Genomic DNA, 57,671 nt, shown 5'->3' with positions numbered 1-57,671 from the left:
CTTGAGGCCGCTGACAAACAGCGAAAACAGCACCGCGACCTCGGTGAGGTGCTCCATCCAGCGTGCAGAGTGCTGGATATCCAGGTTCAACAGGTCCACCCCCAGCGGGCCGATGCCGACGCCCAGCAGCAGGCACACGGCCGAGGCGGTCACCGGCATCCAGCGCAGGTAAGAGGAGGTGAGGGCGAGGGTGAGCAATACGGCGCCGAGGACGGCCATCCATAGAATAAAAGTCATCGAGCAGTTACCGGGCCGTGGTCTATCCAGGTTTGAGAGTGAGGGCCCGGCGCAGGTTCAATGTGATTCCATCAACTGCGAACCGATGGTTTTCAAGCGGATCATGTCCATCAATTGGCGCAGTCCCGGCTGCGATTGTCGGCGGCTCGGGTAGTACATGCACAGCGGCTCGCCAACGCAGGCCCAGTCGGGCATGACGTCCACCAGGCGGCCGTCCGCCAGTTCCTGTTGCACGCGGTTGGCCAGGCAGTAGGCAATGCCGACGCCTTGCAGGGCGGCATGCACGATGGTTTCGGTATCCGCCGCGCTGAAGTGGCCTGGCACGTCGATGCGCTGCTGGCGTGGGCCATTGCCCAACTCCCATTTGTAGGGCGTCTTGTCGCCCAGGTACATGCGGATGCACGCATGCTGCAGCAGGTCCTTGGGTTGCTGTGGCGTGCCACGTCGGGCGAGGTAGGCGGGGGAGGCGACGGTGATCCAGCGCAACGCGCCCGTCAGCGGCACGGCGACCATGTCCTGGGGCACGGTGGCGCCGTAGCGGATGCCGGCGTCGTAGCCCTCGGCGACGATGTCGATCATCTGGTCCTGCACGATCAGGTCCAGGCGCAGCTGCGGGTAGGCGGCGCAGAAATCCCCGAGTATCGGCGCCAGCAGCAATACTGCGGCATCGCGTGGCACGTTGAGGCGCAGCCGGCCGATGGGGGCTTCGCGGTACAGCTCCAGGGTGTCGAGGCCGTCCTGGATCGTGGCGAACCCCACGCTGAGTTTTTCCGCCAGCAGGGTGCCGGCGTCGGTGGGTTCCACGGCGCGGCTGGTGCGGTACAGCAGCTTTACGCCCAGGCGGGTTTCCAGGTTGCGCATGGTGTGGCTCAGCGCGGAGGTGGTCACCCCGAGTTCATGCGCGGCATGGCGAAAGCTGCGGCGGCGGATGATTGCCATGAACACGTTGAGATCAGCCAATTCGGAACGGTTGAAGGCAGCCATTTCAAGTCTCTTTAGTGGGGCTTTGGTTGAATGCGGCGTTGAGCCCTATTCAACCTGGGATGACCTAGAGTAATTGCTTTTCTAAGCATGTTGACGGTCAGGGGTTTTATTTCATGTACGTTGAGACCATCCGCATCTCCGGTATTGATACACCGGTCTCGCGAATAGCCCTCGGCACCTGGTCGATGGGCGGGCACCTGTGGGGCGGTGCCGACAACGAACAGGCGACCCGCACCCTTCGGCATGCGTTGGCACTCGGAATCAACCTGATCGACACCGCGCCGGTGTATGGCTTTGGTTTATCCGAACAGATGATCGGCAAGGCACTGCGCGGCGTGCGCCACAGCGCCGTGATCGCGACCCAGGCCGGGCTGCATTGGGACGACGGCCCGCCACGGTGCAACGCCACGGCCCGGCGCATCCGCAAAGCGCTCGAAGACTCGCTGGTGCGCCTGGACACCGACTACATCGATCTGTACCAGATCCATTGGCCCGACTCGCCGGTGGCCCAGGAAGAAACCGCCGATGAGCTGGAGCGTCTGCGCCGCGAGGGCAAGATCCTTGCCGTCGGGGTGAGCAACTATGCCTCCACGCACAGGGATACTTTCAGCCAGCACACTGCGGCGGCCACCGCGCAACCGCCGTACAACCGGTTCGAACGCACCATCGACAGCGCTATCCTGCCGTACGCCAGGCAGCATGGCCTGGTGGTGCTGGCCTACGGGCCGCTGTGCCGAGGTTTGCTCAGCGGCAACCTGCATGCGCAGCCCCCTTTCGCCGGGGACGCTGTGCGCACGCTCGACCCGACATTCAAGGCGCCGCGTTTCGAGCAATACCTGGAAACGGTGGCCGCGCTGGGTATCTATGCGCGCGAGCGCCACGGCAAATCGGTGCTGGCCCTGGCCTTGCGTTGGGTGCTCGACCAAGGCCCGACCATCGCGTTGTGGGGAGCCCGGCGTCCCGAGCAATTGCGCGGTTTTGAAGAAGCGTTTGGCTGGCAACTGACCCCTGAAGACCTGACGAATATCGACCGTATCCTCGCCAGCACGATAAAAGACCCGCTCGGCGCGCCGTTGTAGCCCTGCGCCAGCGATGTCGGCGGCCAGACTCCGAGCCTTGCTCGGTGCAGGATTGGCATTCGCGACCTGTTCGCACGATAAACGACATCGCCCTGATCTATCCATTGAACGACTGTTCAGTTTCAACTATGTTGACCGCATCCACCCGTTTGCACACAGACGGGTTCGCGCTGTTTCTTCTTGAACGAGAGGCTCTGGCATGCGGTTTTCCCCTTTTGTTGAGCGAATTGCGGGCCAGGGTGTAGCGGCCTGGGACATTCACCACGCCGCCTTCCAAGCCGCCAGCCAGGGCGAAGACATCATCATCCTCAGCGTGGGCGATCCGGATTTCGCTACGCCAGCCTTCATCACCGACGCCGCCGTCGACGCCCTGCGCGAGGGCGACACTCACTACACCGAAATCCCTGGCCGCCCGGCACTGCGCGAGGCGATTGCCGCGCGCTACAGCCAGACCCTGGCGCGGCCCTTGAACGCGGAAAACGTGATTACCGTGGCCGGTGCGCAGAATGCCTTGTTCGTCGCTTCGCTGTGCCTGTTGCAGGCCGGCGATGAAGTGCTGGTGCTCGACCCGATGTATGTCACCTACGAAGCCACCCTCAAGGCCAGCGGCGCGACGCTGGTGCGCGTGCCGTGCTCGCCGGCCTCCGGCTTTCGCCTCGACGCGCAACTGCTTGCCGCCGCAATCACGCCGCGCACCCGCGCGATCTTCTTCTCTAACCCGAACAACCCCACCGGCGTGGTCCTCAATGCCGAGGAACTGCAGGCCATCGCCGCGTTGGCCATCGCCCATGACCTGTGGGTGGTGGTGGATGAAGTCTACGAAAGCCTCGTGTTCGATGGCGAATACCACAGCCTGGCCGCGCTGCCGGGCATGGCCGAGCGCTGCGTGGTGATCGGCAGTCTGTCCAAGTCCCACGCCATGACCGGCTGGCGCATCGGCTGGCTGGTGGCCGCGCCGGCGTTGATCGTGCACGCCGAAACCCTGGTGCTGAGCATGCTCTACGGGCTGCCGGGGTTTGTGATGGAGGCCGCCACGGCGGCGGTGCTCGCCCACGATGAGGTCACTGCGGGCATGCGCGAGATTTACCGGCGCCGTCGCGACCTGGTGGTGAGTGGCCTGAGCGCTTGCCCCGGCATCCAGGTGCGGGCGCCACAGGCGGGCATGTTTGTGCTGGTGGATGTGCGCGGCACCGGCCTGGGCTCGTTGGACTTTGCCTGGCGGCTGTTGCGTGAAGCGGGTGTGTCGGTGCTGGACGCGGCGGCATTCGGCGAGCCGGCCCAGGGGTTCGTGCGGTTGTCCTTTACCTTGAGTGAAGAGCGCCTCGCCGACGCCTGCCGGCGCATCGCCGCGTTTGTCACGCGGCTCGCGGGTGAGCCGCGTACCGCGCCGGCGCCCATTGTCGAAGTGGCGCCGCCGGTACAGGCGAAGAAGATGATCGAAGTGATCGACCTGCATAAGCGCTTCGGCAATATCGAAGTGCTCAAGGGCATCTCCCTCACGGCCCACGAAGGCGACGTGATCTCGCTGATCGGCGCGAGCGGTTCGGGCAAAAGCACCTTGCTGCGCTGCATCAATATGCTCGAGGTGCCGGACCAGGGCAGCATTCACGTGGATGGCGAAAGCATCAAGTTGAACTATGGCCGCCCCGGCGCGCCGCTGGTGGCGGACGCCAGGCAACTGGTGCGCATCCGCTCGACCCTGGGCATGGTGTTCCAGAACTTCAACCTGTGGCCCCACCGCACGGTGCTCGAAAACCTTATCGAGGCGCCCACCCAGGTGCTGCGCGAAAGCCGCGCCGAAGCCATCGAGCGCGCCGAAGCCTTGCTCGACCGCGTCGGCCTGGCCGCCAAGCGCAACGAGTACCCGGCGTTCCTTTCCGGTGGCCAGCAACAGCGGGTGGCAATCGCCCGCGCGCTGGCCATGCGTCCCAAAGTCATGCTGTTCGACGAACCCACCTCGGCCCTCGATCCGGAACTGGTGGGTGAAGTGCTGCGGGTGATCCGCTCCCTGGCCGAAGAAGGCCGCACCATGATCCTGGTCACCCACGAGATGGCCTTCGCCCGGGATGTGTCTTCCAAAGTGGCTTTTCTGCACCAAGGCATGATCGAGGAAACCGGCTCGCCGGACTCGGTGTTCATCGATCCACGCAGTGAACGTTGCCGACAGTTCGTCAACGCGCATCAAACTCGCTAACTCCATAAAAAGACGGGGCAAATCATGACATTCAAACCCATGGCAAGCTGGTTGGGCGGAGCAGTATTGATGTTGGCCGCAGGTTTTACGCTGGCGGCCGAGAAACCTATCGTGTTTGCCGTTGCGGCCGAACCTTATCCGCCGTTCACGGTGAAAGGCGGCAACGGCCAGTGGTCCGGCTTTGAAGTGGACCTGATCCACAAGCTGTGCGAGGGCATGAAAGCCGAATGTCAGATCAAGGAAGTGGCGTGGGATGGGATTATCCCGTCGCTGCTGGCGAAGAAGATCGACGTGATTTTCTCGTCGATGTCGGTCACTGACGAGCGCGAAAAACAGATCGCCTTCAGCCGCGCCTACTACGACTCGTTGCTGGGCGTGGCGGGGCCCAAGGGCAGTGAAGTGGAGATTTCCCCAGCGGGCCTCAAGGGCAAGTTGATCGGCGTGCAGATCTCCACGGTCAGCGCCAATTACCTGAAGAAGTACTACGAAAATATCGCTGACCTCAAGTACTACGACACCCAGGAATCGGCCAACGCCGACCTGATCGCCGGGCGCATCGACTACATGATGGCCGACGACACTGCCATCGCCATGATGGTCAAGACCCCGGAAGCCAGCGGCCTGGCGCATATCGCCAGTGTGCCGTACGACCCGATCATCGGCCGGGGCGTCGGCGCGGGGCTGCGCAAGGAAGACACCGAACTCAAGGCGCGCCTGGACAAGGCCATCGGCGAACTGCTGGTGAGCAAGGACTATGACGACCTGTCCCAGCATTACTTCGGCCTGTCGGTCAGCCCATGCAAACGCACCGACACGCCGGCGTATGTCAGCAAGGTGTGTGAGAGCCCGTATGCGCAATAGGTTTGGAGAAGTGGGAGGTGAGGGCGCTGTTGTGGTTTTGGTGTTGAGGTGGCTGTTGTGGTGAGGGGGCTGTTGTGGCTTTTGTGGTGAGGGGGCTTGCCCCCCGTTGGAGTGCGCAGCGCTCCCGCTTTTCTTGGGGCCGCTACGCAGCCCAACGGGGGACAAGCCCCCTCACCACAGGAAAACCAAGGCCACTGGATAAGCTCTCAATCCACAGGAAAAACCAAGGCCACTGGATAAGCTCTCAATCCACAGAAAAACCAAGGCCACTGGCTAAGCTCTCAACCCATAAGAAAACCAAGGCCAATGGATAAGCCCTCTCACCACAAGAAAAACCTAGCCACAGGACAAGCCCCCATGCCACAAGCACACATCACCCCAGGGCAATCACACAACCCTCGTTAATCGTGGAGTAAGCCGATGTTCGATCTCCTGAGCTTCAGCGATCAAGGCTGGGGCAATGCACTGCTCAAGGGCTTGTGGATGACCCTGCAGATCTCCGCCGGCGCGTTTGCGGTAGGGCTGTTGATCGGCCTGGTGGTGGCCTGCGCCAAGCTCAGTGCACTCCGGCCGATTGCCTTGCTGATGCGCGGCTACACCACACTGTTTCGTGCGGTGCCGGAACTGCTGCTGATCCTGTTGCTGTACTACGCCGGGTCCATGGGACTGAACGCGCTGATGCTGTGGCTGGGGTTTGCGCAGGTGAACATCAGCGGTCCGCTGGTAGCGATCCTGGTGCTGGGGCTGGTGCAGGGCGCCTACGCGTCGGAGATCTTTCGTGCGGCGATCCTGGCGATTCCCCATGGCCAGATCGAAGCGGCGCGGGCCTTTGGCTTGAGCGGGTTTGGCCTGTTTCGCCGGGTGACCTTGCCGATCATGGCGCCGTACGCCTTGGCCGGCATGTCCAACCTGTGGATCAACCTGATCAAGGACAGCGCCTTGATCAGCGTGGTCGGCACCAACGAATTGCTCTACACCGCCAAGCAGGCAGCCGGTTCGACCCGGCAATACCTGTTGTTCTACCTCGCGGCCGCCGCCTTGTATTACCTGGTGACGCTGGCTTCCAACTACCTGTCCGGGCGCCTGGAGCGACGTATTCGTCGCTGGATGCCGGTTGTCGAGTGAGCCGCCCATGCCTGAATGGATAAGTTACTACGCCGCACTGATCGCCAAGGGCTTGCAGACGACCTTGTCGCTGCTGGTCATTTCAGCGCTGCTGGGCTTTGCCCTGGCGGTGGGGGTGGCGTTGGCCCGCCTGTCGCGGCGCAAATGGCTGGCACGTGCCGCATTGGCCTACACCAGTGTGCTGCGCGGCACGCCGCTGCTGATCCAGATCTACATTTTCTACTACGGACTGGGCAGCTTGTTCGCGCAGTTCCCGATGATCCGGGGCAGCTTTCTCTGGCCGTTCTTGCGCGACGGCTATTGGTACATCGTGTTCGCCCTGGTGCTGTCGGTGGGGGCCTATGTGGGTGAGGTGATTCGCGGCGGCCTGCTGGCGGTGCCCAAGGGCGAGATGGAAGCCACCTCGGCCTTCGGCATGACCCCGCGCCAGGCCCTGCTGCGGGTGCGCCTGCCACGCGCGATGCGCCTATTGCTGCCGACCCTGGCAGGGGAAACGGTGATGCTGCTCAAGTCCACCGCGCTGGCCTCGACCATCGCCGTGGTCGACCTGCTCGGCGCGGCCAACGTAGTGCGTGCGCAAACCTTGCAGATCTATCAACCGTTGCTGTTGGTGGCCGGGGTTTACCTGTGCCTGACCTTCCTCATCGAAGGCGTCTATGCCATCGCCGAACGCCGTGGCACGCCGCTGCGCAGGTCAGTCGGATGAGCCCGGATCGCTCGCTGCAGGGGATTGCCCTGTGCTCACTGGCCTATGCGTTCCTGGCGCTGCAGGACGCGGTGATCAAATGGCTGGTGGCCGATTACTCGGTGTTCACCATTCTGTTCTGGCGCAGCCTGGTGGTGGTCGCGGCGTGCGTGGTCGCCGGGCGCATGGGCTTGTTGCGCCGGGCGTGGACTTCGGTGAGCCGCCGGCTGCTGATCATCCGCGGGCTGTTGTCGTTGCTCGCCTGGCTGCTGTATTACACCGCCGCCAAGGACCTGACCCTGGCGGAAATGACCACGTTGTATTTCTCCGCGCCGATCATGGTCACGTTGCTCGCGGCGTTGATCCTCAAGGAGCGCGCCAGCCGTGGCCAGTGGATCTCGCTGCTGATCGGCTTTGTCGGCGTGGTGATTGCGTGTCGCCCGAGCAACATGCTCGACCCGTTGCCGATCGCGCTGACCCTGGCGGCCGCGCTGTGCTGGGCGTTTACCTATATCCAGCTGCGCCAGGTCGACCCGACCACCTCGGTGCTGGAGCAGATGCTGATCACCAATGTGGTGTTTGTGGTGTGCATGGCCGTGACCTTGCCCTGGACCCACACGCCCGCGCCGTTGCCGTCGTGGCTGGGCATGTTGGCGGCGGGGCTGGTCGGCGGTATCGGCCAGTTCCTGCTGTTTGCCAGCTTCCGCCGCGCGACCGCGACGCTGCTCGCACCGTTCGAATACACCGGGCTGATCTGGGCGTTCCTGTTGTCGAGCCTGATCTGGGGCACCTCGATGGATATCTCGCTGATCATCGGCGCAGTGTTGATCGCCGTCAGCGGCACCCTGGCCATGCTCAGTGCACGGCACCCGGTGTCACAGGACGTGGTCGGCGCCGAATGCTCCGTGACGCAACCCCTGTACCCAGCAGCGGCAGATGTGCAGCCCGTTGGCGGGGCTGAAGGTGCCGGGGTTGAGGCACCCCTCGAGCCAGAGTCCGTCGAGCATCGCCGATAGACCGATGGCGGCGAGGTGGCTGTCGTGGATCACCAGCTGCTCGCTGTGGGCCAGGTCGTCGAGCAGTTGCTGGATCAGTCCGAGGTAGGCGCGGTAGCTGTTTTCGTGGGACTGGTTTACGTGGGGCGAGTGACGGATCAGGCTCCAGAACACCACCCACACGCCGAGCAGGTCGGGGTCCATGACCCGTGGCGAAAACGACGCGCTGAGGAACGCATCCAGGCGCGCGGCGGCGCCTTCGACCCGTTCGACCTGTGCCCACAGCGCGCTGGTCAACTCATTGGCCAGCTTGTGGTAGGTCTCGGCTATCAGTGCGTCGATGCTGCCGAAGTGGTGGTTGAGCAAGCCCACCGACACGCCGGCCTCGGCGGCAATCCGGCGCACCGAAATCCCGGCGTGGCCGTCGCGAGCAAGGCAGGTGAGGGTGGCGGCAATCAGCAGGTCGCGGCGTTCGTCAGGGTCGGCACGGCGCAATTTTGCAGGGGGTGTGGTCACGGCAATGCCCTTGAGGAAAGACCAGAAGGCTCAGGTTAGTTGAACATGTGTTCAATCTCTAGCGGTTAATTGATCAGAGGAGGGCAAGGCATGGCAAAAGACCTTTCGTGGCAGGTGCCCGGTGATGCCGGTAACCCTTTGCACATCGGCGCCTGGCGCTTTGAAGGCGACGGCAGTGGCCCCCGCGTGCATCTGCAGGCCGGCGTGCACGCCGATGAAATCGCCGGGATGCTGGTGCTGCACCAGTTGCTGCCGCGCTTGCAGGCGTGTCAGGACCAAGGCCTTCTCAGGGGCTGCGTGACCGTGGTGCCGCAGGCCAACCCGTTCGGCATCGGCCAGTTTCGCCAGGGCAAATTACTCGGGCGTTTTCATGAGGCCACCGGGCAGAACTTCAACCGCGCCTTCGACCACTCGCTGGCCATGCAGCGCCCGGCCAGCAACCTCGCGCAGTGGCAGAAAAGCCTGGTGCAACTGGCTGCCGACGCCGACCTGGTGCTGGACCTGCATACCGACGATGAAGCCTTGCCGTACCTCTATATCCACCGCAGCTTCTGGCCCGAACAGGGCCTGGCGCTGGCGGCGGCGTTGCAAGTGGACGTGGTGATCGTCTGGGATGACGGCGGCGACGGCTCTTTCGAAGAAACCATCATCAACCACGCCGCGCCGCAGTTGGCCGCCACCCTCGAGTTGCGCGGGCAGGCCGATGTCAGCGATGCCTTGGCGCGCCAGGACGCCGACGCCTTATGGAACTGGCTGTGCATCAGCGGCGTGATCGATGCGGTCGCGACCATTGGCGAATGGCAGGGCGAAGTGGTGGACATGGGCTGCATGGAGACGATCCTCGCGCCACGTACCGGTGTGCTGGTGTTCGAAAAATACCTCGGCGATTGGGTCGAAGAGGGCGAGCGCTTCGCCCGGATCATCGGGCGTCCCGGCGACCCTGGCTCCGAAGTGCCCCTGCACGCGGCGCAGCGCGGACGCATGGTCACCGGCCACCGTGAGCGCCTGGTCGCCCAGGGCTCGGTGGTGGCCAAGTTCACCGGCACGCGTTTGTCCGACAGCTACAGCGGCGGCGTGCTGGACCCGTAGGCGATCAGAGGTCGAAGTGCGAGCCGCGCCGTTTCAGGCGGCGCATGGCACTGTCCAGGTGCGCCCGCGCACTCGCCGGATCGCCCTCGCGCATCTGCGCATACGCCATCTGCGCCACCTGGGGGTCAATCGGCATGAGCGGTTGACCACTGGCCATGGCCTTGAGCTGTACTTCGGCGGCACGCTCCAGGTAGTAGATGTCATCCCAGGCTTCGGCGATCGTCGGCGCGACCACCATCACCCCGTGGTTTTTCAGGAACAGGACATCGGCATCGCCCAGCGCCGCCGCGATGCGTTGCCCCTCGCGGTGGTCCAGGGCCAGGCCGTTGTAGTGCGCGTCAACCGCCGTGCGTCCGTAGAACTTCAGCGCGGTCTGCCCCAGCCACAACAGCGGCGGGCCTTGCAACAGGCACAATGCGGTGGCATTGGGCATGTGCGTGTGGAACGCGGCCTTGATGCGCGGCTGCTGCTGGTGCAATTGCGCATGGATGTAGAAGGCTGTCGCTTCCGGCGTGCCCTCGCCATCGATCACATTGCCGGCGAAATCGCACACCAGCAGCTGGGACGCGGTGATCTCTTCGAAGGCATAGCCGAACGGGTTGACGAAGAACAGCTCGTCATGCCCCGGAACCGTCGCTGAAAAGTGATTGCAGATACCTTCTTCCATACCGTGCAGCGCCGCCAGTTGCAGGCACGCGGCCAACTCCACCCGCGCGTCGATGGCAGCCACGCTGTCGAGGTAGAAGCGCCCGGCGCGCGGGCCCAGGGAGGAGGCCGTAAAGGTATGTGCCATGGCTCACCACCCCAGGGACTTGAACAGCCCGGGCACGCCATCGAGGGTCGGCAGGATGGCGTCCGGCGTGTAGTCGGCCAGCAACTGGCGACCGGTGCCACGGTCGATCCAGACACAACGAAAGCCGATGTCCCGTGCGGCGGCGTGATCCAGGTGCGGGCTGGCACAGATATGCACCACTTGGTCGAGGCCGACGCCGAGCTGCTCATGCGCGTAGTCGAACAAGCGTCGATTGGGCTTGTAGGCGCCGGCCTGTTGGGCGGTGATGACGCGGTCGATGTGGCCACCCAGTTGCGCGACGTTGCCGGCAATCACATCGTCGTCCGTGTTGGAGACGATACACAGCTTGTAGCCCAGCGCCTTGAGCTGCTGGAGCGTGCCCGGCACTTCCGGGAACGGTGGCATGGCACTGATGCTGTCGGTGAGCACCGCGCTGTCGCTGGCATTGGCGGGCAGGCCCAGTTCCTTGAAGGCCAGCTGCAGGCTCAAGCCCGCCAGGGTGCGGAAGCTGCGATGCGGCGGGGTTTGTTCCAGGGTGTGTTCGTGGCGGTCATACACGCTGAGCAGCGTATCGGGGTCGAGCGAATGCGCGCCTTTTTCCGCAAGGATGCGCTCAATGGCGGCGCGCAGGCCTTCGTCCCACTGGATCAGTGTGCCGTAGCAGTCAAAGGTCAGCCAGACCGGGCGCGGGGAATGTTCAAGTGGCATGGGGCACCTGTCGAAAAGAGTGAGTGACCGGGTCAGCTTAGGAAACCTAGCGGTCAGTTGGAAATTAAATTAACCTCTCCAGCTCAGTTGAATTGTCGATATGAGGGGCGCCAGCATGTTGGATCTCGAATTGCTGCATACCTTGGTCTGCGTGGTGGACGAGGGCAGCTTCACGCGCGCCGCCGAGCGTGTGCATCGCACCCAATCCACGGTCAGCCAACAGATTCGCAAGCTCGAAGACAGCGTCGGCCAGGTCTTGCTGGTGCGTGATCGCTCCGGCCAGCAGGTCAGTGCCACCGAGCACGGCGAATTGCTCACCCAGTACGCGCGACGCCTGTTGAACCTGTCCCGTGAAGCCCGCGATGCGTTGAACACCGAGGCCCGCCTGGTACCGGTGCGCCTGGGCGTGCCGGAGGATTTCGACGCCACGCGCATGGCCTCGATGCTCTCCGGTTTTGTGCGCGCGCGCCCGGAAGCGCGGCTGGAAACAGTCAGCGGCATGAGCACCGATCTGCGCCGCCAGTTGGAGAACGGAGAAATCGACATCGCCCTGGTCAAGCGCGAAGCCGGCAGCGGCGAGTGTCACGCCAGTTGGCCGGAGCCCTTGGTGTGGGTCTGCGGACACGGCCAGGACCTGCAGGTCGAAACGCTGCCCCTGGCATTGTTCCCCCAGGGCTGTATCTATCGTCAGCGGGCCATTCGTACGCTGGACAAGGCCCGGCGCAGTTGGCGCGTGGCGTTCGGTAGCCACAGCCTGACCGGGATTCAAGCCGCCGTAACCTCGGGATTGGGCCTGAGCATCCTGCCTAGGAGCGCGGTGCTGCCGACCCACCGCATCTGCACCGAACTACCGCCAGTGCCGCCTTCGGAACTGGCGCTGGTCAGTGGTGTAGAACGCCTGAGCGCCACCCATCAAGGCTTGATCGACTGCCTGCGCGACCAACTGTCAGCAGCCGGCTAGCCCACGTTTTCCCTCAGCGAAACCCCTCCCTTAGCCGCTCTCGATCAACCAGCCTCCCATTGCGCCGATCAGGCCAGGCTTTCCCGGACTGGCACGACGACCACCTCGCGTGAAACTTTCACCCTCAATAGCACGCAGTAGGGCGTTTCTGGCAGATCGCCATGATTAAACGTTTCACCAGCCGATAAATGGCCGACGCAAGCGCTTGCGTAAGCAAATGTATCTGACATAGAGTCGGCAGCACTCGACTACAAAAATAATAAACGCAGGAGCTCATTCATGAGCCTTGAACCCTTGCTTGAGATGCAGGGCATCAGCAAGACCTTCAACGGTCTGCGCGTGCTCAAGAATGTCGGCCTGAAAGTCTACCCCGGCGAAATCCACGCCTTGATGGGGGAGAACGGCGCCGGCAAATCGACGTTGATGAAAATCCTTTCCGGCGCTTACCTGGCCGACCCCGGCGGCGAAATCCGCATCGCCGGCCAGCCCGTAGCCTCCTTCACGCCCGCCTCCGCCAAAGCCCTCGGCATCGCCGTGATCTATCAGGAACTGAGCCTGTGCCCGAACCTGAGCGTGGCCGAGAACATCTACCTGGGCCGCGAATTGCGGCGTGGCTGGACCATCGACCGCAAGGGCATGCAGGCCGGTTGCAGCGAAGTGTTGCAACGCCTGGGCGCGGAGTTCACCCCGGCCACCGCGGTCAGCAGCCTGTCGATTGCCGAGCGCCAGTTGGTGGAAATCGCCCGCGCGCTGCACGCCCACGCCAGGATCCTGGTGATGGACGAACCCACCACGCCACTGTCATCCCGCGAGACCGACCGGTTGTTCGCGCTGATCAAGCAACTGCGCAGCCAGGGCCTGGCGATCATCTATATCAGCCACCGCATGGCTGAAATCTACGAGCTGTCGGACCGCGTCTCGGTACTGCGGGATGGCCAGTACATCGGCGAACTGACCCGCGACGCGCTGTCGGCCGAGGTTCTGGTGAAGATGATGGTCGGCCGCGACCTCTCCGGTTTCTACAAGAAGGAGCACGCGGCGTACAACCCCGGCAACGTGGTGATGCGCGTACGCGACATGGCCGATGGCAAGCGTGTGCGCCATTGCAGTTTCGACCTGCACGCCGGCGAAGTGCTGGGCATCGCCGGGCTGGTCGGGGCAGGGCGCACCGAGCTGGCGCGGCTGATCTTCGCCGCCGACCCGCGCACCTCCGGCACCCTCGAAGTGGTCGGCAAGACCATCACCCAGTTGCGCAACCCGGCGGACGCGATTCGCGCCGGCGTGGTCTACCTCACCGAAGACCGCAAGGCCCAGGGGCTGTTCCTGGACATGAGCGTGGCCGACAACATCAACGTCTGCGCCTGCGTGCCGGACGCGCATGCCGGGGGCGTGCTGGACCGTGGCCACGCCGCGCAACGCGCGAAGGCTGCGATCCAGTCACTGTCGATTCGCGTGGCATCGGGCAAGGTCAATGTCGGCGCGCTGTCCGGCGGCAACCAGCAGAAGGTCTTGCTGGCGCGGCTGCTGGAGGTCAAGCCGCACGTGCTGATTCTCGATGAGCCCACCCGGGGCGTGGACATCGGCTCCAAGTCCGAGATCTACCGCATCATCAACCAACTCGCGCAGGCGGGCGTGGGCATCGTGGTGATTTCCAGCGAGCTGCCGGAAATCATCGGTACCTGCGACCGCGTGCTGATCATGCGTGAAGGCCAGTTGGTGGCCGAAGTCGGCGGGGCCTCCGGCCACGTCATTTCCCAGGAACGTATTATTGACCTCGCCACCGGTGGCGATCAGGTGGTTGCCCATGGCTGATTCGATGATTGCAACACCCGGCAAGGCCGAGCGCGCCCGCGAACTGATGCGCACGGTGGGCATGCTGCCGGTGCTGATCCTGCTGCTGGTGGGCTTTGCCCTGGCCAGCGAGAACTTCCTGACCGTGCAGAACCTGTCGATCATCACCCAGCAGGCGTCGGTCAACGTGGTGTTGGCGGCGGGCATGACGTTTGTGATTCTGACCGCAGGTATCGACCTCTCGGTAGGCGCGATCCTCGCGGCCTCGGCCGTGGTGGCGCTGCAGGCGTCGATGTCGCCGCAGTTCGGCATGTTCGGGATCGCCGCCGGCATCGGTTTTGGCCTGTTGCTGGGCCTGGTCAACGGTGGCTTGATTGCCTTCATGCGCCTGCCGCCGTTTATCGTCACCCTCGGCGCGCTCACCGCAATGCGTGGCCTGGCGCGGCTGTTGGCCGATGACAAGACCGTGTTCAACCCCGATCTGCCGTTCGCGTTTATCGGCAATGACTCGATCCTCGGCGTGCCCTGGCTGGTGGTCATTGCGGTGGCGGTGGTGGCGCTGTCGTGGTTCATCCTGCGCCGCACGGTGATGGGCGTGCAGATCTATTCGGTCGGCGGCAACCCCGAAGCCGCACGGCTTTCCGGGATCAAGGTGTGGAAGGTGCTGCTGTTCGTCTACGCCATGTCCGGCGCGCTGGCCGGGCTAGGCGCGGTGATGAGTGCTTCGCGCCTGTTCGCCGCCAACGGCCTGCAACTCGGACAATCCTATGAGCTGGATGCGATTGCCGCGGTGATCCTCGGTGGCACCAGCTTTACCGGTGGCGTCGGCACTATCGGCGGCACCTTGATCGGCGCGCTGATCATTGCGGTCCTCACCAACGGCCTGGTGCTGCTGGGGGTGTCGGATATCTGGCAATACATCATCAAGGGCATCGTGATCATCGGCGCGGTCGCGCTGGATCGCTATCGCCAGTCCAGTGCACGGACCTGAGTTCACCCCCATAACAATCACAAGAGAGACCCGCATGAACCTTAAACGCATCTTTCCCGTCATGGCCTTGGCTGCGCTGATGTCCCAAGCCGTCGAAGCCCGCGAACTCAAGGCCCTGGGCATCAGCATGGGCTCGCTGGGCAACCCGTATTTCGTGACCCTGGCCGATGGCGCCAGCGCGCGGGCCAAGGAGCTGAACCCGAATGTGAAGGTCACTTCGGTGTCGGCCGACTATGACTTGAGCAAGCAGTTCTCGCAGATCGACAACTTCATCTCGTCCAAGGTCGACCTGATCCTGATCAATGCCGTCGACCCGTCGGCCATGGCTTCGGCGATCAAGAAAGCGCGGGATGCCGGCATCGTCGTGGTGGCGGTGGATGTGGACGCCAAGGGCGTCAACGCCACGGTGCAGACCGACAACGTCGAAGCCGGCAAGCTGGCCTGCCAATACCTGGTGGACAAGCTCGCCGGCAAGGGCAACGTCATTATCCAGAACGGCCCGCAAGTGACCGCCGTGACCGACCGCGTCAAAGGCTGCAAGGCCGCGCTGGCCAAGGCCCCGGACATCAAGGTGCTGTCCGACGACCAGGACGGCAAAGGTTCACGCGAAGGCGGGCTGAACGCGATGCAGGGTTACCTGACGCGCTTCCCGAAAATCGACGGCCTGTTCGCGATCAACGACCCGCAAGCCATCGGCAGCGACCTGGCGGCCAAGCAGCTCAAGCGCAGCGGTATCGTCATTACCTCGGTGGACGGCGCGCCGGATATCGAGAACGCGCTGAAGACCGACTCGCAGATCCAGGCCTCCGCCAGCCAGGACCCCTGGGCCATGGCGCAGACGGCGGTGAGTGTCGGCAATGACCTGCTCAACGACAAAGCCCCGGCCGAAGCGGTTACCCTGCTCACGCCAAAACTGATCACCCGCGACAACGTCGGCACGTACAGCGGCTGGTCGAGCAAACATTGATTCATTGAGAGGAACAGCGTCGTGGTCACCATGGATGACGTGGCAAGCAGGGCCGGGGTGTCGTCGTCGACCGTGTCCCACGTATTGAACGGCACGCGCAAGGTCAGCCCGGCGACGGTGCAGGCGGTGCAGCGCGCGATCCAGGAGCTGGGGTATATCCCCAACACCCTGGCGCGCTCGCTGGCCCGTTCGAGTACCAGCACGATTGGCGTGGCGATTTCGGCGCTGTCCAACCATTACTTCAGCGAGACCGTGCACGCGATTGAAACCGAGTGCGCCCGGCACGGCTACATGATGCTGTTCGTCGACACCCATGATGACCCGGAGCAGGAGCTGCGGGTGGTCACGGCGCTGCATCACCGGCGCGTCGACGGGATTTTGCTGGCCCCGTCGACCGGCTCGTTGGCGCTCCACTACCTGCAGGCCAATGAGGTGCCGACCGTGCTGGTGGACCGCATGATGAGCCCACAGTTTGACCAGGTCGGGGTCGAGAACACGTTGTCCACCCAGGCGCTGATCACGCATTTGATCGAACATGGGCACCGGCGCATCGGCTTTATCGCCGGGCGGGCGGGCCTGGGGACCACCGATGAACGCGTCGCCGGCTACCGTGCGGCGTTGCAGGCGGCGGGTGTGGATTTCGATCCGCAGCTGCTGGTCAACGGCGGCTCCAACAGTGAACCGGCCCGCGTGGCCACCGCTCAACTACTGGCCTTGCCGGTGCCACCTACCGCAATCATGGCCGGCAATAACCTGATGACCCTCGGCGCCATGCACGCGCTGCGTGACGCGCAGGTCGAGGTGCCGGGGCAGATGGCCCTGGTGGGCTTCGATGATTTTGACTGGGCGGATTTTTTTGTGCCGCGCCTGACACTGATCGCCCAGCCGGTCCAGGAGCTGGGGGCGCGCGCGGTGCACCGGCTGCTGCAACGCATGGCCTCGCCCCAGGCACCGCCGGAAACAGTGCGCCTGGCGCCGAGCCTGCAACTGCGTAATTCATGTGGCTGTCTCTGACTGGAATACCCGCGTATGAACACCCCTGTTTCCCTCGGCATCGACCTCGGCACCTCGGAACTCAAAGCCATCCTGATGGATGCAAGCGGCGCCGTGCTGGCCCATGCCGGGGTGCGTTTGAGCGTGTCGCGGCGCCACAGTGGCTGGTCCGAACAAGCCCCTGAAGACTGGTGGCAGGCGTGCCTGCAAGTGCTGGAGCAATTGCGCCGCCACCCAGCGTATGCCCGCGTGGCGTGTATCGGCCTGTCGGGGCAGATGCATGGCGCCGTGTTGCTGGGGGATGACGACCGCGTGTTGTACCCGGCGATCCTGTGGGATGACTCGCGCGCCGTGGCCGAGGCCGAACACCTCGGTGTGGCGTTTGCCGACGCCACCGGCAGCTTGCCCATGGCCGGGCTCACCGCACCCAAATTGCTGTGGCTGCAACGGCACGAACCCGAGGTGTTCCAGGCGATTGATTGTGTGCTGTCGCCCAAGGACTACCTGCGCCTGCGCCTGACTGGCGAGCGCGTCAGCGAGATGTCGGACGCCGCCGGCACCCTGTGGCTGGAGGTGGCCAAGCGTGAGTGGTTCGAGCCGATGCTGCGCGCCACGGGCCTGACGCCCGCGCAGATGCCGCGGTTGATCGAAGGCGGCGCGCCGAGTGGTCGTCTGGTCGCCGCCGGCTTGGGCCTGGCGCCCGACGTGGTGATTGCCGGCGGTGGCGGTGACAATCCGGTGGCGGCCGTCGGTATCGGCGCGATCAATGCGGGGGATGGCTTCATCACCCTCGGCACCAGCGCGGCCATTGTCGCGATCACCGACCACGCCGCCGGCAACCCGGCGAGTGCGGTGCACAGCTTCTGTCACGCGTTGCCGAACCGCTGGTACACCATGGGCGCCATGCTCGCCGGTGCCAGTTGTTTGCGCTGGGTCACGCGGCTGGTGGGCCTGGCCGATGAACAGACACTGTTGGACCAGGTGCAGGCGCAGTTGCCGATCGGCCAACCGGTGGCGCTGGATACGCCGTTGTTTCTGCCGTACCTCGCCGGCGAGCGTACCCCGCATAACGATCCGTTGTTGCGCGGTGGTTTCATGAACCTTGGCCATGACTGCACCCCGGCGATGCTTGGGTATGCGGTGATGGAAGGCGTCGGTTTCGGCCTGCTCGACGCGTTGCGCGCGGTGCAGTCGACCGGCGCCGACGTGACGGCCTGCGCCCTGGTGGGCGGCGGCGCCCGCAGCGTGTATTGGGCGCAGTTGCTGGCAAATATCCTCCAGCGAGAAATCTACACCCTGCACGGCAGCGAGCTGAGCGCCTGCATTGGTGCGGCGAAGCTGGGGTTCATGGCCATCGGGCAGGGCGCCCAGCTGGCGGTGGGCCTGCCGGTCAAGGCCCGGTATCAACCCGACCCGACGCAGCAACCGGTGCTGCAGGCTCGCTATGCCAAGTTTAAGGGCTTGCTTGCGGCGGCGAGGGGGTTGCATGACTGAGGGGGGGGTGGCGGGATTGATGGGGGGAGCAGGTTTTATGTGGTTAGCAGGCTTTGTCGCTTGCAGGTTTCTTGTAGTGAGCAGGCTTGCCCTGCGTTGGGGCGCGAAGCGGCCCCTGGTCCAAGCGCCCCGAGGTGTCTGGATAACCCTATGGGGCTGCTGCGCAGCCCAACGCAGGGCAAGCCTGCTCACCACAAAAGGCCTGGTTGCCACATAGCGTTTGCTCACCCCAACAAACCTGCTGGCCACATAAAGTGTTGTAACCACAACAAACCTATTCAGCCAGCCAACTTGCGCAGCACACTGTCCAGTGAGGTGCTGCCCTTGAGCACCTGATCGTGCTCGAAGCAGATCCAGCCTTCGTTGAACCCATCGACCATGCGCATGCGCGGTGTTGGGTTTTGTGCGCCTTGGGCACGCAGCAACGCTTCCCAGGTGTCACGCTCGACCACTTCGGCGCGTACGTCACGGCCGAGGATTTGCGTCAGGCTGCGGGCGATGTCGTTGGGGCTGACCCATTGGCCTTCCAGTTCGACCACGCGGCGGCCAGCCCAGTCCTGCTGCAGTAACTGCGCCGCCAGGGCGCCGATGTCGGCGGTGGCGATCATCGGCACGGCCTTGTCCAGGGGTTGCAGGAAGCTATGGATGACGCCGGTTTCCCGGGCGGCGATCACATCGTAAAGCGCGTTCTCCATGAACCAGGCCGGGCGCAGGAAGGTCACCGGCAGATCGAGGGCGCTCAACGCCTGTTCCATCAGGGTGCGCTGGGTCAGCAGGTTGAGTTCGCGGGCCTGGGCGCCGATGGTGGACAGGCATAGCACTTTCTTCGGCGCCGCTGCCTGGAGTGCCTGGCTGACGGCGGCAATCACCGCGCGCGCAGCGGGGAAGTCCGGCAGCGGGTCGAAATCCGACGGCGGTAGGATGAACACCCCCGTCGCGCCCCGGAAGGCCTCGGTCAGGGCCTGGGCATCTTCCATTCGCGCCAACGCTATCTCGCAGCCCAGGTCCGCCCAATAGGCCGCCTTGCCCGCGTCACGCATGACTGCGCGGACCGGTTGGCCCGCTTCGATGAGGTGATGCGCCAGGGCGCCGCCGACTTTGCCTGTGATTCCGGTAATGACGTACATGAGCTTTATACCTGTGGTTCCAATGAGTGGAGCCCAGCATAAAGATCGGCCAATGTTGACAGAATAGCGATCAGGTCACTGCGTTGATGACGCCTGGTCACTAATCCGCAAGCGGCGGCAGCCGTCGCTTGACCGGGGTTTTCTTGACGATCGCGGTGTTGGTTTCGGCATACGCGTTCAGCCGGTCGAGGAGGGTGTCGAGGTGGTCCATGGTGCGCACGTGCAAGCGTGCGATAAAGCAGTCATCGCCGGTGACCTTGTCGCACTCGGTGAACTCGGGGATCGCCTGGATCTGGCGTTCCACCTCCTGCAATTTGCCCGGCAACGGGCGGATGCGCACGATGGCTTGCAGCAGGTAGCCGAAGTGTCTGGGGTCGATGTCGACGGTGTAGTGGGTGAGCACGCCGCGGTCCTCGAGGCGGCGCAGGCGTTCGCCGACACTCGGCGAGGACAACCCGGTGATGCCGGCCAAAGCCTTGAGGGACAGCCGCGAGTCGTCCATCAAGGCGGCGATCAGTTGCTGGTCGATGGTGTCGATCATGGGGTGCGCCTAATTAGTAAAGGTGAATACGAGGTTTTGCCTTTTTTAGTCGCTGGAGCGGCTGCCAAGCAGATTGCCATAATTGAGCCTCATTTGAGGAGCCTCCATCGTGGACACATCTATCCGTCGCGGTTCGTGGGAAATGGTCGCCGCCATGCTGATCTCCGGCACCATCGGCTGGTTTGTACTGGTGTCGGGCGTGTCGGTGATCGAAGTGGTGTTCTGGCGCTGCGTGATCGGCGGGCTGGCCCTGTTGTTGGTGTGCGCGCTGCTGGGCTACCTGCGGCGCGACCTGCTCAGCTGGACGAAACTCGGCCTGGCGATGCTCAGCGGCGTGGCCATCGTCGGTAACTGGTTGCTGTTGTTCGAGTCCTATTCCCACGCGTCGATCGCCATCAGCACGGCGGTGTACAACGTGCAGCCGTTCATGTTGGTGCTGTTGGCAGCGCTGTTTCTGGGTGAAAAGATCACCGTGCAGAAGTTGGCCTGGTTGAGCGTGGCGTTCCTGGGGATGCTGGCGATTGTCACGGCTCATGGCGAGCAAACGTCGGGTGGTGGCGACTATCTCGCCGGGATCGCCCTGGCCTTGGGCGCGGCCTTTTTGTATGCGATTGCCGCACTGATTATCAAGCGCTTGAAAGAAGTACCGCCGCATTTGATGGCGTTGATTCAGGTCACCACCGGCGCGGTACTCCTGGCCCCGCTGGTGCCCTGGAACAACCTGCCGGCATCGACCAACGCCTGGTCGGCCTTGATCACGCTCGGGATGGTACATACCGGGTTGATGTATGTGCTGCTGTACGGCGCGATCCAGAAATTACCCACGGCCATCACCGGTGCGTTGTCGTTCATCTACCCGATTGCGGCGATCCTGGTGGACTGGATCGCCTTCGGGCATCGCCTCGGCTGGCTGCAATGGCTGGGTGTGGCGGCGATTCTGCTGGCAGCGGCAGGGTTGCAGCGGGGCTGGTGGTGGCGCTTTCCGCATGGAGGGAAGGGCACAGGACGCATCGCTTAAAACGTCCTTCGAGTAGCGGTGGTATTTCCGTGGAACAAATTCTTACGCAATACCACACAGGATGACAGGCTGAGATCGTGATTCATTCAGATGTCAGCAAAAATTCTGCTACCTAGGGCGATCGGAAGATGCAAGGCAATATTTTCAGTGCACCACCCCTCCGCTACTCAACCCCGATGACTCAACAGCAGCCGTCTTTACCTCCCTCTAGTGTGCGTTCTGCCGGGGCGGCGCAGGAATCAGCAATGTCGACTCAAGCGTCGAGCAGTGCCGCAACTGTTGCGGGTTCACTCGATACGTCGGCAGGGCAACCGAAAAGTTCAGTGATCTGGGTAAACTACCAGCACGGAGTAAATCTTGCTGAAGCCATAGAGCCTGGCTCGTCTAAACGGATGACCCGGGAGGAACTGATCGCGTATCCAGGCAAACTGAGCGGCCAGGTCGTCAGCCCGGAGCAAGCACTTCTTATCGCAGCCACAAGAGTCGGGCCCGCGTTGGAATGGGCTGCGGCCAACGGTATTCTTGCGGAAAAGACCAACTATACACAGAATGAAATACACACCGCTTTATCAAGCCTTGATCAGCACCAAGCGACTCTTGCAGGAGCAGTGACAAGTTTGTCCAACCCCCTCCCTATGCGTAAAGATTATTTTACCAGTTGGCAAATGGTTTCACCTATCAAAGGACACAATGATCCAAACAACAAAAAATACAAAGTTGCTTTTTATGACGACAAACAGTTTGGTGATGATTTCAAGAATGATCTGGCCAACAAAAAAAACGCATACGGTACCGTGATAAAACAACTGATATCCGTACTGCCCGCTAACGACCGCATCGCGATAGAACACGGCCAAGTTGAGCTGTATGCCCTGAAACCGCCTGGAGCGGGAGATGATCCGTCACGCGAGGTTGTTTTGATCAAAGCGTTGCATAACGGCGAGACAACGTTCTATGAAGTCAATCCCGGGCTCGGTATCGCACGTCAACGTTCCGACTTAAAGGGAGTTTTTACGGGTAATAGCGTGATCGGCAAACATAAAATGTCGGACGGTACTGAATCGAACGAGTTCACGGTTTGGGAAAAGCCGAAAATACAAGGGCGGCATTATGGTCCGAAAGTTGATAACGCACATCCAGAACAACCCAACAATCAGCCATTTTCCTCAAGTCTTTATACGCTAAATTTATTAGAAAAATTTCCGGCCTCACCCGTCAGCGCCACAGACAACCCTGTGCCCAACACGCTGTCTTCCAAGCGATTTAGTGATATCGCGAACACGGTGTCCACCCAGTTATTTTATTCGAAAGACATTGACCTGTTGAATCTGGCGCAAAACGATGATGCGCGGGTGTCGCCGGAAGAGAGAGAAGACCGGAAAAACTATCAGGAATTTTCAGCCTCGAGAGACAGTCGCCGAGACATCCTGAAGGGCTTCGTCCCTTTTTGGCAGGGGGTCGAGTCAATCATTGCAGGACGCCCGTTAGAAGGAATAGCTAGGGTATGGGTAGATATTCTTGCGTTTATGCTGCCTGTTGCGAAGGTGGCGGGGAACCTGGTCAAAAGTGGTATTCGGCTGATCAAGCCCGTCCTCCCAGAGTTCGCGAAACTGTCTGCAAAGTTCGGCGGCTACACCCTCAAGCCTGGTATAGCCGGGGTGAAATGGGAAGGTGGCGTTCAAGGATTGAAGTGGGCACAGAATGTTCCCCAGAACCTGGCCAAGGGTGCCGAGCAGTTCAAGCTTAATTCCACTGCATTGTCCAAGGTTGGCCCCGCCTTACGGGAAATAGAGTTTAAAGGGGGCCGCTATTTTGTTGCTGACAAGCCCGATGCTGGAGATGGCGTGCATTACTTGCTACGCGTACCCGATCCGAAAGATCCGTCGAAGCTGGTAAGTAGCAGCATTGTCGCCAAGCCAGACGAAAGCGGAATATGGCTAAGGCGGGGCGTTACGGGTGGCGGGCAAGTCATGGGCCGTAATGGCAGTGCACTGGATATGGCTTCGCTTAATACGCTGGAGCAGATGGAAACGACCCGCCAATTTGTGGGGATCATGAACGTTAAAACCGGCGAAATATATGTAGGGCCATCGACCCTATTGGGGCATCCAGGGTCAGAAGTGGAAAAAGCCTTACCGAAGGGTATGAAGTACATGCTCGCCGGGCACGAACGTGTCGAGCCGATAGGCGATCTTGTGAAAGTAAACGTCAACGGCGTTGAAACAGAACTCACCGGGCATGCTGCCATGGTTCATTTGGCCGGGGGGAAGGCGAAAGACTTTGTCGGTTTTTCCGGGGTCAAGAGAGCCGATGGGGTACTTAGATTGAAATGGAATTCCAGAACGCTTAACCCGGAACATGCTGCCTTTAAAACCAAGCATCACTTAGGCAACCCGGGGGAGGGCAGAGATTATGTGCTCAATGTCAAATATCAAAACCGCGTAGTCGAACAGTTTGAGAAATCGGGTTTCGAAATTATCCGTTAGTCGGGAGCCGGCAAGTTATTGCCGGCTCTTGCAGGGCCGATAGCGCACCCACCTTGCAAGAGCCGTTGATTTAGTGCGGCCCCCGCACGATCGTTTTGAGCAGATCATCCGGACTGATATGACCCACCACACTGCCCGGTTGCGGCAGGCCGAGGATATGCCCCTTGATCTTGCCCACCACGTGCATCTCGCAGGGTTTGCAGTCGAACTTCAGGGTCAGCACTTCATCGCCATGGATCAGTTGCATCGGCGCAACCTTGGTTTTCACGCCCGTCACGCCTTTGGCCTGTTTAGGGCACAGGTTGAACGAGAAACGCAGGCAGTGCTTGGTGATCATCACCGGCACTTCGCCGGTTTCTTCATGGGCTTCGAAGGCGGCATCGATCAGCTTCACGCCGTGGCGATGATAGAAGTCGCGGGCCTTCTGGTTGTAGACGTTGGCCAAGAACGACAGGTGCGCTTCCGGGTACACCGGCGGCGGCGTGGTTTCGGCCTTGCGCCCGCCGCGCGGGTGTGCCGCGACGCGAGCAGCGGTCAGGGCCTCGATCACTTCGCGGCGCAATGCCTTGAGCTGCGAGTTGGGGATGAAGAACGCCTGCGGTGCATCCAGCGCGATGTTGGTCGCGTGGTATTCGGTGGTCCCGAGTTGGCCGAGCAGATCGCGCAGGGTGTCCAGCGCCTGTTCCGGCTTGTTCGCCACACCGAACGGGCCGGGCAGGGTGACGCTGGCGCTGATGCCTTCTTCGCTGGTCGCGGTGACGTGCAACTGCTCTTCACGCAGGCGCGCCACCCATGACAGGCCGATCCGGCGTTCAGCCGAGGTCTTGAGCAAGGCCTGCTGCCAGTTGTGGTCCAGGTTGCGGTTCAGCGGGTGGTTGGGGCGCAACTGATGCAGGCCGGCCGGCATTTCGTTCGGCTCGACGCGGTAGCGATAGCGTTTCTCGCCGTCTTCCTCGAATTCGCCCTTGGGCTCGGCGATGTTCGCGCGAAAACCCACCACTTCACGCTTGACCAGCACATTGAGGCCGTCGCCGTTGGACAGCGGCTCATGGGTCACCACCTGCAGGTCGCGCTTGCCGGCTTTTTCCACCACACCCACCGGCAGGCCGGTGAAGGTTGGGGTGTCGAAGGCGCCGATGTCGATCTTGCGGTCGCTGACAAAGTAATCGGTGCTGCCCCGGTGGAAGGTTTTTTCCGGATCGGGCAGGAAGAAGTGTGCGGTACGGCCGCTGGAGGCGCGGGCGAGGTCCGGACGGTCTTCAAGAATCTCGTCGAGGCGCTGGCGGTAGTAGGCGGTGATGTTCTTCACATAGCCCATGTCCTTGTAGCGGCCTTCGATCTTGAACGAGCGCACGCCGGCCTCGACCAGGGCGCGCAGGTTGGCGCTCTGGTTGTTGTCTTTCATCGACAGCAGGTGCTTTTCAAAGGCCACGACGCGGCCCTGGTCGTCCTTCAAGGTGTACGGCAGGCGGCAGGCCTGGGAGCAATCGCCACGGTTGGCGCTGCGACCATTCTGCGCGTGGGAGATATTGCACTGCCCGGAGAATGCCACGCACAGGGCGCCGTGGATGAAGAACTCGATGGCGGCATCGGTTTCGTCGGCGATGGCGCGGATTTCCTGCAGGTTCAGCTCACGGGCCAATACCAGCTGCGAGAAACCGGCCTGGTCGAGAAACTTGGCGCGGCCCAGGGTACGGATGTCGGTCTGGGTACTGGCGTGCAGCTCGATAGGCGGGATATCCAGCTCCATCACGCCCAGGTCCTGCACGATCAACGCGTCGACACCGGCGTCGTAGAGCTGATGGATCAGCTTGCGCGCAGGTTCCAGTTCGTTGTCATGCAAGATGGTGTTGATGGTGGTGAACACGCGCGCGTGGTAACGGCGGGCGAATTCCACCAGTTGAGCGATATCGCTCACCTCGTTGCAGGCGTTATGGCGGGCGCCGAAGCTCGGGCCACCAATGTAGATGGCGTCGGCGCCATGCAGGATAGCCTCGCGCGCGATGGCGACATCGCGGGCAGGGCTGAGCAATTCCAGGTGATGCTTGGGCAAGGACATAGTTTTTTTAGTCAGGCTTGTCACGGTTGAGGCGCGCATTGTAGCCGTGAAATGCCTGACCGGCATCACTTCAGGCTTGAGCGGCCATCGCGGTGACTTCCACACGCATGCCGTCGACCGCCAGGGCGGCGACGCCAACAGCCGCGCGCACGGGCCAGGGCTTGGCGAAGAAGCGTTTGTAGACTTCATTGAAGGCGGCGCGGTCGGCCATGTCGGTCAGATAAATGGTCAGGTGCATCACCCGGTCCATCGAGCTGCCGGCCTTTTCCAGGGCGACTTTCAAGGCTTGCAGGGTGCATTCGCTTTGCGCGGTGATATCGCCCAGTTCCAGGCTGCCGTCGGCGCGGGTCGGGATCTGGGTGGAGACCAGGATGCCGTTGAAGCCGATGACGTCGGAGGAAATCGAATCGGCATCCGGATCGGGAGTGTAGGACAGGTCGTGGTTGGCCATGGGCGCCTCTGGTTGGCAGTCAAGGAAAGGCGCCCATGGTCCCCGAAAATCACAACAGGGGCAAACCGGCGGGTCAGTGCCAGCGGCGGAACAGCACGCTGGCATTCACGCCGCCAAAGCCGAAGCCGTTGGACAGCGCGTATTCAATGGCCATCGGCCGTGCCTCACCGCGCAGCAGGTCCAGGCCCTCGGCGAGGGCGTCAGGGTGGTCCAGGTTGAGGGTCACCGGGGCGATCTGATCGCGCAGGGCGAGGACGGTGAAGATAGCTTCGATGCCGCCCGCAGCGCCCAGCAAGTGGCCGGTGGCGGATTTGGTCGAGCTGATCGCCGGCCTGCCCGTGGCGCCGAACACCGTCTTGATCGCGGCCAACTCGCCTTTGTCGCCCACGGGCGTCGAGGTGGCGTGGGCGTTCAGGTACTGCACCGCAGACGCCTCGATTCCAGCCTGGCGCAAGGCCTGGGTCATGGCCCGGCGTGCGCCGTCACCGTCTTCCGGGCCGGCCGTCATGTGATAGGCATCGGCACTGGTGCCGTAGCCCACCAGCTCGGCAATCGGCTGGGCGCCGCGTGCCAGGGCGTGTTCGAGTTCCTCGATGACCAGGATGCCGGCGCCTTCGCCCATCACGAAGCCGTCGCGCGCCTGGTCGAAGGGCCGCGAGGCACGCTCCGGGGTGTCGTTGAAGTCGCTGGACAGTGCCCGCGCCGCTGCAAACCCAGCGAGGCTGACCCGGTGGATCGCCGCTTCGGCGCCCCCGCACACGGCGACATCGACTTCACCGGCACGGATCATCCGCGCGGCGTCGCCAATCGCCTGCACGCCGGCCGCACAGGCGGTCACCGGTGCGCCCAGCGGGCCTTTCAAGCCGTAGTTGATCGACACATGCCCGGCGGCCATGTTGCTCAGGAACGACGGAATAGTGAACGGTGACAGCCGCCGTGGGCCTTTGCTGTCAGTGGTGCGCACCGCATCGGCAATCGCCGGGAAACCGCCTACGCCCGAAGCAATGATGGTCGCGGTGCGTTCCTGTTCTTCCGGGATTTTCGGTGCCCAGCCGGCTTGCTTCAACGCCTCGTCGGCCGCCGCCAGGGCGAACAGGATAAAGCGGTCCATCTTGCGTTGTTCCTTGGCCGCCAACAGCCGATCAGGATCAAAACCCGCCTCGGCATCCTGCTGCGCACTCTGGACTTGGCCGCCGATGCTGACCGCCAGGTCGCCAATCAATTCTTCAGGCAGGCGACGGATGCCCGACTGGCCTTTCAACAGGCGCTGCCAGGTCGCTTCCACGCTGGCGCCCAGCGGCGTCAGGGCGCCCATGCCCGTCACAACGATACGTTTACTCATGATCAATCGACTCCGGTTGTGTTGAGGGTACAGACCCTATGGACGTCACTATCATGATGAAAGTAACATGGCGTCACACAACTTTATAGCGACTCACAGGAACCCCTATGCAACGCAAGTCCCTGACCCGCGACGAATGCCCCATCGCCCGCAGCCTCGACCGGGTAGGGGAGTGGTGGAGCATCCTGATCATGCGCGACGCGCTGCAAGGCCTGCGCCGTTTCGATGAGTTTTCGCGCAGCCTCGGCATCGCACCGAACATGCTCACGCGCCGCCTCACCGCCCTGGTCGACGCCGGGATGCTCGAGCGCAAGGCCTACAGCGAACGGCCGCCACGCTACGAATACGTACCGACGGCCAAGGGCGAGGATTTTCGTATGGTGCTGATGTCGCTGGTGGCGTGGGGCAACCGGCATTACGCCGAGGAAGGCGCCAGTGTGCAGGTGGTGGAGCGCGGGACGGGGCGGTTGGTGCAGCCGATGATGGCTGATGCCGATGGGCAGGTGGTGCCCTTGGATGCCTGCACGTTGCAGGCCGGTCCAGCCGCCAGCGCGGGGATGCGCGAGCGGCTGGAGTTGTTCGGGCAGTGATTACAGCAGGGTGAACGGGTAGTCGACGATCAGTCGCAACTCGTTCAAATCGCCGTCGCGCTGGTCGGCGTTCGACGCCACGATCGCATCGCGCACGCGCAGCGACAGGTTTTTCGCCGGGCCGCTCTGGATCACGTATTTGGCCTCAAGGTCAGTCTCGTGGTGAGCGCCATCGGCGCCATAGTCGCCGGCATACGCGCTGTTGACCGGCGTATGGGTGCCGTTGATGTCCGAACCGTTGATGTAACGGCCCATGAAACTCAGGCCCGGCACACCATAGCTGGCCATGTTCAAGTCATAGCGAATCCCCCAGGACTGCTCGCCCGGGCCGTTGAAGTCGCCCCATTGCACCGAGTTGGCCAGGTACACCGAGTCGCCGCCTTCACCCGCGCCGTTGTTGCCGGTGCCGATGTAGTCGAAGGGCGTGTCGCCGTGCACTTTCTGGAACGACAGCGTCAGTGTGTGGGCCTGCAGGAACGAATACGCCGCCGCGACCGAATACGTGGTGTTGTTGATCGCGCCGGCCTTGGCGCTGCCGGTGTCGAGGGTGCGGTAGAGGTTGCCGTCCAGGGCCAGCGACTGGTCATGGCCCAGCGGGATGACGTAGTTGAGGTTGGTGTAGTACTGACGCCAGATATCTTCCAGTTCGCTGGCGTACAGCGTCGCGCTCAGGGACGGGGTGAAGGCGTATTTGCCGCCGACAAAACTCGCGCTGTTGGCCGGCACGTTGGCGTAGGTGGCGTAGATATCGTGGTCATGGTCGCTGGTCATGCCGCTGTTGGTGCTGGTGAAGTGCCCGGCTTCCAGGTCCAGCCCGGCGATCTCGCTGCTGGTCAGGTCAAAGCCGGTGGCGGTCTGGGGCAGCAGGCGCGTACCGCCGGTGGCGAACACGGGTGCAGTGGGCTGCATGTCACCGAACTTGAGTTGGGTCTTGGAGATTTTGATCTTCACCGCGGCACCGACGGAGCCGTAGGCATCTTCGGGATCGCCATGCCGGTCGGTCGGCAGGTTGCCGGTGCCGGCGTCCGCATGGGTAGCGTCGAGTTTCAGCCCGCCGTAGGCGTAGGCATCCACGCCGAAACCGATGGTGCCCTGGGTAAAGCCCGAGGCGTAGTTGAGCATCGCGCCCTGGGTCCAGTCGCGGTTGTCGGCCCTGCCGCCTTCGCGGTTGCGGTCAAAGTAATAGTTGCGCAACAGCCCGGTGACACTGCTGCCCTCGATAAACCCTTTGGAATCGGCCTGGTCGGAGACGGCGTCGGCTTGCGCGAATTGGCTGATACTGGCGCACACCGCCAGCGCTAACAGGCTGCACTGTTTGATCATGTTGTGACTTCCCCGGAATAATTAACGCGCACAGAAACATCGCACTGACTGGATGGCGCATAAGAGCGTATTGGCAGATGTTTTTCAGGTGAGGCGTTACGATTCTTATTGTGTTCGGCGAGTTTGCCGAGGTTGATTCTAAGCACAGTTCACGCGGCCTGCAGCCAGGCGCTGGATTAAACTCGATTAATTAAACTTCACACTATTTAATCAAGCAGGGGTGTAGCGTTGGCCCTGTCTTAGCCGCTCTGCTTCGACAAAAACCTTTGGTTGCCGCCGCAGATTCTGCGGCGGATTTTTTATGCGTGGTCGAATAAGTTATATAACGCGGCACTTAACCAATGGCTATTTAAACACCGCGTGGCTCAATTGGGATTCAGCGCGTATACAGCGCACTCATCGACCTGAACCCCTTGAACTCGATAGGGTTGCCAAACGGATCGAGGAAAAACATCGTCCACTGCTCGCCGGGCTCACCGGCAAAGCGTACTTGCGGTTGCAATACAAAGTCAGTGCCGGCTTGGGTCAGGCGCTCGGCGGTGGCTTGCCAGTCTTCCAGGGCCATGGCCAGGCCGAAGTGCGGCATCGGCACCAGGTGCTTGCCGACATGCCCGGTGTTTTCGGTCTTGAACGGTGTACCCAAGTGCAATGACAGCTGGTGCCCGAAGAAATCGTAATCGACCCACGTCTCGGTGCTGCGGCCTTCCTCGCAACCGAGCACGCCGCCGTAAAAGGCCCTGGCGCGGTCCAGGTCGGTGACATTGAAGGCAAAGTGAAAAACGGTCTGCATAGCTAAACCTCACGACTGGCACGGTGGTACTTCAAGGAATAAGCCAGCACGTTTGATTATTGGACAGCAAAAGTCCAGCCGGACGATGCTTGAGGACTATTTCCTGGGAGTGCTTCATGACTGCACAACGCCAACTCAAGCTGGGCGCGTTCATGCGTCCGGCCAGTATCCACACCGGCGCCTGGCGCTATCCCGGCGCTTTTCGTGACGCCAATTTCAATTTCGCGCACCTCAAGCGCTTTGCGCAAACCCTTGAGCGCGGTCGGTTCGACGCCTTCTTCATGGCCGACCACCTGGCCTTGCTGAACATGCCCACTGAGGCACTCAAGCGCAGCCATACCGCGACCTCGTTCGAGCCGTTCACGCTGTTGTCGGCCTTGAGCCAGGCGACCGAGCACATCGGGCTGGTGGCCACCGCGTCCACCACCTATGACGAACCCTTCCACATTGCCCGGCGTTTTGCCTCCCTGGACCACCTGAGCAATGGCCGCGCCGGCTGGAATATCGTCACCACCGCCAACCCCGATGCCGCGCTGAATTTCGGTCTGGACGAGGCCTACTCGCACGATCAGCGTTACGCCCGTGCCCGCGAGTTCTACGACGTGGTCACCGGGCTGTGGGACAGTTGGGCCGACGATGCGTTTATTCGCGATGCCGACAGCGGCGTGTTCTTCGACCCCGACAAGCTGCACACCCTCGATCACAAGGGGCGCTACCTGAACGTGCGCGGCCCGCTGCACATTGCCCGCCCGGTACAGGGCTGGCCGGTGATCGTGCAAGCCGGCTCCTCCGAGCCCGGGCGGCAACTGGCGGCAGAAACCGCCGAAGTGATCTTCGTCGCGCCGGGCAACCTGGAGGAGGGCAAGGCCTTCTATGCCGATATCAAGCGGCGCATGCGCCTGATCCAGCGCAACCCCGACCACCTGAAGATCCTGCCTGGCGCCTTTGTGGTGGTGGGCGACACGCTTGAAGACGCACGCCGCATTCGTGCGCACCTCGACAGCCTGGTGCATGAGCAGAGCGCAATTGCCTCGCTGTCGGTTGCGCTGGGTACGGACGCGTCCAAATTCGACCCGGACGGCTACCTGCCGGCAATTCCCGAGACCAACGGCAGCCAGAGCTCGCGCGAACGTGTGCTGGCCCTGGCCGATCGCGAGCAACTGACCGTGCGCCAATTGGCCCAGCGCCTTGGCGGGTATGCCGGCCTGTCGTTCGTGGGCACCGCCCAGAGTATTGCTGACGAGATGCAGCAATGGCTGGAGGAGGAGGGCAGTGACGGCTTCAACGTGATGTTCCCGTGGCTGCCGGGCGGGCTCGATGATTTTGTCGACCACGTCGTGCCTGAGTTGCAGGCGCGGGGGATTTTTCGGCGCGAGTATGAAGGGGCAACCTTGCGCGAGAACCTGGGATTGCCACGGCAGGGCAACCGGTTCTTCAGCTGAAGCGGGGTGTGGAGGAGGGGGTGACCCCCTCGTTCCGCCCGGGTATTACTCTTTGACGTCCATGAACTCTTGCGCCCAGGCCACGTAGTTTTCCGGCAACGTGTAGGTGTGTGTCAGTTCGGTGGCACTGAGGTTGGAGGTGCTGTGGGTCAACTGGCGCTGTGCGCGCAGGCTGTCGTAGGTGGCCTTGATTGCAGCAAAGTAGGCGCCGTGACCCGCCACGACCACGCGTACACCGAGGCTTACCAGGCGTTGGCTGTCATTGAGCTTGGGATTGCCGTAAGTCACCAACATCAACGGCACGGTGAGGTTTTCGGCGATTTTCTCCAAGTGTTCGAAGTCGCTGACACCGACCATGCAGATCCCGTCCGCACCGGCCTTTTGATAGGCCAGGGTCCGCTCGATCACGGCTTCGGTGGGCAAGACGCCGGCGTTGGTGCGGGCGATGATCGCCAACTCCGGATCGACGCGTGCTTCCAGGGCTGCCCTGACTTTGCCGATGCCTTCCTCGATGGAGATCAGGTCGGTGGATTTGCGCCCGAATTGCGCGGGCAGCAACGTGTCTTCGATGGTGAGCGCGGCGACACCGGCACGTTCGAGTTCTTCGACGGTACGCATAACGTTCAGGGCATTGCCGTAGCCGTGGTCGGCGTCAGCAATAAACGGCAACTGGGCGACGCGGCCGATGCGGGTGGCCTGCTCGACGAATTCACTCAGCGTGATCAAGGCAAAATCGGGGGCGGCAAGTACCTGCAACGAGGCGACGGAGCCCCCCAGGATACCTACCTCAAAACCCAGGTCGGCGGCGATACGCGCCGACATCGGGTCGAATACAGACGCGGTTTCAACGCACGTAGGCGTTGCAAGCAATTCACGGAAATTACGACGCAGGGCTGAGTGTGACTTTCTTGGCATGATCTTTCCTGGTTGGGGCCATTGTCGACAAACGATCAATGCCTATTGGTAGGGATGTGAGATTACCATGTAGGAAAACGTAGGATTATGACGTTTGAGAATGGGCTATGCCTCTAGCACATAGGTTAGCCTGTGTTTTTTCCTGCCAGCAACTGCGCCGTTGCCGTCGACTTCAGGTTTTTGCGCTGCCAGAATGCTGCCTTCTCCTTCAGGCTGACTTTGCCTACATGCCTAGCCCGGACATTATCAACGCCGAAGCCGTCGCCCTGCATGCCGGGGTTTCACGGTCTGCCGTCTCCCGTACCTTCACGCCGGGCGCCAGCGTGTCGCCACGCATGCGCGAACGGGTGATGAAGTCTGCCGAGGCGCTGGGTTACCAGGTCAACCTGATTGCCAGGACCATGAACAAGGGCAGCAGCAATTTTGTCGGCATCATCACCGCCGGGTTTGAAAACCCTTTCCTCGCGAGCCTGCTGGGGCCCTTGACTCACCATCTGAGCCTGCACGGCTTGATGCCGCTGCTGATGAACGCCAATGACCCGGAACAACTCGAACGCTCGATGCAGGAGTTGCTGAGCTATCAAGTGGCCGGGGTGATCCTCACCTCGGCGGCAGCGTCGAGCGAGCAGGTGGAGCGCTACCTGAATCGGCAAGTGCCGTTGACCATGATCAATTGCGATGCGCACCTGCAGGGTGCCAACCTGGTGGTCAGCGACCATGTCGAAGGGGGCCGGTTGGCGGCCCGTGAATTGCTGCGCAGCGGCGCGACGCGCCTGGCATTCGTCGGCCAGAGCGAGGGCAATTACAGCTCACGACAACGCTTGCAGGGATTTCGCCAGGTCGTCGCCGAGGCCGGCCTGGCGCCCTTGGCCGAACATTACGAGGCCGTCGGGGGTTACGCCGCAGGCGTGGACGCCGCGCTGGCCCTGTTTGCACAGCCCACGCGCCCCGACGGGATTTTTTGCGCCACCGATCTGCTGGCCCTGGGGGTGATGGACGCCCTGCGATTCAAGCTGGGCCTGCAGGTTGCCCAGGATGTGGCGGTGGTCGGTTTTGACGATATTCCCCAGGCGGGCCACGATGCCTACGCCCTGACCACCGTCCGCCAGGACCCCGAGGCCTTGGCCCGGCAGGCAGTGGCCGCCACGCTCAACGCGGCCGTGGAGCAGCCTTTCTTGGTGCCGGTGCAGTTGATTCAACGGCGCAGCACATTGGAATAAATAGTTTAAAAATGTGTTGAAACGAATATTTTTTTCGTGCCTTATACAGCGGTTCAGTGTGAATGGCGGCAGGTCCGCCATTTTTTGCACCTGTCTTGCACACGTGTGCAAAGCGCTGAAATTCACACATCCAACAAGGGGTAGCCCATGCAAAATAGCCAACAGCGCTGCACACCGCTGAGTCCTGAAGACCTGCAACAGCGTTATGCCTGTGCGCAGGAGCTGGCCATGCAAGCCGCGCGGCGCGCACTCGGGCCTTACCGGCAGCGCGACAGCCTGGTCGTCAGCCACAAGGGCGACCAGCCCCAGGACTTGGTCAGCATCGTCGACCAGGACACCGAGGCCTACATCAAGCAGCGCTTGGCCGAGCGGTTTCCGCAGGATGGGTTCCTGGGGGAAGAGACAGGCGGCGCGACCCTGGATGCGCAGTGCATCTGGGTGGTCGATCCCATCGATGGCACCAGCTGTTTCGTCAACGGCCTGCACAGTTGGTGCGTGTCCATCGGCCTGATGGTCGACGGCGAACCGTGGTTGGGGGCCGTGGCGGACGCGGTGCACGACGAGTTGTTCCATGCCTGCAACGGCCAAGGTGCCTGGCTCAATCAGCAGCGGCTGAGCGTGCACACGGCGCCCGACATTGCTCACGGCGTGATGGGCGTAGGCACCTCCCATCGGCGCGGCAAGCAACATTTCATTCCCTTTATCGCGCAGTTGCTGGAAGAGGGCGGTACCTTCATTCGCAATGGCTCGGGCGCGCTGATGGTGGCCTACGTCGCCGCAGGCCGGCTGATCGGTTACTACGAAACCCACATCAACAGCTGGGACTGCCTCGCCGGGCTGGTACTGGTGAAGGAGGCGGGCGGCGTGAGCAATGACTTTCTGCGCAACCACGGCCTGACCGAGGGCAATCCGTTGCTGGTGGCCAACCCGCAGGTCTACGCCCAAGTCGCCTCGATGCTTGGGAATGCCCTGGACGCCTGATCGCAGCAGCACCTTTTAAAGCACGTACAGCACAATAAAAACAGGAACTGTCGGCTATGAAATCTCTATTGAGCTTGCTCAAGGCTGCACCAGCGCGCGCGCTGGAGCCCGAAATCGACCCCAAACTCTTCAGGCGCATCCGCCTGCAAACCTTGCTGTCGATGTCACTCAGTTATGCATTGTTTTATGTCTGCAGGTTGTCGTTCAACGTGGTCAAGCCCGCCCTGGTGTCCCAGGACATCCTCAGCCCCAGCGAATTGGGGATGATCGGCTCGGCGCTGTTCTTCACCTATGCCATCGGTAAATTGGTCAACGGCTTTCTCGCCGACCATGCCAATGTGCGCCGCTTCATGATGCTTGGCCTGGCCCTGAGTGCGCTGGTGAACGCCTGCATGGGCTTGACCACCAACGCGGTGATCCTGACCCTGGCCTGGGGCATCAATGGCTGGGCGCAGTCGATGGGTGTCGGGCCATGCGTGGTGTCCCTGGCGCGCTGGTATGGCGACCGCGAGCGGGGTACCTATTACGGCTTCTGGTCGATTGCGCACAACCTCGGCGAAGCGCTGACGTATGTCGCCGTCGCCGCTGTCGTGGTCACGTGGGGCTGGCAGTATGGCTACTGGCTGGCGACCGCCATGGGCTTGCTCGGCATCGTGCTGGTGTTTGCGTTCATGGCCGACTCGCCGGAAAGCGAAGGCTTTGCACCGGTCAATTCCAAGCCCGCACTGGAAATCAAAGGCACCGTCACCAGCGTTGCCGCGATTCAATGGTTATTGCTCAAGAGCCCGGCGCTCTGGCTGCTGGCACTCGCTTCGTGCCTGATGTATGTCGGTCGCTATGCGGTCAACTCCTGGGGTGTGTTCTTCCTGGAAAACGCCAAGCACTACGACACCCTGACCGCGTCCACGCTGATTTCCGTGGCGAGCATCTGCGGGATTGCCGGTACGGGCTTGAGCGGGCTGATCTCCGATCGCTTTTTCGCCGGCCGCCGCCATGGCCTGGCGGTCGTCTTCGGCGTCATGAACGCAGGGGGCCTGGCCTTGTTTCTGTATGGCCCGGCCGGGCATTACTGGATGGACGTGCTGTCGATGGTGATATTCGGCAGTTCGCTGGGGGCATTGCTGTGCTTCCTCGGCGGCCTGATGGCCGTTGATATCGCCGGCAAGGCGGCGGCTGGCGCGGCATTGGGCATGATCGGGATTGTCAGCTACATCGGCGCGGCAGCCGGCGAGATGCTCACCGGCGTCATCATCCAGCGTGGCACCACGCTGTCGGCCACCGGCCTCAAACTCTACGACTTCAACACCCTCTCGCAACTGTGGGTCGGCGCGGCCATCGGCTCGGTGCTGCTGACCTGCCTGTTGTCCTGGGTGGCACGGCGTCCACGACGCCCCTCGTCACTGGCGGCGCTGCCTGCCAACACCTGACCTTTTCTGTGTAAACCGCCCCGGCGACGGTGGTCGGGGACGGGATCGCTGCGCTCAAAAAACAATGGGAAGCATAATAATGAGCCTCAATTTTCAGCGTGTGAAAAGCAACGTCGTGGTCATTGCACTGGGCTTCTCGGGCCTGGTGCAGGCCGATGGGTTTATCGAGGATGCGAAGGCCAACCTGGTGCTGCGCAATTTCTACATGAGCCGTGACTTTGTCGATAACGGCGCCTCCAAAGCCCTGCCGGGGTCTACCGGGCATGGCCAGGCCGCGGAGTGGACACAAAGTTTTATCCTCGATGCGAAGTCAGGTTTTACCTCGGGCACCGTCGGCTTTGGCCTGGACGCGCTGGGCATGTTGGCGATCAAGCTGGACGGCGGCCGGGGCACTTACGGCACGCAGTTGTTGCCGACCCACGACGGCAACCGGCCGGCTGATGACTTTGGCCGCTTGGCTGTCGCCGGCAAGGCGCGGTTTTCCAAGACCGAGCTGAAGATCGGCGAGTGGATGCCGGTCCTGCCGATACTGCGTGCCGACGATGGCCGTTCGCTGCCGCAGACCCTCGAAGGCGCGCAAATCACCTCGCGGGAAATCCCCAACGTGAACCTGTACGGCGGTCAATTTCGCGGCAACAGCCAGCGTAACGACGCCAGCATGCAGAAGCTGTCGCAGAACAGCGTCGGCACGGTGTTGCACGGCAGGAACAGCATCGAATCGGATGCGTTCGATTTCATCGGCGGCGACTATACGTTCAACCACGAACACACAGTGGTTGCGGCCTGGTACGGCCAACTCGAAGACGTCTACCAGCAGCAATACTTCCAGCTGCTGCACACCCAGCCGATCACCGAGAGCATCAGCCTCGGTGCCAATGTCGGCTATTTCATCGGCACGCAAGATGGCGCCGCGTTGGCCGGCAGCGAGAACAACCGCACGCTGTCGGGCCTGTTTTCCCTGAAGACCGGCGGCCACACGTTCTATGTCGGCCTGCAACGTCTTACCGGTGAAACCGGCCTGCAGCGGGTCGCCGGCACCAGTGGGGCGACCCTGGCGAACGACAGCTATGGCTCCAGTTACGACCTGGCCAACGAGCGTTCCTGGCAGGTGCGGCATGACTACAACTTTGCGGCCGTCGGAGTGCCGGGGCTGACGCTGATGAACAGGTTCATCAAGGGCAGCAATGTGCACGCCGGCGCCGTGAGTGATGGCCGCGAACGCGGGCGCGAAACCGAAGTCGGCTATACGCTGCAGAGCGGGCCGTTGCGCTCATTGAACCTGCGCTGGCGCAATGCGACGCAGCGTCGAAGCTTTGGTAACACCAACAGCTTCAACGAGAACCGCCTGATCGTTCAGTACCCGATCTCGATCTTGTAAGCGCGTCAGTGCACAGCGGGCTGTGCACTGGCTCAACTCTCATACACCGGTTGTTCGACCTCTCGATGGTGCGTGGCACCGATAAACAGGTACATCGCCGGCACCATGAACAGCGTCAACAGCGTGCCGATCGACAGCCCGGCAAAGATCACCAGCCCCATGTCATGCCGACCCGCAGCCCCGGCGCCGGAGGCCCAGACCAGCGGCACCACGCCCAGGACCATGGCCGCCGTGGTCATCAGGATCGGCCGCAGGCGCACGGCCGCCGCTTCTTCAATGGCCTCACGTTTGCTGTGGCCTGCGCGCTGCAGTTCGTTGGCGAACTGCACAATCAGAATCCCGTGCTTGGTGATCAGCCCCAATAGCGTCACCAGGCCCACCTGGGTGTACACATTGATCGAGGCGTAACCCATGGTGATAAACGCCAATGCCCCAAACAGCGCCGGTGGCACCGAGAACAGGATCACCACCGGGTCGCGAAAGCTTTCGAACTGGAAGGCCAGCGCCAGGTAGACGATCAGGATCGAGAACATCAGCAGCCCGACGAAGCCACCGGATTCCTGCATGAACTGCCGCGACTCGCCGGAAAAGTCGGAGGTATAGCCGGACGGTGCCACGTTGTTGAGGATCGTATTGAGTTTGGCCAGCAGCTCGCCCTGGGCCACGCCACTCACGCCGGAAAGCGTGGCCGAATTGAGTTGCTGGAAGTGGTTGATCGACTCCGGCTGCGTCGACGTCTCGATGTGCGCCACGGTGCGCGCGGGGATCATGGCGCCTGCGGGCGTGCGAATGTAGTAGTCGAGAATCTGCTCCGGGTTGAGGCGGTTGACCTGCAGCACCTGGGGAATGACTTTGTACGAGCGCCCGGCAGTGGAGAAGTAGTTGACGTAGTTGCCGCCCAGGGCCGCCGACAGCGCCGCGCCGACATCGGCCTGGGTCATGCCCAATGCAGCGATTTTTTCCCGGTCGACCACCAGTCGCGCCTGGGGCTTGTCGAGTTTCAGGTCCATGTCGGAGAACCAGAACAGCTGCTGCTTCTGCGCCTCGGCCATCACCGCTTGCGCGACCTCATTGAGGTTTTCCACCGAATCAGTGGTGGTGATCACAAACTGTACCGGCAACCCTTGGGCCCCCGGCAGCGACGGCAACGGAAAGGCGGCGATGGTTGCGCCGGGCACCTGGTTCCACTTTTGCTGCAGGTCCAGAATCAGCTGGGCCTGGGAGCGGGTCCGATCATCCCAGGTCTTGAGCAGCACGCCGCCCAGGCCTTGATTGAGCGCCGGCAGGCCGGTGAGCTGGAACATTTGCGCGTACTCGGACTCCTTGCTGGCGATCTGGAACGCCTGGTCGGCAATCCGCTCCATCTGCTGTGGCGAGGCGGTCGGCGGGCCTTTGATCTGCATGAACACCAGGCCCTGGTCTTCGGTCGGCGACAGCTCGCTCTTGGCGGTCATGCCACTGGCGGCGACCAGCAGGAACAGCACAAAGCCAAACGTCACCAGCACCGGCCAGATATCCAGCCCGCCGGACAGCACGCGGTGATAACGCCCGCGCAGCCAGTCAAAATACTGATCAAGGCGGCGCGCGAAGCGACCTTCCTCTTGGCCGGTCTTGAACAGCTTGGAGGTCATCATCGGCGACAGCGTCAACGCCACCACGACCGACACGGTGACCGCGCCCGCCAGCGAAAAACAGAACTCCTTGAACAGCGCGCCCGTCAGGCCGCTGCGCAAGCCGATGGGCACGTACGCAGCAATCAGCACCACCGTCATCGCAATGATCGGCCCGCCCAGTTCGCGCGCCGCCACCAACGCGGCCTCCAGCACACCTTTGCCTTCTTCCTTGATATGTCGGTCGACGTTTTCCACCACAATGATTGCGTCGTCGACCACCAGCCCGATCGCCAACACCAGCGCGAGCAGGGTCAGCAGGTTGATCGAGTAACCGAGCAGGTACATGACGAAGAAGGTACCGACCAGCGACAGCGGGATCGCCACCAGGGGCACAATCACCGCCCGGAAAGAGCCGAGGAACAGGTAGATGACCACCGAGACAATGATCATCGCCTCGACCAGGGTCTTCACCACCTCGTAGATCGAGGTGTTGATGAACGCGGTGGAGTCATACACGATGTCGCCGCGCACGCCGGTGGGCAGTTGCGATTGCAGCTCGGGGAACGCCTGGCGCACGCTGTCGGCGACCGTGAGGATGTTCGCGGTAGGGGCCACCTTGATGCCGATGAACACCGAGCGCTTGCCGGAAAATGCCACGCTGCTGTCATAGCTCTCGGCGCCGAGGGTGACTGTCGCCACGTCCGCCAGGTACACCAGTGCATCGCCTTTCTGCTTGATCACCAGCTGTTTGAACTCATCCACCGTGTGCAGATCAGTGCCGGCGGTGAGGTCCACGGTCACGGTCTGCCCGCGCGTGGAGCCGACGGCCGACAGGTAGTTGTTGTTGGCCAGGGCCGTCGACACGTCCTGCGCGGTGACGTTATGCGCCGCCAGTTTGTCCGGGTCGAGCCAGGCGCGCAGGGCGAACTGGCGTCCGCCGAGGATTTCGGCGGTCTGCACGCCCTGGATCGAATCCAGCTTGGGCTTGACCACGCGCACCAGGTAGTCAGTGATGTTGTTGGTGGGCAGGGTGTCACTGTAGAAGCCCAGGTACATCGCATCGGTGGTCTGCCCGACGGCGATGGTCAGCACCGGTTCCTGGGCCTGGGCCGGCAGTTGGTTCTTGACCGAGTTGACCTGGGTGTTGATCTCGGTCAGCGCCTTGCTCGCGTCGTAGTTCAGCCGCAGCGTGGCGGTGATGGTCGAGATCCCGGTGATGCTTGAAGAGGCCAGGTAGTCGATGCCCTGGGCCTGGGCAATCGCCGACTCCAGCGGCTGGGTAATAAAGCCTGCGACCGTGGACGCGTCCGCCCCGTAGTAGGAGGTGGTAATGGTCACCACGGTATTTTCGGTGCGCGGCCATTGGTTGACCGGCAATTCGAAGATCGAGCGCAGCCCCAGGATCAGGATGAACAGTGACACGACCACGGCCCACACCGGTCGCTGGATAAAGGTATCGGTAAGCTTCATGGGACACCTTTAATGTTCTTGGGGAGTCGGGGCCGGGTCATTGAGCGGTGCCGCGCTGTTATCGACCTTCACCGGCGAGCCATTCTTGAGTTTCATCTGGCCGCTGGTGATCAACAGGTCGCCTTCCTTCACGCCGGACAGGATCGCTACCTGGTCGCCACGGGTCGGCCCGGTCTGGATAAAGGTCTGCTGCGCCGTCAGCACGTCCTCGCCCTTGTCGTTCTTGGCCGACGTCGCGATGAATACGGTGGTGCCATAAGGGTTGTAGGTGACTGCGGTCTGCGGCACGGTGAGGTAGCGCTGCGGCGTCCCGGAGGTCACGACGGCGCGGGCGAACATGCCGGGCACCAGGCTTTGCCTGGGGTTCTCGACGGTCGCTTCGACGGTGACGTTGCGCGTGGTCGAGTCGAACTGGGTATCGATGGTGCTGACGCGCCCGGTGAAGGTCTGGTTGGGCAGGCCGTCGGCGGTCACTGCGACGGGTTGGCCGATGGCGATGGCTTCGAGCTGGGTTTGCGGCACGGTGAAGTCGATGTAGATCGGGTCGAACGTCTGCAGCGTGGCGATTTTGTCGCCGGGGTTGAGGTATTGCCCCGGGTTGACGCTGGTAATGCCGATCCGCCCGGCAAACGGCGCGCGAATGGTTTTCTTCGCCACCAGTGCGCGCTGTTGCTCGGCTGCCGCTTGCTTGGCCTTCAGGTCGGCGGTGTCGGTGTCGACCTGGGCCTGGGACACGGCGTTGACCGCCAGTTGGGCTTTGTCGCGCTTGAGCACGATCACCGCCAGGTCGGCCGTGGCCTCAAGCGAATGCAGTTGCGCGATGTCGGAATCGGCATTCAGTTGCACCAACAGGGCCTGGGCCGGCACCTCTTGGCCAGGTTTGAATCCGAGGGTGCGCACGATACCGCCGACCTCGGTGGTCACATCCACACCGCGAACCGCTTTCATTGACCCCACGGCCGAGACGCTGGGTTGCCACTCGCTGAACGGCACGTGCATGGCCGTCACTACGGCGGCGGGCAACGGCGCCTTGGACTGGGCGATCAGTGCCGAAATCTGCACGAATTTCACCCCGGCAATGATCGCCACGATCACCAGCACCACCGCGACCATGATCAGCATCGGCCGCCATAACCGGCGCTTGCGTGGGCTGCCCGGTGCGCTGGGCGCGGGAGGCAGGGGAGAGGCAGTCTGGACGTCAGCCATGGAGAATCTCACTGTTTCAATGATTCAGTTCAGTCGAACCGCGCCGAGTCGCTGGGCGCAGGCTTTTTCGTGGCCGGCATGATTTCCTGCCACGACGGCAGGCCGAAGCGATCCGGACGGCCCTTTGTCGCGGGGTCCACATCCGTGCGGTTCCACCAGCCGCCACCCAGTGCCTGGAACAGCGCCGTGGTGTCGCTGTAGCGCGCAGCCTGTGCCCTGACGCGTGCCAACGCAGTGTTCTGATAGGTTTGCTGGGCGTTGAGCAGGTTGATGTACGCCACGGCGCCGAGACGGAACTGGGCTTGCACCAAATCCAGGCTGGCTTGCGCGGAGCGTTCCGCCACGACCTGCTGGTTGAGTGCGTCAGCGTCGGCTTCCAGCGCCCGGAGCGCGTTGGCCACGTCCTGGAACGCGGTCAGCACGGTGCCGCGATAGCGCGCCGCCGATTCGTCATAGGCCGCCACGGCCGCGCGTTTGCGGTGTTCGAGCGCGCCGGCATCAAACAGAGGCTGAGTGATCGCGCCGGCCAGGCTCCACACGCCGGAGCCGGACGAAAACAGCTTGGTGCCGCCCGCCACCGTGGAGCCCAATGACCCGGTGATGCTGAACTGCGGCAGTTGGTTGGCCACGGCCACACCAATGTCAGCGCTGGCCTGGTGCAATTGCGCCTGTGCAGAGCGCACATCCGGCCGCTGCGCGACCATGTCGGAAGGCAGGCTGACCGGCAGTGCCTGCGGCAGTTGCAGGGAGGCCAGGTTGAAACGCTCACCCTGATCCTGATTGGGGAAGCGGCCGAGGTAGGCCATCAGCTGGTTGCGCGTCTGCGCCAATTGCTTCTGCAACGGCGGCAAGGTCGCGCGCGACTGTGCCAGCGCGGTCTGTTGCGTGAGCACGTCGGCATCACTGATGGCGCCCAGGCGCCGCTGGGCTTGCAGCAAGTCGAGCTGGCCGCCCTGCAGGCGGATGATTTCCTCGGTGACGGCGATCTGGTCTCGCACCGACGCCAGGCTGATCGCGGTATTGACCACATTCGCGGTCAAGGTCAGGTAAGTCGCCTCCAGCTGGAAGCGCTGGTACTCGGCCTGCGCCGAGGTGGCTTCGATTTGCCGGCGCGTACCGCCAAACACATCGGGCGCATAGGACACGCTCAACGAGGCCGAACTGACGGTGAGAATCGGCGACTCCGGCAGCCCCGAAGTGACGCCGGAGACTTTCTCGCGGGCTTTTTGCACATTGCCACTGACCGAGGGAAACAGTGACGCCTGGTCGGCATACACCAACTCGTTGGCCTGGCGCAGCGCGGCTTGCGCGGCGCTCACGTCCGGGTTGGCGCGCAAGGCCTCTTCAACCAGGGCATTGAGGGCTGGCGAACGGAAGAGCGCCCACCATTGACCGGGAATATCCATCCCGGCGATCAACCGCTGCGCCGCGCCCCCGGTGTCGATATCGGCCTGGGCAGTGGTGCTGAGCTTTTCGCGAGAGTAGTCGGCATTCGCCGGCGCATCGGGGCGCACGAAATCCGGCCCGACCGTACAGCCGGCGAGGGCGAGGCATAGCAGGCTCAAGGGCGCCAGAAGGTGTGCCACGTGTTGCGGTCTGAATACACGCTGCCGCAGGTGCTCTTTCATAGTTACTCTATTAATCAGTTGGTTAACTGCTTTTTTTGTCGAGCACTGCGTGCAGGTGCAACGGACCGGCCGGGTAACAAGGGCGCGGCGTCGCCGGATTCAGATGAGTGTAGGTGGTGCCGGGGACTGCGCAATGTCAGTGCATGGGGTCGCACAGGCACGGCAGGCGCATTAAATGCGCTTTCGGCATTGTTAATGAATTAGGTTATGCATTGTGGGTATTTTACACGGCGGGGCGAGTCGCTCACTGTATGCGCCCTTAGTCACTTGGGCTGGAATACGTGGACATGAGCAAAAGACAGCTGAAACTGGGCGCCCTGACGATGGGCTGCGGTGGGCCCGGGCGCCACAACCTGTGGCTTGACCCACACCTGCCGGCCGATGCCAGTGTCAACGTCGACTGGTATATCGACATTGCGCGCCAGGCAGAGGCGGCGCTGTTCGACTTGATGTTTATCGTCGACAGCCAGTTCATCACACCGGGGTCGCCCTCCCATTACCTCAATCGCCTGGAGCCGTTGACCCTGTTATCGGCGCTCGCCGTGAGCACGCGGCATCTAGGCCTGGTCGGCACGCTGACGACTTCCTATAACTCGCCGTATAACGTCGCGCGGCGCCTGGCATCGCTGGACCTGATCAGCAAAGGCCGCGCCGGCTGGAACGTGGTCACCAGCGGCGACGCCGGCACTGCCGGCAATTACAGCCGCGACGAGCATTATGATTACGACACCCGCTACGGCCGCGCCGCTGAACACGTGCAGGTGGTGCAGGGGTTGTGGAACTCCTATGAAGACGATGCCTTCGTGCGTGACCGCTCCACGGGTCAGTTCCTCGACCCGAGCAAACTGCACAGCCTGAACCACAAGGGCGAGCATTTTTCCGTGGTCGGCCCGCTGAACATCCAGCGGTCACCCCAGGGCCAGCCGGTGATCTTCCAGGCCGGTGATTCGGAACAAGGCCGCGCCCTCGGTGCCGCTACCGCCGACGTGATCTTCACCCACGCCGCCAGCATCGAGCAGGGCCAGGCGTTTTACCAGGATGTAAAGGGCAGGGCGGCGCGGCTGGGCCGTGACCCGCAGCACCTGCTGGTGATGCCCGGCGCAGAAGTGTATGTCGGCGACACCGACGCGCATGCGCGTGAAATCGAGCAGCATTACCATCACGTCGACCATAGTTTTGAACTCGCCCTGAAGGAGTTCGGGCGCAACTTCGGTTGGCATGATTTCAGCCAGTACGACCTGGATGCGCCGTTTCCGCAAGAAAGCCTGGAGGCTGCGCGCAGCAGCTTCTTTACCGCAGCCAAACGCATTGCCGACCAGGCGCGCGATAAGGGTTTTACCTTGCGCCAGGCCGTTGAATTTGGTCGAAAACTGCGTCCGGGTGCCTTCGTGGGCACCGCCGACACCGTCGCGCGGAAAATGGCCGAGTGGTTCGAGGCGCGCGCCGTGGATGGTTTCAACCTCTATATCGGGCACCCAGAGCAATTCAATCGGTTCACCCAGGAGGTCATTCCGTTGTTGCAGGAACGAGGGGTGTACCGCACGGCGTACGAAGGCACGACACTGCGTGAAAACCTGGGGCTGGACATTCCTCGGTTTGCACGCGGCGGCTAGCGATCCAAGCGCTGTTCAGGCGGGCGGGTGGCTGCCCGGTGCTGACGGCTTGTGTCGTCGGCAACGCTGCGAGCAGTAGCGCACCTCGTCCCAACAGCGCGCCCATTTCTTGCGCCAGGCGAAATCCAATCCGCAGACCACGCATTTTTTGACCGGGAGTTCGCTCTTCTTCACAACGACTCCCCGGCATCGAGCCTGGCGAGCAGTGTCTGGCCGCGGTCCCAGAGCGCTTGTTGTTTGGGCTCAGTCATTCGGTCGAGGTTTTTGTAGACCATGCCCATGCGCGGATTGCTGCGCAGAAGGTCGCCGTGACGCATGAGGAAGTGCCAGTAAAGCGCATTGAACGGGCAGGCGTCGTCAGTGGTGCTTTCACTGACCTTGTACGCGCAGTTGCCGCAATAATCGGACATGCGTTTTATATATTGGCCACTCGCGCAATAAGGCTTGGAGCCCAGGTAGCCGCCGTCCGCGTGCATGACCATGCCCAGTGTATTGGGCAACTCGACCCAGTCGAACGCGTCCATGTAAATCGCCAGGTACCAGTCGCAAATCTGATTCGGCGTGATGCCGGCCAGCAGCGCAAAGTTGCCGGTCACCATCAGCCGCTGGATATGGTGGGCATAGGCGTGCTTCAGGCTTTGGCCGATCGCCTGGCGCATGCAGTTCATTTGGGTCTCGCCCGTCCAGTAGAACTCCGGAAGCGGCCTGCTGTTGCCAAACAGATTGCCGCTGGCGTAGTCCGGCATTTTCAGCCAGTAGACACCGCGGACATATTCGCGCCAACCGATGAGTTGGCGGATAAAACCTTCGGCGGCGTTGAGGGGAATCCTCTGCGCCCAATACGCCGACTCGACGTCCTGGCACACCTGGCGCAGGTCCAGCAGGCCGATATTCAGCGCGGCGCTGATCCGGGCATGAAACAGGAAGGGTTCATCGCTGGCCATGGCATCCTGGTAGTCACCGAACGCCGCCAGCCCCCAGTCGAGGAAATACTCCCACAGCGCCTGGGCGTCGGCGTGGGTCACCGGGTAGTCAAAGGTGCCTAGGTCGCCATAATGTTCGGTGAAGTTCTTCGCCACCAGCGCCAGCACCTCCTGGGTGATGGCATCTGCGGTAAAGCGCATCGGCAAGGGCGCTCTCACCTGCTTGGGCAGCGCCTTGCGGTTGTCGGCATCAAAGTTCCAGGCGCCGCCCACCGGACTGCCGTCGCCATTGACCAGCAGGCCGCTCTTGCGCCGCATCTCACGGTAGAAAAACTCCATGCGCAGCTGCTTTTTGCCGGCGGCCCAGGACGAGAATCCGGACCGGGTGCAGAGGAAGCGGCTATCGGTATGCCACTGGATGGCCAAGCCGCATGCCTTGAGGGACTGCTCCAGGCGCCAGTCACCGCACTCGGTCAGATGCAGCGAGTCGGGTTGCAGCAGCGACTGCCAGCGCTGCAACTCGCCCGGCACCGAGCCGCTGTTGTGCGGATCATCGAGGGTGACGTAGTTCACGCGGATGCCCCGCTGTTGCAGCGCCTGGGCGAAATGGCGCATCGCGCTGAAGATCAGTGCGATTTTCTGCGGGTGATGGGCCACGTGGCTGGCTTCCTCCATCACCTCGACCAGCAACACCGTGTCGTGTTCGGCATCCAACGCCTTCAAGGAGGCCAGGTCAAAAGACAACTGGTCGCCCAGGACCAGGCACAGTCGGTGAGTCTTATCCATTGCAGAACATCGCCGACCACTGCGATTTGTTGTACATAGCCTATGTCCTTGTATAAGTTTTTAACACGATAGGCTTAAAGGGATGGACTGACAATCCGCCATAAACAGAAAACCCGACACAGCGGTCGGGTTCTCTATTGAAGCGTTTTTATTCCCCGCTCGCTTTAGTTGCCCAGGGCCGCACGCGTGTGTTCGCCGTCGACCAAGCGCGCAATGCCAAGTGGGTTGGCATCTTGAAGCGCTTCGGGCAAGAGGGCGTCGGGGTAGTTCTGGAAGCAGACCGGGCGCAGGAAGCGATCAATCGCCAAGGTTCCCACCGACGTGCCGCGCGCGTCGGATGTCGCCGGGTAAGGCCCGCCATGCACCATGGTGTCGGTGACTTCAACACCGGTTGGATAGCCGTTCAACAGGATCCGTCCGACTTTCTCCTGCAGCAGGCCGGTCAACCAGCTGTATTCGAGCAACTCATCGGCTTCGCCAAGCACGGTGGCCGTCAGTTGCCCGCGCAGTCCATTGAGTGCGGCGACCAGTTGTGCCTGGTCGGCGACTTCAATAACGATGGTGGCAGGGCCGAACACTTCCTCCTGGAGCAATTCGTCACCGGTGAGCAGCAGGCTGACATCGGCTTTGAACAATTGTGGCTGGGCCTGTTTCCCTTGCTGAGGATTGCCCGCCAGGTGCTCCACGCCCGGATGCGCGTGCAGGTGTTGCAGACCGCTGGCATAGCTGGCCAAGGCGCCTGCGTTGAGCATCGTCTGGGCCGGCTGGTCATGCATCTGCGCGGTGAAGCGTTGCAGGAAGGCGCTGAAATCCGCTGATCTCTGGCCAATGATCAGCCCGGGATTGGTACAGAATTGCCCGCAACCCAAGGTCACCGAACCAGCCAGCTCCTTGGCGATGGTCTCGCCGCGCACTTGCAGGGCCTGGGGCAGAATGATCACCGGGTTGATGCTCGACATCTCGGCAAACACCGGAATCGGCTGCGGACGTTGCGCGGCCATCTTGCACAGCGCATTGCCGCCTTTAAGCGAGCCGGTGAACCCCACGGCTTGGATGGCGGGATGTTTCACCAGCCACTCGCCGACGCCCCCGCCATAGATCATGTTGAACACGCCGGCGGGCATGCCGGTGCGCTGCGCGGCCCGCATGATCGCGTCCGCGACCCATTCAGCGGTCGCCATGTGGCCGCTGTGAGCCTTGAACACCACCGGGCAGCCCGCTGCCAGGGCAGAAGCGGTGTCGCCACCGGCAGTGGAAAACGCCAGCGGGAAGTTGCTCGCGCCGAACACGGCGACGGGCCCCACCGCGATCCGGAACTGGCGCAAGTCAGGGCGGGGCAGGGGCGCCCGGTCCGGCAGGGCGCGGTCAATGCGCGCGCCGTAGAAGTCGCCTCGCCGCAGTACCTGGGCGAACAGGCGCATTTGCCCGCTGGTGCGGCCACGCTCACCCTGGATACGCCCGGCAGGCAAGGCGGTCTCACGGCAGACAGTGCTGACGAAATCGTCGCCGAGGGCATCCAGCTCGTCAGCGATGGCCTCCAGGAACTCGGCGCGGCGCGCGGCTGGCAGGTTGCGGTAAATCGGGTAAGCGGCGCCGGCCGCCTTGGCTGCCGCGTCGACCTCGTCTTGTGTGGCCTGGATGAAGTGGCCCGGGAGGGCTTCGCCGGTTGTCGCATCGAAACTGTGCAGCTGCACGTTGCCCGCGCCAAGTCGCTGACCACCGATGTAGTTCTGACCGAGAATCTGAGTCATGTCAGGGTTCCTGATTGGAGGATGAAGAGAAATGCCAGGCTCGACACCGGCAAACTAAAGCGGCTCCGCATCGTGCGGGACGACGGGAGCCGGTGTGTCGAAGTGAATGCAGGGCCTTAAGTGATCGCACCGATCTGCCAGGGCACGAATTCGTTCTGGCCGTAGCCATGCTGTTCACTTTTGCTTTTGTCGCCTGAGGCGATGCGCAGCATCATGCGAAAGATGTATTCGCCGCGCTCCTCAATGGTCATGCTGCCGTCGGCAATCCCGCCGCAGTTGACGTCCATGTCTTCTTCCTGGGTTTCCCACAGACGGCTGTTGGTGGCGAGCTTGATCGACGGCGAGGGTGCACACCCATAAGCCGACCCGCGCCCCGTGGTAAAGGCAATCAGATTGGCGCCGCCGGCGACCTGGCCGGTCGCGGAGATCGGGTCATAGCCGGGGGTGTCCATGAACACCAGGCCGTGGGCCCTGACGGTTTCAGCGTATTCGTAGACGTCGACCAGATCGGTCGAGCCGGCCTTGGCCACGGCGCCGAGGGATTTTTCCAGGATGGTGGTCAGGCCACCGGCCTTGTTGCCCGCCGACGGGTTGTTGTTGAGCTCGGCATCCATGCGCTTGCAGTAGACTTCCCACCAATGAATGCGCGCGATGAGTTTTTCACCCACTTGCTGGCTGACGGCGCGACGGGTCAGCAAGTGCTCGGCGCCGTAAACCTCCGGGGTTTCCGACAGGATCGCGGTGCCGCCGGCAGCCACCAGGCGGTCCACGGCATTGCCCAGTGCCGGGTTGGCGGTGATGCCCGAGTAACCGTCCGAACCACCGCATTGCAGGCCGATAATCAGGTGTTTGGCGCTGACCGGCTCACGCTTGACCTGGTTGGCTTCGGCCAGCAGCGACTTCACTTGAGCAATGCCACTGGCAATGGTCTTGGAGGTGCCACCGGTGCCCTGGATGGTAAATGTGCGCAACGAATCGCTGCTTTCAAGGCCCTGGGCGGCGAGCAATTCGGGAATCTGGTTGGTCTCGCAGCCCAGCCCAATCAGCAGCACCGAAGCAAAGTTGGGGTGGACGGCATAGCCGCCCAGCGTCCTGCGCAGCATGGCCAGCGCCTCGCCGCCGGGGTCGACCGCGCAGCCAACGCCGTGGGTGAGTGCAACGACACCATCGACGTTGGGGTACTCGACCAGCGCTTCAGGATGAATGTCGCGGCGGAAGTAATCGGCAATCGCACGCGCCACCGTCGCCGAGCAATTGACCGAGGTCAGAATGCCGATGTAGTTGCGGGTCGCGACACGGCCATCGGCGCGCACGATGCCCATGAACGTCTCTGCGGTGGGCGCAGGACTGCCTTTGGCATCGACGCCGAAGGCATAGTCCCGAGAGAAATCACCCATTGCGACGTTGTGAACGTGCACATGCTGTCCCGCTTCGATTGGCTGGCTCGCGAAGCCGATGATCTGCCCGTAGCGGCGCACGGGTTGGCCCACGTCGATATGACGCGCAGCGACTTTGTGGCCGGAGGGCACCGGCTCAAGTACCTGGATGCCTTCGGCCTTGAGCTCCAGGCCCTTGATCAGCGGTTGCCGCGCGATCAATACATCGTCGAGCACATTGAGTCTGATCACGGCATTGGCAGCGGTCTCGCTGCCTGTTGTAGTTATGAGTTGCATGACGGTTGCCTCGGTTTTTCAGGGAGCGCTATGGAGTCGGGCAGGTCAGGCCAACCCACGCTCGCGATAATCAATCAGGCTGGAGAACAGCATCAATCCTGAAGCCATGACGACGAAGAAGATCAGCGCCAGGAAGTACGAGCCGGTGAATTGCACGATCAGGCCGATCAGGATAGGCACGATCACCCCGACCATATTGCCGCAGAAGTTCATGCTGCCGCCCAACACGCCGGCTTTGGACTGGCCGCCGAGAATGGCGGGCAGGCACCAGTACATGCCGCACCAGCGAATGAAAAACAGCGCGACACAGAGCAGCGAGATAACCACGACGGCGTCACTGCTGTAGGCCACGGCGAGAATACAGATCGCGGCAATTGCGGCGGAGCCTGCGAACATGCTGCGCATGACCGTGTTGGGTTGGCCGCCGGCAGCCTTCCATTTATCCGACACCCAGCCACCAAACAGTTCGCCGATGAAGCCGCATATGAAGATCAGGAAGGTGGCGCCGCCCATGGCCTTGATGTCGAGGTTATGGGCTTTGTGCAAGTAGCTCGGCATCCAGGTCAGCAGGCCGTAGAACACACTGTTGTAGCACGCGTACCCCGCAAACATGGCCAGTACCGAACGACTCTTGAGCAGGTCCTTGAGGACCGCCTTGCGCCCACCGGTGGCTTTCTTCGCGGCTTCGTTGGCATCGGTGATGTAGGCCAGCTCTGCAGCATTGACTTTCGGGTGCTCACTGGGATGGTTCCTGATGTACCACCACGCCCATATGCCCACGACCATGGTGCCGACGCCCGCGATGACGAATGCGATCCGCCACGAATCAAACCAGGTGATCAGCCCTGCGATCAGGATTGCGCCCAGTGCAGTGCCCAGCGGCGCGCCGCCGTCAACCAGGGTGGCGCCGCGCCCGCGTTCATTGGGCGTCAGCCAGGCACCGTTGAGCTTGGCGCCGGCCGGCATGATCGGCGACTCCGCGACACCCAGGCCGATGCGGGTGATGAGCAACGTGATCCAGTTGTGCGCGCCGCCCGCCAAGGCCTGGAACAGGCCCCAGCCGACCGTGGCAATGCCGACGATATTGCGCGTCTGGAAACGGTCGAGCAGCATGCCGCCGGGGATCTGCATCAGCGCGTACGACCAGAAGAATGCACTCAGCATCAACCCCTCAAGCGCCGGCGTCATGTTGAAATCAGCTGAAATCAGCGGCAGTGCAACCGACAGTGACGCCCGGTCGATGTAGTTGATGGCCGAGAGCAGCAGCAGGAGCAGGAAAATCCTCCAACGTACGGTGGTCGGGCGGGCGGTGATGGCGGGACTCGCTGTCGTAGCGGTAACGACCTGTGCATTGCCAGTGGTCATTTTCATCTCACTCTTATGTTTATTATGAAATGCAGCCTTGCTTGAGGCCCGATCAAGGGCCGCATCGGTCACAGCGTCTGTACTTCTCCAGTGCTGAAGGCGGGTGCAACCACTTCGATGGTGTTGCACAGCGGTTCACCGAACTCACGCATGCTGACTTCGAAACGGTCGCCCGGCTGGGTCTTGATGTTATCGGCTACCGACAGGGTGGCGGTGCCGAAGAAGTGCACATGCACATCGCCTGGACGCAGGAACTGGGCGTACTTGAAGTGGTGGTACTCAAGGTTCTCCAGGCTGTGGCACATGTTGTCCTCGCCACTCAGGAACTCTTTCTCCCATAACACGGTGCCGTCGCGCCAGATCCGGCTGGTCCCCGCCAGGTGCCGGGGCAACTCGCCCACGCGCAGCTCTGGCCCATAGGAGCAGTTACGCAGCTTGGAGTGTGCCAGGTAGAGGTAATTGCGACGCTCCATGACATGGTCGGAGAACTCGTTGCCCAAGGCAAAGCCCAGGCGGTAGGGCTTGCCGTCTTCGCCGATCACGTAGAGACCGGTCAGCTCTGGTTCTTCACCCGCATCTTCGGCGAAGTCCGGCGACTGGAAGGCCTGGTTCGGGCGTACCACAATGGAACCGTCGCCCTTGTAGAACCATTCCGGCTGGGCGCCCACTGTTCCTGCCGCCGGGCGGCCGCCGTCGAGGCCCCATTGGAACATTCTGGCGGTGTCGGTAAGTGCGGCTTTGTCATCGACCTTTTGCTGGTGCATCTGGTCGCGGGTGGAGGCGCTTCCCAGGTGGGTCAGGCCAGTGCCGCTGATCAGGCAGTGCGCGGGGTCTTCATGGTCGAGGGGCGGCAGGACTCGGCGGGCTTCCAGCACCTGGGTATAACCTTCAGGACCGAGGGTGGTGCCCCTGGCCTCGACTTCCTTGAGCAGGCTGCGACCATTGGCAATCGCGGCGAGGGCAAGCGTGCGGGTGCTGGATACACCGTTGACGACTTGAATCGCGTCGCCTTCGACGACGCCGACTCCACGCTGGCCTGAGGAGTCTTCAAATTGGATTAATCGCATGGAGGAGCCTCAGCTTGTTGTTATCGTTGGGGCCACTTTAAATTTCCAGGCTGTTGCTGCCTAATGAGAGTTACGACCCGAGCGATAACTTTCAGGTATACCCATGCTTCCGTCCTTCTCATCCATCGTATCTCGCCTGAGGCTCAAGCAACTGCGCCTCTTGATTGCCCTCGACGAGCACGGCTCGGTGCGCAAGGCATCGGAGATCATGGCGCTGTCTCAACCCGGTGCCACCAAGGCATTGCAGGAAATCGAAACCATTTTCGGCTCAAGCCTCTTCGAACGCACGAGCAAAGGTTTGGAAGCCAACGACCTTGGCCGCTGCGTGATTCGTTATGCGCGTTTGATTCACACCGACCTCGAGCACCTTCGCGAGGAAATGGTCGGCATTCTCAAGGGACACGGCGGACGCCTGGCTGTGGGCACCATCATGGGAGCCGTGCCTGCATTGGTGGAGAGCCTGGCGCGCCTTCGCGATAAACAGCCGGAGCTGTCGATTGCGATTGTCGAGGACACCAGCTCGCGGCTATTGAGCTTGCTGGATCAGGGCCGGTTGGATGTGGCGATCTGTCGAACCAGCGTCAGCCCACGCCCGACGGCTTACCAAACCCGCTTCCGCGCACAGGAACCGCTGGTCGTGGTGGGCAACCCGGGGCATCGACTGGCCAGCGCACAGACGCTGCAACTCGCCGACCTCATGGACAGCCACTGGGTAGTCTTCCCGGTGAATATGCCCATGCGACTGACTTTGGAACGCGAGTTTCGCCAAGTGGGGTTGAGCTTCCCGCTGTACGCCATCGAGACCTCATCGACATTCACGACCTTGTCGCTGTTGCTCAAGGACCCGAACCTGGTCGCCGTCATGCCGAACGATGTGGCGCAAATGGCACTCGACCACGGCATGTTGGTCAAGCTGGCGTTGACCATTCAGTCGACCAGCGAGCCCTATGAAATCGTGACGCGGGCCGATGTGGAGTACACGGCGCCGATGGTTCTATTGATTGAAGAACTCACCGGTGCAAGCGTGAGCCCAGCAGCAGGCGTTTGAGAGGACTGAAGCGTCCCGTGTTCAAGTACCTGCGCCGTTGAACATGCTCACCAGGCTGTGCGGTGCATCGTCACCAAACAGCAACTCATGCAGTTCATTGCACTCTGCAGCCGTTTGCGCGCTGCGCGGGAACATCGCCTGTTCGTACGCATGCAGCGCGGCTTCGACGTCATCCGGGTGTGAGGCGATGGCTTTGCCGAGTTCGGCGCCATCGTACATGGCCAGGTTGGCACCTTCGCCATTCGGGGCTGCAAGGTGTGCGGCATCACCCACCAGCGTCACGCCCGGCACTCGGTTCCAGTGGTGTTCAACCGGCAGCGTGAAGAGCGGGCGCCATACCAGTTCGGTGTCACTGTCGGTAATCAGTGCCGTGAGGGCAGGGGACCAGCCTGTGAATACCTGCGCGATCCGTGCTGCCGCTGTTGGCGTGTGAGTGAAATCGATGGCAGCAAACCACTCTTGGGGCGCGGTGATAGCGACATAGGTGTGCAGCGTGGAGCCCGCCTCACGGTGCGCCTGGATGCCTTTTGCGGGTTGCAGGGCGAACATCGCACCGCCCCCTACCGCCTGGGCGGTGGCGGGGTGGCGGGTGTCGCTGTCGTACAGGTAGGTTTCAATGAACGAGCGGCCCATGTACTCGGGGACGGCGGTGCTGAGCAGCGGGCGGACTTTAGACCAGGCACCGTCGGCCCCCACCAGCAGGTCGATGACAACGTGAGTGCCGTCGGCGAAGGTCACCTCATGGCGGCCCGCGCCCAGGGCACGCACGCTATTGACCTTGTGGCCCCAGCGCACGGTACCGGCAGGCAGTGAATCGAGAAGCATCCTGCGCAGCTCGCCACGCATGACCTCGGGACGCCCGCCGGTGCCGTCGTCGGGCTGGTCCAACAGAACGGTGCCGTCCCAATCAAGCACTCGAGTCGCCTCGCGACCTTCCAGGACAAGGGCGCGGAATTCATCCGTCAGGCCCGCCGCCTGCAAAGCCAGTTGGCCGTTGTAGTCGTGGATGTCGAGCATCCCGCCTTGTGCGCGTGCGGTTGCCGACGGCTCGGCTTCATAGACCGTGGCGGCAATGCCGTGGACGTGCAGGACACGCGCCAGGATGAGGCCGCCCAGGCCAGCCCCGATGATTGTGACGCAGGTGTGCATAAGGTACCTGTTGGCTGTGAGAAAGGGGCCGGCTGCGCGGCATGTCCCGGCCATCGTTGGCCGGAGATTTCTACCCTATTTTGCCGGCAGAAAGGGGTAGCCCTGCAACCAATGATTGTTCAGCCAAGCCGCGGGGCGCTACAGATCAGGCGCCGTCATTCCAGCTGGGACGTGCAGCGCATCTCCACAGCCTGCCAGCAATGCCAATCCATTCCTCGCAGGGCTGATAGGAATAGGCAAGCCTCACAGATGATCCGGCATAGGTCGGCAGCGGTGACATGACTACCATCAGTACTCATCAACCGAGAGGCATATGCATGAGCACTCACAAAACCCTGTTCATCACCGGCATCAGCAGCGGCTTTGGCAAGGCCCTCGCGACCGAGGCATTAGCGGCCGGTCACCGTGTGATCGGTACCGTGCGTAATGAGGCAGCCCTTGCAGCATTCGAGGCGTTGTCTGCGGCACGTGCCCATGGGGTGATTCTGGATGTCACCGACTTTGCGCGGATCGACAGCGTCGTCGCCGAGATGGAGACCCGCTACGGCCCGGTGGACGTCCTGGTGAACAACGCCGGGTACGGCCACGAGGGGATTTTCGAAGAGTCGTCGCTGGAAGACATGCGCCGCCAGTTCGACGTCAACGTGTTCGGCGCGGTTGCCGTGACCAAGGCCTTTGTGCCGTATTTCCGGGAGCGTCGCCGCGGACACATCATCAACATCACGTCCATGGGCGGCACCATTACCATGCCTGGGATCGCCTACTACTGCGGCAGCAAATTCGCGCTCGAAGGCATCTCCGACACGCTGAGCAAGGAGCTCAAGCCGTTCAATATCTTCGTGACCGCCGTGGCGCCGGGCTCGTTTCGCACCGATTGGGCCGGCCGCTCCATGCAGCGTACGCCGCGCAGCATTGCCGACTACGACGCCAGCTTTGATCCGGTGCGCCAGGCGCGCGAAGCCAAGAGCGGCCACCAACTGGGCGACCCGCAGAAAGCTGCGCACGCCATGCTGCAGTTGATCGCCAGCGACAATCCACCGGCCCACCTGCTGCTGGGCAGTGACGCGCTGGGATACGTGCGCGAAAAACTTGAGCAATCCCTGCGCGATATTAGCCACTGGGAGGCTCTGACGCGTTCTACGGATGGTTAAGAAGCCGGGAATTGGCAAGGGAGGAGGGTGGTTGTCACCCAGCCGCCTGGCATAAGGCGCGTGTCTTCACGCTGGATATCTCCTATCGCTCTCATACCCAATGATTTTGGAGATTTCCGCTACGCACGATCGCATTGATCTGCTGCAAGTGACTCATGGACGCCAGAGCCAGGCTTGAGCCTTGGGGGGCATGGAGGGCAGCTTGAGCCAAGACTCTCTGCCGAAACTGGCTGAGCTGGGCAGGCGTCAGGTACTCGGCTTTGTCTTCCCTCTTGCCCTTGATTCGGACCAGCATCTCTTCTGGTAGTTGAGTACTTTTAACTTCGCATCCGAGCAGTAAAGTGGCCAGGTCTGCCAGGCTGCGCACTTCTATTTCCTTAAGTTTGCCGCCGTTTGCACCACCCGACAGTGGGTGATTCTGATTTTGGTATGAATAGAGCTTGGTGGCTTTGCCCGAGTGGTCATGAATAGGATGGGAGGAAAGATTCCTGAGTTTTTCAAATCCAAACACTACCGGTATTACCGTGCCTTTATTGAGCAGGCTCAAATAAGGCGCTTTACCCTGCTCCAACGCCTCGCGTAATTTGCAAGCCCACTGCGTATAAAGGACCTCCAGCGCTTTACCTTCGAGCACACAGTCAGGGGCGTTTTCGAACTTAAGCGTTATGCTGCGAGGAAGTTTCACCGCGTTGACGCTGTGCTCAGGGGGCGCGGTGAGCAGCTTGCTGGCACCACCGGAAACGATATAGGCATCATGCAGAAAGTTCTGCAGCCACGCGCTACCCTCAGCATCAATAGCCTGGGGATCTTTTATAGCGAGCGTCACCGGCTTGTAAGTCAGCGAAAGTGGCGAACCTCGATCCGTTGAGTGTGTGAGGATCTGGGTCAAACGATGTTGCTGGGCGCGGGATGACGCGTTAGAGGGCACAATCCCGAGGCCTCGTGAGTAGGTACGGGCCTTGGTGCGCAGATTTTTACGGGTCGTGGCATCCGTGGCACTTTCAGGCGTTCGATCAGAGAAAAATACCCGACCATTCAACGACTGTGAGCCCCCCTTGGCATCATTGACGCCGCCCTTGAGCGAGCCAGAGGTCAGTATTTCCAGGCCCCAGGGGGAACCATGCAGGGCTTCGGGCTTGATGTAGCCCAGAGGTGCAGTAGGGTTTAAGGATTGCAACAAGGCAATGCGCATGCGGGAGAGGCTGCGCTTGTCCAGGTCACGCATGCTCTCCAGCACATCGATAGGCGAGCGACGTTCGCTATCCAGCACGTCGGCGCGCATGCCTTCGATGCGCGCTTGCAACACCTGCTTGCTATCGCCGCGGGCCACAGCAGCATGAATCGGGTCGTTAGTGTTGCAAATCATCAGCGGCGCTATCGAAGCGCTATTGCCGGGAGGAACACAACTCATACCATGGCTCCAAACTTATTCAGCGTGCAGCTTAGTGGCGTTGCTGTCCTTTCCAGTTCTAACACACCTATTGATATCCCTAGAGCGTTCAACATCTGATGTACGCGGGCATTTAGATGTCGCTGCATTTTCCCAACGACTCTTTTGATCGAATCGGTGTCAGGCACAAATGCCGCCCATCAGGTGAGGGCGGCCTTGTCTCGGTGTTGGGGCGACGCTCAATTGCCTCTGTAGGTCGAGAAACCATAGGGACTGAGCAGTAGC

48 protein-coding genes and 1 pseudogene (2 of these 49 running past the window's edge) are annotated in these 57,671 nt (G+C 62.2%); 24 read left to right on the top strand and 25 right to left on the bottom strand.

Going from position 1 to position 57,671, the window contains the following annotated elements:
* Together AC07SI_RS04860 and AC07SI_RS04855 are read right to left on the bottom strand one after the other, a co-directional pair.
* A protein-coding gene (locus AC07SI_RS04860) for a cation:proton antiporter (protein WP_495005268.1) crosses the window boundary here: on the bottom strand, window positions 1-237 show its 5' portion. The gene continues 1,116 nt to the left of window position 1, outside the view; only the first 237 of its 1,353 coding nucleotides appear in the window; its start codon is at window positions 235-237; the stop codon falls past the left edge of the window.
* A gap of 57 nt (window positions 238-294) precedes the next feature.
* The gene (locus AC07SI_RS04855; RefSeq protein WP_106803895.1) at window positions 295-1,221 is read right to left on the bottom strand and encodes a LysR family transcriptional regulator; all 927 of its coding nucleotides are present in this window, start codon (window positions 1,219-1,221) and stop codon (window positions 295-297) included.
* A 113-nt stretch (window positions 1,222-1,334) separates the two neighbouring features.
* Here AC07SI_RS04855 and AC07SI_RS04850 point away from each other — a divergent pair, with 113 nt between their 5' ends.
* The 6 genes from AC07SI_RS04850 to AC07SI_RS04825 all read left to right on the top strand — a co-directional run bounded on the left by AC07SI_RS04850 (window position 1,335) and on the right by AC07SI_RS04825 (window position 8,181).
* Window positions 1,335-2,300, top strand: a complete 966-nt coding sequence (locus AC07SI_RS04850; RefSeq protein ID WP_495005267.1) for an aldo/keto reductase — start codon at window positions 1,335-1,337, stop codon at window positions 2,298-2,300.
* 199 nt (window positions 2,301-2,499) lie between these two features.
* A complete protein-coding gene (locus AC07SI_RS04845) occupies window positions 2,500-4,494 on the top strand; it encodes an aminotransferase class I/II-fold pyridoxal phosphate-dependent enzyme (protein WP_120448567.1) in 1,995 nt (664 codons plus the stop codon).
* Window positions 4,495-4,533: 39 nt separating this feature from the next.
* Window positions 4,534-5,355 (top strand): transporter substrate-binding domain-containing protein, encoded by an 822-nt coding sequence (locus AC07SI_RS04840; RefSeq protein ID WP_371920701.1) that lies wholly within the window; start codon window positions 4,534-4,536, stop codon window positions 5,353-5,355.
* A 420-nt stretch (window positions 5,356-5,775) separates the two neighbouring features.
* Window positions 5,776-6,480 carry an ABC transporter permease gene (locus tag AC07SI_RS04835; protein WP_495005266.1) on the top strand — a complete coding sequence of 235 codons (705 nt, stop codon included), beginning with the start codon at window positions 5,776-5,778 and terminating at the stop codon, window positions 6,478-6,480.
* Window positions 6,481-6,487: 7 nt separating this feature from the next.
* Window positions 6,488-7,186: an ABC transporter permease gene (locus AC07SI_RS04830; protein ID WP_495005265.1), complete on the top strand. Its 699-nt coding sequence runs from the start codon at window positions 6,488-6,490 to the stop codon at window positions 7,184-7,186.
* Entirely contained in the window at window positions 7,183-8,181 is a 999-nt protein-coding gene (locus AC07SI_RS04825; RefSeq protein WP_282398043.1) for a DMT family transporter, read from the top strand. The genes AC07SI_RS04830 and AC07SI_RS04825 overlap by 4 nt, the downstream gene beginning before the upstream one ends.
* Here the strand turns inward: AC07SI_RS04825 and AC07SI_RS04820 are convergent.
* Window positions 8,137-8,565, bottom strand: a pseudogene (locus AC07SI_RS04820) (TetR family transcriptional regulator C-terminal domain-containing protein); the annotation flags it as partial. The gene AC07SI_RS04825 and the pseudogene AC07SI_RS04820 sit on opposite strands and share 45 nt — an antisense overlap.
* A 201-nt stretch (window positions 8,566-8,766) precedes the next feature.
* Here AC07SI_RS04820 and AC07SI_RS04815 point away from each other — a divergent pair.
* Window positions 8,767-9,765 (top strand): M14 family metallopeptidase, encoded by a 999-nt coding sequence (locus AC07SI_RS04815; RefSeq protein ID WP_495005264.1) that lies wholly within the window; start codon window positions 8,767-8,769, stop codon window positions 9,763-9,765.
* A 4-nt stretch (window positions 9,766-9,769) separates the two neighbouring features.
* Here AC07SI_RS04815 and AC07SI_RS04810 read toward each other — a convergent pair whose 3' ends face one another.
* Window positions 9,770-10,558 carry an aldolase gene (locus tag AC07SI_RS04810; protein ID WP_495005263.1) on the bottom strand — a complete coding sequence of 263 codons (789 nt, stop codon included), beginning with the start codon at window positions 10,556-10,558 and terminating at the stop codon, window positions 9,770-9,772.
* A 3-nt stretch (window positions 10,559-10,561) separates the two neighbouring features.
* On the bottom strand, window positions 10,562-11,266 hold the full coding sequence (locus AC07SI_RS04805) for a haloacid dehalogenase type II (RefSeq protein WP_495005262.1): 705 nt from the start codon (window positions 11,264-11,266) through the stop codon (window positions 10,562-10,564).
* Window positions 11,267-11,381: 115 nt separating this feature from the next.
* On the opposite strand from AC07SI_RS04805, the gene AC07SI_RS04800 reads away from it, so the two are divergent.
* The 6 genes from AC07SI_RS04800 (at window position 11,382) to xylB (ending at window position 18,463) form a co-directional block, all read left to right on the top strand.
* A complete protein-coding gene (locus tag AC07SI_RS04800; protein WP_495005261.1) occupies window positions 11,382-12,227 on the top strand; it encodes a LysR family transcriptional regulator in 846 nt (281 codons plus the stop codon).
* A 279-nt stretch (window positions 12,228-12,506) separates the two neighbouring features.
* Window positions 12,507-14,039, top strand: coding sequence for a sugar ABC transporter ATP-binding protein (locus AC07SI_RS04795; RefSeq protein ID WP_495005260.1), 1,533 nt, complete (start codon window positions 12,507-12,509; stop codon window positions 14,037-14,039).
* Window positions 14,032-15,009: an ABC transporter permease subunit gene (locus AC07SI_RS04790; RefSeq protein ID WP_495005259.1), complete on the top strand. Its 978-nt coding sequence runs from the start codon at window positions 14,032-14,034 to the stop codon at window positions 15,007-15,009. The genes AC07SI_RS04795 and AC07SI_RS04790 overlap by 8 nt, the downstream gene beginning before the upstream one ends.
* A 34-nt stretch (window positions 15,010-15,043) precedes the next feature.
* Window positions 15,044-15,976 (top strand): ABC transporter substrate-binding protein, encoded by a 933-nt coding sequence (locus AC07SI_RS04785; RefSeq protein WP_495005258.1) that lies wholly within the window; start codon window positions 15,044-15,046, stop codon window positions 15,974-15,976.
* A gap of 21 nt (window positions 15,977-15,997) precedes the next feature.
* On the top strand, window positions 15,998-16,990 hold the full coding sequence (locus tag AC07SI_RS04780; RefSeq protein WP_065905206.1) for a LacI family DNA-binding transcriptional regulator: 993 nt from the start codon (window positions 15,998-16,000) through the stop codon (window positions 16,988-16,990).
* 15 nt (window positions 16,991-17,005) lie between these two features.
* The gene (gene xylB, locus AC07SI_RS04775; protein WP_495005257.1) at window positions 17,006-18,463 is read left to right on the top strand and encodes a xylulokinase; all 1,458 of its coding nucleotides are present in this window, start codon (window positions 17,006-17,008) and stop codon (window positions 18,461-18,463) included.
* A gap of 278 nt (window positions 18,464-18,741) precedes the next feature.
* Here xylB and AC07SI_RS04770 read toward each other — a convergent pair whose 3' ends face one another.
* Both AC07SI_RS04770 and AC07SI_RS04765 read right to left on the bottom strand, forming a co-directional pair.
* A complete protein-coding gene (locus tag AC07SI_RS04770) occupies window positions 18,742-19,590 on the bottom strand; it encodes an NmrA family NAD(P)-binding protein (RefSeq protein WP_495005256.1) in 849 nt (282 codons plus the stop codon).
* A 100-nt stretch (window positions 19,591-19,690) separates the two neighbouring features.
* Window positions 19,691-20,131 carry an Lrp/AsnC family transcriptional regulator gene (locus AC07SI_RS04765; protein ID WP_495005255.1) on the bottom strand — a complete coding sequence of 147 codons (441 nt, stop codon included), beginning with the start codon at window positions 20,129-20,131 and terminating at the stop codon, window positions 19,691-19,693.
* A 109-nt stretch (window positions 20,132-20,240) separates the two neighbouring features.
* Here AC07SI_RS04765 and AC07SI_RS04760 point away from each other — a divergent pair, with 109 nt between their 5' ends.
* On the top strand, window positions 20,241-21,149 hold the full coding sequence (locus tag AC07SI_RS04760) for a DMT family transporter (RefSeq protein ID WP_495005254.1): 909 nt from the start codon (window positions 20,241-20,243) through the stop codon (window positions 21,147-21,149).
* Between the two features lie 245 nt (window positions 21,150-21,394).
* The gene (locus tag AC07SI_RS04755; protein ID WP_495005253.1) at window positions 21,395-23,635 is read left to right on the top strand and encodes a hypothetical protein; all 2,241 of its coding nucleotides are present in this window, start codon (window positions 21,395-21,397) and stop codon (window positions 23,633-23,635) included.
* A gap of 70 nt (window positions 23,636-23,705) precedes the next feature.
* On the opposite strand, the gene AC07SI_RS04750 is transcribed toward AC07SI_RS04755, so the two are convergent.
* From AC07SI_RS04750 to fabF, 3 genes are all read right to left on the bottom strand, one after another.
* Window positions 23,706-25,694: a peptidase U32 family protein gene (locus tag AC07SI_RS04750; protein WP_495005252.1), complete on the bottom strand. Its 1,989-nt coding sequence runs from the start codon at window positions 25,692-25,694 to the stop codon at window positions 23,706-23,708.
* Window positions 25,695-25,764: 70 nt separating this feature from the next.
* Window positions 25,765-26,145, bottom strand: a complete 381-nt coding sequence (locus AC07SI_RS04745) for a RidA family protein (protein ID WP_065905223.1) — start codon at window positions 26,143-26,145, stop codon at window positions 25,765-25,767.
* 73 nt (window positions 26,146-26,218) lie between these two features.
* The gene (gene fabF, locus AC07SI_RS04740; protein ID WP_495005251.1) at window positions 26,219-27,487 is read right to left on the bottom strand and encodes a beta-ketoacyl-ACP synthase II; all 1,269 of its coding nucleotides are present in this window, start codon (window positions 27,485-27,487) and stop codon (window positions 26,219-26,221) included.
* A 107-nt stretch (window positions 27,488-27,594) separates the two neighbouring features.
* On the opposite strand from fabF, the gene AC07SI_RS04735 reads away from it, so the two are divergent.
* Window positions 27,595-28,077, top strand: a complete 483-nt coding sequence (locus tag AC07SI_RS04735) for a winged helix-turn-helix transcriptional regulator (protein ID WP_495005250.1) — start codon at window positions 27,595-27,597, stop codon at window positions 28,075-28,077.
* Here AC07SI_RS04735 and AC07SI_RS04730 read toward each other — a convergent pair whose 3' ends face one another.
* Together AC07SI_RS04730 and AC07SI_RS04725 are read right to left on the bottom strand one after the other, a co-directional pair.
* A complete protein-coding gene (locus tag AC07SI_RS04730) occupies window positions 28,078-29,400 on the bottom strand; it encodes an OprD family porin (protein ID WP_065905229.1) in 1,323 nt (440 codons plus the stop codon).
* Window positions 29,401-29,776: 376 nt separating this feature from the next.
* Entirely contained in the window at window positions 29,777-30,190 is a 414-nt protein-coding gene (locus tag AC07SI_RS04725; RefSeq protein WP_065905231.1) for a VOC family protein, read from the bottom strand.
* A gap of 116 nt (window positions 30,191-30,306) precedes the next feature.
* Here AC07SI_RS04725 and AC07SI_RS04720 point away from each other — a divergent pair, with 116 nt between their 5' ends.
* Window positions 30,307-31,632: an LLM class flavin-dependent oxidoreductase gene (locus AC07SI_RS04720; protein WP_495005249.1), complete on the top strand. Its 1,326-nt coding sequence runs from the start codon at window positions 30,307-30,309 to the stop codon at window positions 31,630-31,632.
* Between the two features lie 45 nt (window positions 31,633-31,677).
* Here the strand turns inward: AC07SI_RS04720 and AC07SI_RS04715 are convergent, their stop codons facing one another.
* Window positions 31,678-32,547 carry an isocitrate lyase/PEP mutase family protein gene (locus AC07SI_RS04715; protein ID WP_495005248.1) on the bottom strand — a complete coding sequence of 290 codons (870 nt, stop codon included), beginning with the start codon at window positions 32,545-32,547 and terminating at the stop codon, window positions 31,678-31,680.
* A gap of 227 nt (window positions 32,548-32,774) precedes the next feature.
* On the opposite strand from AC07SI_RS04715, the gene AC07SI_RS04710 reads away from it, so the two are divergent.
* From AC07SI_RS04710 to AC07SI_RS04695, 4 genes are all read left to right on the top strand, one after another.
* On the top strand, window positions 32,775-33,767 hold the full coding sequence (locus AC07SI_RS04710; RefSeq protein ID WP_495005247.1) for a LacI family DNA-binding transcriptional regulator: 993 nt from the start codon (window positions 32,775-32,777) through the stop codon (window positions 33,765-33,767).
* Window positions 33,768-33,914: 147 nt separating this feature from the next.
* Window positions 33,915-34,748 (top strand): inositol monophosphatase family protein, encoded by an 834-nt coding sequence (locus tag AC07SI_RS04705; protein WP_495005246.1) that lies wholly within the window; start codon window positions 33,915-33,917, stop codon window positions 34,746-34,748.
* Between the two features lie 56 nt (window positions 34,749-34,804).
* Window positions 34,805-36,175: an MFS transporter gene (locus tag AC07SI_RS04700; protein ID WP_106803873.1), complete on the top strand. Its 1,371-nt coding sequence runs from the start codon at window positions 34,805-34,807 to the stop codon at window positions 36,173-36,175.
* A 79-nt stretch (window positions 36,176-36,254) separates the two neighbouring features.
* On the top strand, window positions 36,255-37,553 hold the full coding sequence (locus tag AC07SI_RS04695; RefSeq protein ID WP_495005245.1) for an OprD family porin: 1,299 nt from the start codon (window positions 36,255-36,257) through the stop codon (window positions 37,551-37,553).
* Window positions 37,554-37,585: 32 nt separating this feature from the next.
* On the opposite strand, the gene AC07SI_RS04690 is transcribed toward AC07SI_RS04695, so the two are convergent.
* The 3 genes from AC07SI_RS04690 to AC07SI_RS04680 form a co-directional block, all read right to left on the bottom strand.
* On the bottom strand, window positions 37,586-40,636 hold the full coding sequence (locus AC07SI_RS04690; protein ID WP_495005244.1) for an efflux RND transporter permease subunit: 3,051 nt from the start codon (window positions 40,634-40,636) through the stop codon (window positions 37,586-37,588).
* A 9-nt stretch (window positions 40,637-40,645) separates the two neighbouring features.
* Complete coding sequence (locus tag AC07SI_RS04685) at window positions 40,646-41,758, bottom strand: efflux RND transporter periplasmic adaptor subunit (RefSeq protein WP_495005357.1); 1,113 nt, start codon at window positions 41,756-41,758, stop codon at window positions 40,646-40,648.
* Between the two features lie 113 nt (window positions 41,759-41,871).
* The gene (locus AC07SI_RS04680) at window positions 41,872-43,428 is read right to left on the bottom strand and encodes an efflux transporter outer membrane subunit (RefSeq protein WP_495005243.1); all 1,557 of its coding nucleotides are present in this window, start codon (window positions 43,426-43,428) and stop codon (window positions 41,872-41,874) included.
* Window positions 43,429-43,757: 329 nt separating this feature from the next.
* Between AC07SI_RS04680 and AC07SI_RS04675 the strand changes: the two genes are divergently transcribed.
* Window positions 43,758-45,083 carry an LLM class flavin-dependent oxidoreductase gene (locus AC07SI_RS04675; protein ID WP_495005242.1) on the top strand — a complete coding sequence of 442 codons (1,326 nt, stop codon included), beginning with the start codon at window positions 43,758-43,760 and terminating at the stop codon, window positions 45,081-45,083.
* Window positions 45,084-45,098: 15 nt separating this feature from the next.
* On the opposite strand, the gene AC07SI_RS04670 is transcribed toward AC07SI_RS04675, so the two are convergent.
* The 6 genes from AC07SI_RS04670 to araD1 form a co-directional block, all read right to left on the bottom strand.
* Window positions 45,099-45,257, bottom strand: coding sequence for a DUF2256 domain-containing protein (locus AC07SI_RS04670; RefSeq protein WP_120448592.1), 159 nt, complete (start codon window positions 45,255-45,257; stop codon window positions 45,099-45,101).
* Window positions 45,254-46,792: a cryptochrome/photolyase family protein gene (locus AC07SI_RS04665; protein WP_495005241.1), complete on the bottom strand. Its 1,539-nt coding sequence runs from the start codon at window positions 46,790-46,792 to the stop codon at window positions 45,254-45,256. Before AC07SI_RS04665 ends, AC07SI_RS04670 begins: the two co-directional genes overlap by 4 nt.
* Window positions 46,793-46,956: 164 nt before the next feature.
* On the bottom strand, window positions 46,957-48,543 hold the full coding sequence (locus AC07SI_RS04660; RefSeq protein WP_495005240.1) for an aldehyde dehydrogenase (NADP(+)): 1,587 nt from the start codon (window positions 48,541-48,543) through the stop codon (window positions 46,957-46,959).
* Between the two features lie 116 nt (window positions 48,544-48,659).
* Entirely contained in the window at window positions 48,660-50,216 is a 1,557-nt protein-coding gene (locus tag AC07SI_RS04655; protein ID WP_495005239.1) for a UxaA family hydrolase, read from the bottom strand.
* 45 nt (window positions 50,217-50,261) lie between these two features.
* Window positions 50,262-51,581: an MFS transporter gene (locus tag AC07SI_RS04650; RefSeq protein WP_495005356.1), complete on the bottom strand. Its 1,320-nt coding sequence runs from the start codon at window positions 51,579-51,581 to the stop codon at window positions 50,262-50,264.
* Between the two features lie 68 nt (window positions 51,582-51,649).
* Window positions 51,650-52,648: an AraD1 family protein gene (gene araD1, locus AC07SI_RS04645; RefSeq protein ID WP_495005238.1), complete on the bottom strand. Its 999-nt coding sequence runs from the start codon at window positions 52,646-52,648 to the stop codon at window positions 51,650-51,652.
* Window positions 52,649-52,751: 103 nt separating this feature from the next.
* On the opposite strand from araD1, the gene AC07SI_RS04640 reads away from it, so the two are divergent.
* Window positions 52,752-53,696, top strand: coding sequence for a LysR family transcriptional regulator (locus tag AC07SI_RS04640; RefSeq protein WP_495005237.1), 945 nt, complete (start codon window positions 52,752-52,754; stop codon window positions 53,694-53,696).
* A 21-nt stretch (window positions 53,697-53,717) separates the two neighbouring features.
* On the opposite strand, the gene AC07SI_RS04635 is transcribed toward AC07SI_RS04640, so the two are convergent.
* Window positions 53,718-54,845 (bottom strand): FAD-dependent oxidoreductase, encoded by a 1,128-nt coding sequence (locus AC07SI_RS04635; RefSeq protein ID WP_495005236.1) that lies wholly within the window; start codon window positions 54,843-54,845, stop codon window positions 53,718-53,720.
* A 317-nt stretch (window positions 54,846-55,162) separates the two neighbouring features.
* Here AC07SI_RS04635 and AC07SI_RS04630 point away from each other — a divergent pair, with 317 nt between their 5' ends.
* A complete protein-coding gene (locus AC07SI_RS04630; protein WP_120448598.1) occupies window positions 55,163-55,996 on the top strand; it encodes an oxidoreductase in 834 nt (277 codons plus the stop codon).
* 91 nt (window positions 55,997-56,087) lie between these two features.
* On the opposite strand, the gene AC07SI_RS04625 is transcribed toward AC07SI_RS04630, so the two are convergent.
* Window positions 56,088-57,407 (bottom strand): ankyrin repeat domain-containing protein, encoded by a 1,320-nt coding sequence (locus AC07SI_RS04625; protein ID WP_495005235.1) that lies wholly within the window; start codon window positions 57,405-57,407, stop codon window positions 56,088-56,090.
* Window positions 57,408-57,625: 218 nt separating this feature from the next.
* Window positions 57,626-57,671 carry the end of a hydroxyisourate hydrolase gene (uraH, locus tag AC07SI_RS04620; protein ID WP_065905269.1) on the bottom strand. Its footprint extends 365 nt past the window's final position, so only the last 46 of its 411 coding nucleotides appear in the window; its start codon lies off the right edge, out of view; its stop codon occupies window positions 57,626-57,628.

The sequence above is a fragment of the Pseudomonas sp. GW821-FHT05D12 genome (assembly GCF_059419825.1).
This window is presented reverse-complemented; position numbering and strand designations above follow the sequence as displayed.

Coding starts and splice junctions, on each gene's coding strand:
- AC07SI_RS04855 (WP_106803895.1), bottom strand. CDS start 1,221: ATGGCTGCCTTCAACCGTTCCGAATTGGCTGATCTCAACGTGTTCATG.
- AC07SI_RS04850 (WP_495005267.1), top strand. CDS start 1,335: ATGTACGTTGAGACCATCCGCATCTCCGGTATTGATACACCGGTCTCG.
- AC07SI_RS04845 (WP_120448567.1), top strand. CDS start 2,500: ATGCGGTTTTCCCCTTTTGTTGAGCGAATTGCGGGCCAGGGTGTAGCG.
- AC07SI_RS04840 (WP_371920701.1), top strand. CDS start 4,534: ATGGCAAGCTGGTTGGGCGGAGCAGTATTGATGTTGGCCGCAGGTTTT.
- AC07SI_RS04835 (WP_495005266.1), top strand. CDS start 5,776: ATGTTCGATCTCCTGAGCTTCAGCGATCAAGGCTGGGGCAATGCACTG.
- AC07SI_RS04830 (WP_495005265.1), top strand. CDS start 6,488: ATGCCTGAATGGATAAGTTACTACGCCGCACTGATCGCCAAGGGCTTG.
- AC07SI_RS04825 (WP_282398043.1), top strand. CDS start 7,183: ATGAGCCCGGATCGCTCGCTGCAGGGGATTGCCCTGTGCTCACTGGCC.
- AC07SI_RS04815 (WP_495005264.1), top strand. CDS start 8,767: ATGGCAAAAGACCTTTCGTGGCAGGTGCCCGGTGATGCCGGTAACCCT.
- AC07SI_RS04810 (WP_495005263.1), bottom strand. CDS start 10,558: ATGGCACATACCTTTACGGCCTCCTCCCTGGGCCCGCGCGCCGGGCGC.
- AC07SI_RS04805 (WP_495005262.1), bottom strand. CDS start 11,266: ATGCCACTTGAACATTCCCCGCGCCCGGTCTGGCTGACCTTTGACTGC.
- AC07SI_RS04800 (WP_495005261.1), top strand. CDS start 11,382: ATGTTGGATCTCGAATTGCTGCATACCTTGGTCTGCGTGGTGGACGAG.
- AC07SI_RS04795 (WP_495005260.1), top strand. CDS start 12,507: ATGAGCCTTGAACCCTTGCTTGAGATGCAGGGCATCAGCAAGACCTTC.
- AC07SI_RS04790 (WP_495005259.1), top strand. CDS start 14,032: ATGGCTGATTCGATGATTGCAACACCCGGCAAGGCCGAGCGCGCCCGC.
- AC07SI_RS04785 (WP_495005258.1), top strand. CDS start 15,044: ATGAACCTTAAACGCATCTTTCCCGTCATGGCCTTGGCTGCGCTGATG.
- xylB (WP_495005257.1), top strand. CDS start 17,006: ATGAACACCCCTGTTTCCCTCGGCATCGACCTCGGCACCTCGGAACTC.
- AC07SI_RS04770 (WP_495005256.1), bottom strand. CDS start 19,590: ATGTACGTCATTACCGGAATCACAGGCAAAGTCGGCGGCGCCCTGGCG.
- AC07SI_RS04765 (WP_495005255.1), bottom strand. CDS start 20,131: ATGATCGACACCATCGACCAGCAACTGATCGCCGCCTTGATGGACGAC.
- AC07SI_RS04755 (WP_495005253.1), top strand. CDS start 21,395: ATGTCGACTCAAGCGTCGAGCAGTGCCGCAACTGTTGCGGGTTCACTC.
- AC07SI_RS04750 (WP_495005252.1), bottom strand. CDS start 25,694: ATGTCCTTGCCCAAGCATCACCTGGAATTGCTCAGCCCTGCCCGCGAT.
- AC07SI_RS04745 (WP_065905223.1), bottom strand. CDS start 26,145: ATGGCCAACCACGACCTGTCCTACACTCCCGATCCGGATGCCGATTCG.
- fabF (WP_495005251.1), bottom strand. CDS start 27,487: ATGAGTAAACGTATCGTTGTGACGGGCATGGGCGCCCTGACGCCGCTG.
- AC07SI_RS04735 (WP_495005250.1), top strand. CDS start 27,595: ATGCAACGCAAGTCCCTGACCCGCGACGAATGCCCCATCGCCCGCAGC.
- AC07SI_RS04730 (WP_065905229.1), bottom strand. CDS start 29,400: ATGATCAAACAGTGCAGCCTGTTAGCGCTGGCGGTGTGCGCCAGTATC.
- AC07SI_RS04725 (WP_065905231.1), bottom strand. CDS start 30,190: ATGCAGACCGTTTTTCACTTTGCCTTCAATGTCACCGACCTGGACCGC.
- AC07SI_RS04720 (WP_495005249.1), top strand. CDS start 30,307: ATGACTGCACAACGCCAACTCAAGCTGGGCGCGTTCATGCGTCCGGCC.
- AC07SI_RS04715 (WP_495005248.1), bottom strand. CDS start 32,547: ATGCCAAGAAAGTCACACTCAGCCCTGCGTCGTAATTTCCGTGAATTG.
- AC07SI_RS04710 (WP_495005247.1), top strand. CDS start 32,775: ATGCCTAGCCCGGACATTATCAACGCCGAAGCCGTCGCCCTGCATGCC.
- AC07SI_RS04705 (WP_495005246.1), top strand. CDS start 33,915: ATGCAAAATAGCCAACAGCGCTGCACACCGCTGAGTCCTGAAGACCTG.
- AC07SI_RS04700 (WP_106803873.1), top strand. CDS start 34,805: ATGAAATCTCTATTGAGCTTGCTCAAGGCTGCACCAGCGCGCGCGCTG.
- AC07SI_RS04695 (WP_495005245.1), top strand. CDS start 36,255: ATGAGCCTCAATTTTCAGCGTGTGAAAAGCAACGTCGTGGTCATTGCA.
- AC07SI_RS04690 (WP_495005244.1), bottom strand. CDS start 40,636: ATGAAGCTTACCGATACCTTTATCCAGCGACCGGTGTGGGCCGTGGTC.
- AC07SI_RS04685 (WP_495005357.1), bottom strand. CDS start 41,758: ATGCTGATCATGGTCGCGGTGGTGCTGGTGATCGTGGCGATCATTGCC.
- AC07SI_RS04675 (WP_495005242.1), top strand. CDS start 43,758: ATGAGCAAAAGACAGCTGAAACTGGGCGCCCTGACGATGGGCTGCGGT.
- AC07SI_RS04665 (WP_495005241.1), bottom strand. CDS start 46,792: ATGGATAAGACTCACCGACTGTGCCTGGTCCTGGGCGACCAGTTGTCT.
- AC07SI_RS04660 (WP_495005240.1), bottom strand. CDS start 48,543: ATGACTCAGATTCTCGGTCAGAACTACATCGGTGGTCAGCGACTTGGC.
- AC07SI_RS04655 (WP_495005239.1), bottom strand. CDS start 50,216: ATGCAACTCATAACTACAACAGGCAGCGAGACCGCTGCCAATGCCGTG.
- AC07SI_RS04650 (WP_495005356.1), bottom strand. CDS start 51,581: ATGACCACTGGCAATGCACAGGTCGTTACCGCTACGACAGCGAGTCCC.
- araD1 (WP_495005238.1), bottom strand. CDS start 52,648: ATGCGATTAATCCAATTTGAAGACTCCTCAGGCCAGCGTGGAGTCGGC.
- AC07SI_RS04640 (WP_495005237.1), top strand. CDS start 52,752: ATGCTTCCGTCCTTCTCATCCATCGTATCTCGCCTGAGGCTCAAGCAA.
- AC07SI_RS04635 (WP_495005236.1), bottom strand. CDS start 54,845: ATGCACACCTGCGTCACAATCATCGGGGCTGGCCTGGGCGGCCTCATC.
- AC07SI_RS04630 (WP_120448598.1), top strand. CDS start 55,163: ATGAGCACTCACAAAACCCTGTTCATCACCGGCATCAGCAGCGGCTTT.
- AC07SI_RS04625 (WP_495005235.1), bottom strand. CDS start 57,407: ATGAGTTGTGTTCCTCCCGGCAATAGCGCTTCGATAGCGCCGCTGATG.